The sequence below is a fragment of the Pseudomonas sp. 91RF genome (assembly GCF_003576265.1).
Lineage (GTDB): Bacteria > Pseudomonadota > Gammaproteobacteria > Pseudomonadales > Pseudomonadaceae > Aquipseudomonas > Aquipseudomonas kribbensis.
In genome coordinates this window covers 114,601-169,923 of record NZ_QWFC01000019.1, presented here as the reverse complement: position 1 = coordinate 169,923, position 55,323 = coordinate 114,601, and the positions used below count along the sequence as shown (strand labels likewise).

Genomic DNA, 55,323 nt, shown 5'->3' with positions numbered 1-55,323 from the left:
GAAGAAAAGCGCCGGCGAGCTGTACAAGGCCTCGTCGCCACGGCTCAAGCGCTTCTTCGAAGTCTATGCGCGGGGCGTCAACGCCTACCTGTTCCGCTACGCCGACAAGTTGCCGGGGGATCTGGCCTCCAGCGGCTACAAGCCTGAATACTGGAAACCGGAAGACTCGGCGCTGATTTTCTGCCTGCTGAACTTCAGCCAGTCTGCCAACCTGCCGGAGGAAATCGCTTCGCTGGTGCTGGCGCAGACCGTCACCACCGACAAACTCGCCTGGCTGACGCCGTCCGCCCCCGACGAAAACCTGCCGGTGGCCGAAGCCGACAAGCTGCAAGGCATCAAGCTCAACGGGCGGATTCCGGGCCTGAGCGAGCTGAGCAACGCCAGTGAACAACTGGCAGCGATGAACCTGCTCGGCGCCAGCACTTCGAACAACTGGGCGATTGCCCCGCAACGCAGCCGCAGCGGCAAGAGCCTGCTGGCCAGCGACAGTCATGGCCCGCTGGCCGCGCCGTCGCTGTGGAGTTTCGTGCAGATTCACGCACCGAAATACCAGGCCGCCGGCGTGACCGTGGCCGGTCTGCCGATGGTCCTCGGTGGTTTCAACGGCAAAGTGGCGTGGAGCGCGACCAGCGTCTTCGGCGACAACCAGGACCTGTTCCTGGAAAAAATCCGACGCCAGGGCAGCAGCCTGACCTACGAGGTCAACGGCAAATGGCAGCCACTGGGCGTGCGCAACGAAACCTATTTCGTCAAAGGCCAGCGACCGATTCGTGAAGCGGTGTACGAAACCCGCCATGGCGCGCTGCTCAACAGTGCTCAGGCTGGCGCCCAGAGCGCAGGTTTCGGTCTGGCCTTGCAGACGCCAAGCTTCACCGACGACAAATCCCTCGATGCGTTTTTCGATCTGAGCCGCGCGCAAACCGCTGAACGAGCTTCGGACGCCAGCCGGGAAATCCGTGCCATCGCGCTGAACCTGGTGTTTGCCGACGCCAGCAATATCGGCTGGCAGGTCACCGGGCGTTTCCCGAACCGCCGCGAAGGCGAAGGCCTTCTGCCGTCGCCGGGCTGGGACGGTCGCTACGACTGGGACGGTTACGCCGACCCGATGCTGCACCCCTACGATCAGGATCCGGCGCAGGGCTGGCTCGGCACCGCCAACCAACGCGTCATCCCTCACGGTTACGGCATGCAGTTGTCCAACTCCTGGGCCGCGCCGGAGCGTGGCGAACGCCTCGCGGAACTGGCCGGCAGCGGTAAACAGGATAGCCGCAGCATGATCGCCATGCAGTACGACCAGACCACCACCTTCGCCGCCAAGCTGAAGAAGATGTTCGAAGCCCCGGGCATGGCGCAGCCGCTGAAACAGGCGATCGACGCCCTTTCGGAAGCCGACCGCAGCAAGGCCCGCGAGGCCTACACCCGCTTGATGGCGTTCGACGGCAAGCTCAGCCCGACCTCGGCGGACGCGGCGATCTACGAGCTGTTCCTGCAGGAAAGCATGAAGCAGATCTTCCTCGACGAACTCGGCCCGCAGAACAGCCCGGCGTGGAAAGCGTTTATCGCCAACGGCGACTTGTCCTACTCGGCGCAGGCCGATCATTTGCTGGGCCGTGAAGACAGCCCGTTCTGGGACGACGCCCGCACCCCGCAGAAAGAAGACAAACCCACCATCCTCGCCCGCAGCCTGGCGGCGGCGATCAGCGCCGGCGACAGTCAACTGGGTGGCGACCGCAAAGCCTGGCAGTGGGGCAAACTGCACCGCTACGAATGGAAAAATGCCAACGGCCAGACCGTTCGCGGTCCGATCGCTGCGGGTGGTGACCACACCACTCTTAACACGGCGGCGTTTGCCTGGGGTCAGGATTTCAACACCACCCGGGCGCCGTCAATGCGTTTCATCGTCGACTTCAGCCAGAGCGAACCGCTGATGGGCCAGAACGGCACGGGGCAATCGGGTAACCCGGCCAGCCCGAACTACCTCAACGGCATCGATCCCTGGCTCAAGGGCCAGTACATCGGCTTGCCGATGCAGCCGCAGAACTTTGAGCGGGTGTATGGGAAGACGCGGTTGACGCTGACTCCCGGGAAGTAAACGCGATCCCCGTGTGGGAGCCAGCCGGCTGCCACACGGGTTTTGCAATGACCCGCAAAATCAATCGAACTTCTGACTTCGCGCAAACCTCATAGCTAACAAGTCCCTCCATTCCGGTAACGCCATGGACCTTGTTATCGCCCGCCCCGAAGGCCTGTACTGCCCCGCCGGGGACTTCTACATCGATCCGTGGCGCCCGGTCGAGCGCGCGGTCATCACCCATGCCCACGGCGATCACGCCCGCACCGGCAACGCGCACTATCTGGCGGCCAGCGCCGGCGAAGGGATTCTGCGTGCGCGTCTCGGTCAGGACATCAACCTGCAATCACTTGAGTACGGTCGGCGTCTGACCCACCACGGCGTCACCTTGAGCTTTCACCCCGCCGGACACGTTCTGGGCTCGGCTCAGGTGCGGCTCGAATACGGCGGCGAAGTCTGGGTCGCCTCCGGCGACTACAAGATCGAACCCGACGGCACCTGCGCACCGTTCGAACCGGTGCGCTGCCACACCTTCATCACCGAATCGACCTTCGGCCTGCCGATCTACCGCTGGCAGCCGCAGGCGCAGGTGTTCGGGGAGATCAATCAGTGGTGGCAGGCCAATATCGAGGCCGGCAAAACCAGCGTGCTGTTCTGCTACTCGTTCGGCAAGGCCCAGCGCATCCTCCACGGCATCGACGAAACCCTCGGCCCGATCCTCAGCCACGGCGCGGTGGAACCGCTGAACCGGGTCTACCGCGAGGCCGGGGTGCATCTGCCACCGACGATCTACGCCGGCGACGTGAAGAAAAACGATCCTTTGATGCGTCAGGCGCTGGTCATCGCCCCGCCTTCGGCCGGCGGCAGCAGCTGGATGCGGCGTTTCGGCGATTATAGCGACAGCTTCGCCAGCGGCTGGATGCGGTTGCGTGGCACCCGTCGGCGGCGCGGCGTGGATCGCGGTTTCGTGCTTTCCGATCACGCCGACTGGCCCGGCCTGTTGTGGGCCATCGAACAGACCGGCGCCGAACGGGTGATGGTCACCCACGGCTCGATTGGTGTGCTGGTCCGCCACCTGCGCGAACAAGGCCTCGACGCTCAAGGCTTCAACACCGAATACGGCGATGATGAACAGGACAACCTCGCCGTCGAACCCGTCGTCGCCGAGGTGCAACCATGAAAGACTTCGCCGGGTTGTACGCCGAACTCGACGCCACCACCTCCAGCAACGCGAAACTCGCGGCCATGCAGGCCTACTTCGCCCAGGCGGAACCACAAGACGCCGCGTGGGCGGTGTACTTTCTGTCCGGCGGGCGGCCTCGGCAACTGGTGCCGGTACGGATTCTGCGCGAACTCGCCGTCGAAGTGTCCGGACTCACACCGTGGCTGTTCGAGGAGAGCTATCAAGCGGTCGGTGATCTGGCGGAAACCATTTCGCTGGTATTGCCGGAAAACCCGCACACCTCCGAAGCAGGTCTCGCCGAATGGATCGAGCAGAAACTGTTGCCGTTGCGCGGTGAAACCCCGGAATACCTCGCTCGTCAGTTGCCAGCGCTGTGGGCGCAACTGGACCGGCCGAGCCTGATGCTGTGCATCAAACTGATCACCGGCAGCTTCCGGGTCGGCGTCTCCAAATTGCTGGTGACTCGCGCACTGGCCTCGATGGCCGGGCTGGACAGCAAACGCGTGGCGCAACGGCTGGTGGGTTACACCGACTTGTCCAACCGACCGGACGCCGCCAGTTACCTCAAACTGATCGCCCCCGAGTCCAGCGACGAACACGCCCAGCGTGGTGGTCAGCCGTATCCGTTCTTTCTCGCCCACGGCCTGTCGCAACCGGTCGAGCAGTTCGAAGCCTTGCTCGGCCCGGCCAGCAACTGGCAGGTGGAGTGGAAGTGGGACGGCATTCGCGCCCAAGTGGTCAAGCGTGACGGGCGGTTGTGGATCTGGTCCCGGGGCGAGGAACTGGTGACCGAACGCTTTCCCGAACTCGATTCGCTGGTTGAAGGTTTGCCTGACGGCACGGTGATCGACGGCGAAATCGTGGTCTGGAAAAACACCCGGCCTGACGCCGAAACCTTTGATCCCGATTCGACGGCGCCACCGGCGGTGCAACCTTTCGCCCTGCTCCAGCAACGGATCGGGCGCAAGACCCTGGACAGAAAGATCCTCGAAGACGTGCCGGTGGTGGTCCTCGCCTACGACCTTTTGGAGTGGCAGGGCGAAGACTGGCGCAACCAGCCGCAGATCAAACGGCGCGAACAACTGGAACAAGTCCTCGCCCGCTGCAACAACCCTGTGCTGCTGCCCTCCCCGGTGCTGACCGGCAGCGACTGGTTCGACCTCGCCCGTCAGCGCGAATCCTCCCGGCGACTGGGGGTCGAAGGCATGATGCTCAAGGCCCGCGACGCGATGTACGGCGTCGGCCGCACCAAGGACATGGGGGTCTGGTGGAAATGGAAGGTCGACCCGTTCAGTGTCGACGCCGTGCTGATCTACGCCCAGCGCGGCCATGGCCGGCGCGCCAGCCTCTACAGCGATTACACCTTTGCGGTGTGGGACGGGCCGCCCGGTTCCAGCGCCCGCGCCCTCGTGCCATTCGCCAAGGCCTATTCCGGCCTGACCGACGAGGAAATGCGCGAGGTCGACAGCATCGTGCGCAAGACCACCGTGGAAAAATTCGGCCCGGTCAGCAGCGTGACACCGAGCCTGGTGTTCGAACTGGGTTTCGAAGGCATCGCCCTGTCGCGCCGGCACAAGAGCGGCATCGCCGTGCGCTTCCCGCGCATGCTGCGCTGGCGCCAGGACAAGACCGTGGAAGAAGCCGACAACCTGGCGACCTTGCAGAATCTGCTGGTCTGACTCCTGCCCCGGAAAGGCCCTTCCTGCGCTGAAAGGGTGCATCCGATTTTCCATGCCCGTTTTCGGGCATTCCTCCCGCTGTGCCCTCCCTTCCTGCACCTTTTAAAACACTTGTTCGGGACTCTGGTTCGGAAATTGCTACTTTCTATAAGTCGTAAGCGTTCCAGTAACAATAATTCTGCGCCACAAGCGCTCATATTGGTTCTTAGGGATTGAATAATGAAAAAAGCATTGCTGACCCTTTCTGCACTGGCGTTGTGCATGGCCGCCGGCTCCGCGCTGGCCAAGGAATACAAAGAGCTGCGTTTTGGCGTCGATCCTTCCTACGCACCGTTCGAGTCGAAAGCGGCCGACGGCAGCCTGGTGGGCTTTGACATCGATCTGGGCAACGCGATCTGCGCCGAACTGAAGGTCAAGTGCAAGTGGGTCGAAAGCGACTTCGACGGCATGATTCCGGGCCTCAACGCCAATAAATTCGACGGTGTGATCTCGTCGATGACGGTAACACCGGCCCGTGAAAAGGCCATCGACTTCTCCAGCGAGCTGTTCTCCGGCCCGACGGCCTACGTATTCAAGAAGGGTTCCGGCCTGACCGATGACGTCGCTTCGCTGAAAGGCAAATCCGTCGGTTACGAGCAAGGCACCATCCAGGAAGCCTACGCCAAGGCCGTGCTGGAGAAGGCCGGGGTGAAAATCCAGGCCTACGCCAACCAGGACCAGGTCTACGCCGACCTGAAAAACGGCCGCCTCGACGCCTCGATCCAGGACATGCTGCAAGCCGAACTGGGCTTTTTGAAGTCGCCGGACGGTGCCGCATACGAAGTCAGCAAGCCGGTTGACAGCGAATTGCTGCCGGCCAAAACCGCTGTCGGTATTAAGAAAGGTAACAAAGAGCTGAAGGCGCTTTTAGATAAAGGTATCAAAGCGTTACACGACGACGGCAAATACGCCGAGATTCAAAAGAAACACTTTGGCGATCTGAATCTGTACAGCGGCAAATAATGCACCGGCGCCCATCCTTCGATGGGCGCCTTTTTCATCCGCTCAGGTTGCTGATTTATGTTCGAAAACCTCTTGCAAAATCTGGGGCTCTCCGCCTTCAGCCTCAAGGGCTTCGGTCCGCTGCTGTTGGAAGGCACCTGGATGACCATCAAATTGTCGGCGTTGTCGCTGCTGGTGGCCGTGTTGCTCGGCCTGCTGGGCGCCAGTGCCAAACTGTCCAAATCAAAACTGCTGCGCCTGCCCGCCCAGCTCTACACCACGCTGATTCGCGGGGTGCCGGACCTGGTGCTGATGCTGTTGATCTTCTACAGCCTGCAAACCTGGCTGACCGCGCTGACCGACGTCATGGAGTGGGATTACATTGAAATCGACTCCTTCACCGCCGGCGTGATCACCCTGGGCTTCATTTATGGCGCGTATTTCACCGAAACCTTCCGCGGTGCGATCCTCGCCGTGCCTCGAGGTCAGGTTGAAGCTGCCACGGCCTATGGCCTCAAACGCGGCCAGCGCTTTCGCTTCGTGGTGTTCCCGCAAATGATGCGCTTCGCCCTGCCGGGCATCGGCAACAACTGGATGGTGATGCTCAAGGCCACCGCGCTGGTGTCGATCATCGGCCTGGCGGATCTGGTCAAGGCCGCCCAGGATGCCGGCAAAAGCTCCTATCAACTGTTTTACTTCCTGGTACTCGCCGCCTTGATCTATCTGCTGATCACCAGTGCCTCGAACGTCATCCTGCGCTGGCTCGAACGTCGCTACGCCGCCGGTGCCCGGGAGGCCGTACGATGATCGAACTCCTGCAGGAATACTGGAAACCCTTCCTTTATACCGACGGCAACAACATCACCGGGCTGGCCATGACCCTGTGGTTGCTCAGCGCCTCGATCTTCATCGGTTTCATCGTGTCGATCCCGCTGTCGATTGCCCGGGTTTCCCCGCACTTCTACATTCGCTGGCCGGTGCAGTTCTACACCTACCTGTTCCGGGGCACGCCGCTCTATATCCAGTTGCTGATCTGCTACACCGGGATCTACAGCCTGGCCGCCGTGCGCGCCCAGCCGATGCTCGATGCATTCTTTCGCGATGCGATGAACTGCACGATCCTCGCCTTCGCCCTCAACACCTGCGCCTACACCACGGAGATTTTCGCCGGGGCGATCCGCAGCATGAACCACGGCGAAGTCGAAGCGGCCAAGGCCTACGGCCTGACCGGCTGGAAGCTGTATGCCTACGTGATCATGCCGTCGGCGCTGCGTCGCTCGCTGCCGTATTACAGCAACGAAGTGATCCTGATGCTGCACTCGACCACCGTGGCGTTCACCGCAACGATCCCGGACATCCTGAAAGTCGCACGGGACGCCAACTCGGCGACCTACCTGACCTTCCAGTCGTTCGGCATCGCCGCGCTGATCTACCTGACCATCACCTTTGCGCTGGTCGGCCTGTTCCGTCTTGCCGAACGCCGATGGCTGGCCTTCCTCGGGCCGACTCACTAGGACCTCTCTGCAATGCGCCACCAGATACATGACCTGCTGGCCCCGCTGCCGGGGACCGCACGACAGATCCACAGCTTTCACTTCGGCCCGGAAAAGGCCAAAGGCAAGATCTATATCCAGTCCTCGCTGCATGCCGACGAACTGCCCGGCATGCTGGTGGCCTGGCACCTCAAGCAGCGCCTGGCGGAGCTGGAAGCCGCCGGCCGCCTGATCAGCGAAATCGTGCTGGTGCCGGTGGCCAACCCGGTCGGCCTTGAACAGGTGCTGATGGACGTGCCGCTGGGCCGCTACGAGCTGGAGAGCGGGCAGAATTTCAATCGCTGGTTCGTCGACCTCAGCGAAGAGATCGGCAACGAAATCGAATCGCAACTGTGCGACGACCCGCAGCGCAACCTCGAACTGATCCGCACCAGCCTGCGCAGCGCCCTCGCCCGCCATACCGCCACGACTCAGCTGCAATCCCAGCGCCTGACCCTGCAACGGCTGGCCTGTGACGCGGACATGGTGCTGGACCTGCACTGCGATTTCGAATCCGTGGTTCACCTCTACACCACGCCCGAGGCCTGGCCGCAGGTCGAGCCGCTGGCGCGCTACATCGAATCACAGGCGAGCCTGTTGGCCACCGACTCCGGCGGTCAGTCGTTCGACGAATGCTTCACCCTGTTGTGGTGGCAATTGAAGGAGCGCTTCGGCGAGCACTTCGAGATCCCCCTCGGCAGTTTCTCGGTGACGGTCGAGTTGCGCGGCCAGGGCGATGTCAGCCATCCGGTGGCCAGTCGTGACTGTCAGGCGCTGCTCGATTACCTGACTCACTTCGGTGCCATCGCCGGCGCCTCGAAACCGCTGCCGGAGTTGCCATTCCCGGCCACTCCGCTGGCCGGTGTCGAACCTGTCACCACGCCGGTCGGCGGCCTGCTGGTGTACACCGCCACGCCCGGGCAGCATCTGGAAGCCGGGCAGCAAATCGCCGAAATCATCGACCCGATCAACGATCGGGTCACGCCAGTCCATTGCACCGCTTCCGGTCTGCTCTATGCCCGCTCGCTGCGGCGCATGGCCACGGCCGGCATGGTGATCGCCCACGTCGCGGGCGCCGAAGCCTATCGCAGCGGCTATTTACTTTCGCCTTGAGGATGCCTGTCCCATGTACAAACTGACCGTAGAAGGCCTGCACAAAAGCTATGGCGACCATCAGGTGCTCAAAGGCGTTTCGCTCAAAGCCAAAACCGGTGACGTGATCAGCCTGATCGGCGCCAGCGGCTCGGGCAAAAGCACCTTTTTGCGCTGCATCAACTTCCTCGAACAACCCAACGACGGCGCGATGAGCCTCGACGGCCAGGCGATCCGCATGGTCACCGACCGCCACGGCATGCACGTCGCCGACGCCGAGGAACTGCAACGCCTGCGCACCCGCCTCGCCATGGTGTTCCAGCATTTCAACCTGTGGAGCCACATGACCGTGCTGGAAAACATCACCATGGCCCCGCGCCGGGTGCTGGGTTGCAGCAAGGCCGAGGCCGATGATCGCGCCCGGCGTTATCTGGACAAGGTCGGCCTGCCGGCCCGGGTCGCCGATCAGTACCCGGCGTTTCTTTCCGGCGGCCAGCAACAACGGGTGGCCATCGCCCGGGCCCTGGCCATGGAGCCGGAAGTCATGCTGTTCGACGAACCGACTTCGGCACTCGACCCGGAACTGGTCGGCGAAGTGCTCAAGGTGATTCAGGGCCTGGCCGAAGAAGGCCGGACCATGATCATGGTGACCCATGAAATGAGTTTTGCGCGCAAGGTGTCGAGCCAGGTGCTGTTTCTGCACCAAGGGCTGGTGGAAGAAGAAGGTGCGCCGGAAGACGTGCTGGGCAATCCGAAAAGCGAACGCCTGAAGCAATTCCTCAGCGGCAATCTCAAGTAACGACTTGCGCCAAACCCTGTGGGAGCGAGCCTGCTCGCGAAAGCGGCCTGTCAGTCAACGATGATGTTGAATGTGACGACGCCTTCGCGAGCAAGCTCGCTCCCACAATGGATTTTCATCGTCTACAAAAATCAAACTTGTGCGCCCACCGTGTGGTCACTGGAAGAACATCTACAGAGCGCGCGCAGCCTGCATGGTGAAATCTCTCGACCTCGCAAAAACCTGGTTCAGCGCCCGCGACTGGAAGCCGTTCGCCTTTCAGAAGCAGGTGTGGGCGGCGGTCAAGCGTGGCGAGTCCGGACTGCTGCACGCCAGCACCGGTGCCGGTAAAACCTACGCGGTGTGGTTTGCCGCGCTCGATCGATTTGCCCGCTCCGGACCTGCCGCAGAGACCACCCGCAAACGCCCGCCGCCTGCCGAACCGCTGACCGTCTTGTGGATCACGCCGATGCGGGCGCTGGCCGCCGACACCGCGCGCGCCCTGCAAACGCCGCTGGACGATCTGCACATTCCCTGGAGCGTCTGCCTGCGCACCGGCGACACCGGCAGCAGCGAACGCGCCCGCCAGAATCGGCGCCTGCCGACTACGCTGATCACCACCCCGGAAAGCCTGACCCTGATGCTCGCCCGCGCCGACGCACAAACGGCGCTGTCGACCTTGCGCATGGTCGTGGTCGATGAATGGCACGAACTGCTTGGCAACAAACGCGGCGTACAACTGCAACTGGCCCTCGCCCGCCTGCGGCGCTGGCATCCGGGACTGATCGTCTGGGGTGTTTCTGCGACGCTCGGCAATCAATCCCACGCCGAACAGGTGTTGATCCCACAGGGCGGCGGCGTGAGTGTTCAGGGTCAAAGCGAAAAAACGCTGCGGGTCGATACCCTGCTCCCACCGCAGATCGAGCGTTTTCCCTGGGCCGGGCATATCGGTCTGAAAATGTTGCCGCAGGTGGTCGCCGAACTGGATGTGTGCGCCAGCAGCCTGGTGTTCACCAACACGCGGGCGCAGTCGGAAATCTGGTATCAGGCGTTGCTGGAAGCACGGCCGGACTGGGCCGGTCTGATTGCCTTGCACCACAGTTCGCTGTCCCGCGAGACCCGGGACTGGGTCGAGCAGGCGTTGAAGAATGGTCAACTCAAAGCCGTGGTCTGCACTTCGAGTCTGGATCTGGGGGTGGATTTTCTGCCCGTGGAAAGAGTGCTGCAAATCGGTTCAGCCAAAGGCGTGGCGCGCCTGATGCAACGTGCCGGGCGTTCAGGCCATGCGCCCGGTCGAACGTCGCGGGTCACCCTGGTGCCGACCCACAGTCTGGAACTGATCGAAGCCGCTGCCGCCCGCGATGCCGTGGCGCAACGGCGGATCGAACCGCGACTGTCACCGCACAAACCGCTGGATGTGCTGGTCCAGCATCTGGTCAGCATTGCATTGGGCGGTGGCTTTTTACCCGAGGACTTGTACGAAGAAGTCCGGGGAGCCTGGGCTTATCGCGACCTGACGCTGGCGGAATGGGCCTGGGCGCTGGCGTTCGTACGCCATGGCGGGATGTCACTGACGGCTTACCCGGATTACCGTCGGGTCGAGCCGGATGAGCACGGGATCTGGCGAGTACCCGATGCCCGGTTGGCACGCCGCCACAGGATGAGCATCGGCACCATCGTCAGCGACGCCTCCATCCATTTGAAATTCTGGAGCAAGGGCGGAGGCGGCAAGCAACTGGGCAGCGTCGAGGAAGGCTTTATCGCCCGCCTCAAACCCGGTGACGGCTTCCTGTTCGCCGGACGCTTGCTGGAACTGGTGCGGGTGGAAAACATGACCGCCTACGTCAAACGCAGCACCGCGAAAAAAGCCGCCGTGCCGCGCTGGAATGGCGGGCGCATGCCGCTGTCCAGCGAACTGGCTGAAGCGGTGGTCACACGGTTCAGTGCCGCAGCACACGGCGAGTTTGCCGGCCCGGAAATGCAGGCCTTGCGACCGTTGCTGGAAACGCAGATGCGCTGGTCGGGTTTGCCGACAGTCAGCAATCTGCTTGCCGAAGTACTGAAATCCCGCGAAGGCTGGCACCTTTTCCTTTACCCGTTTGCCGGACGTCAGGTGCATCTGGGGCTGGCCAGTCTGCTGGCATGGCGGGTCAGCCAGCGCCTGCCTGTGACCTTTTCGATTGCGGTCAATGATTACGGACTGGAATTGCTCAGCGCCACGCCCGTTGACTGGTCTGTGCAACTGGATGGCGCTTTGCTCAGTCCCGAGGATTTGTTGAAGGATGTGCTCGCCAGCCTCAACGCGGGCGAACTGGCGCTGCGCAGGTTTCGGGAAATCGCCCGGATCGCGGGCCTGGTGTTCGCCGGTTACCCCGGCGCGCCAAAAAGCACCCGACAGGTGCAGGCCTCCAGCGGACTGTTTTTCGAGGTATTCAAACAATACGACGCCGACAATCTGTTGTTGGCGCAGGCCGGGGAAGAAGTCCTACGGGAAGAACTGGATATTCGTCGACTGGAACAGACCCTGGAGCGAATCAACCGGATGAAACTGGACATGCACCTGATCAAACGTCCTACACCGCTCGGCTTCCCGCTGCTGGTGGAACGCATGCGCGAAAGCATGAGTTCGGAAAAACTCGCCGACCGCATCCGGCGCATGGTCGGCGATCTGGAGAAAACCGCCGACAAGGGTCAATCCTGATGGGCGCGCCCTACCCTGTGCGTCTGGCGGGCGAAGAACTCTGGCTGTTGCCGGAAAAGGCACTGTATTGGCCGGCGCAACAGACGCTGCTGATTGCCGACGTGCATTTCGGCAAGGCTGCCGCCTACCGTCGCCTGGGGCAGCCGGTGCCGCAGGGCACCACGGCGAGCAACATTGCGGTGATCGAACAGTTGCTGGCGAAACTGCCGTGTCGGCAACTGATCTTCCTCGGTGATTTTTTGCACGGGCCCGGCTCCCACGCCACCGGCACCTTGCAGGCATTGGCGCAGTGGCGGGCACGTCATGCCGATCTGCCGATCACGCTGATTCGCGGCAATCACGATAAACGTGCCGGCGATCCGCCGCAGGCGCTGAATATTCGGGTGGTGCCGGAGCCCTTGCTGCTAGGGCCCTTCGCGCTGCAGCATGAACCCGATCCGCACCCTGAACGCCATGTCCTAGCCGGGCACGTGCATCCGGTTTATCGATTGAACGGCAAGGGGCGTCAGCGTCTAAGACTGGCGTGTTTCAGTCTGGGAGAACGCATCAGCCTGCTGCCGGCGTTCGGTGCCTTCACCGGCGGTTATCCGGTGGAGAAGGAAGACAGCTGTCGGATCTTTGTCATTGGCGACAACGAAATATGGCCCGTCGGCTGAGGTCCTGTTCAGGATTCAGTCGACGGGCCATACATTCAATCAAGCGACGGGCGCAGGTGGCGGTTTGTCCGGCAACGTAGGCTCGCCGGGCTCGGTCGGTTCTTCGTTGGGGGTGTCGGGATCAGGCTGGTGAGGAATTCCGCCAGCCAGGGTGACGGGCGGGTGTGCCAACAAGGACCAGGCCAATACGCCAACCTGATTGGGCTCGAGCCTTGCCAGTTCGGCAGTGATTTGCGGATCGATCTTCATGGAGCACTCCTCGGCGAAGGCCCGTCCCGCTGTTCGCGAAACGGGCAGTACACCCCATAGAGTGTCTACCCGCCGAAGAATTCCCGGTAACTGCCGGATGGACGGATCAGGTGCGTGGCAGGGTCACGCCACGCTGGCCCTGGTACTTGCCCGCGCGGTCCTTGTAGGAAACTTCACATTCCTCGTCGGACTCCAGGAACAGCATCTGCGCCACACCTTCGTTGGCGTAGATCTTCGCCGGCAGGTTGGTGGTGTTGGAGAACTCCAGGGTCACCTGGCCTTCCCACTCGGGCTCAAGCGGGGTGACGTTGACGATGATGCCGCAACGGGCGTAGGTGCTTTTGCCCAGGCAGATGGTCAGCACATTGCGTGGAATACGGAAGTATTCAACGGTCGTGGCCAGGGCGAAGGAGTTCGGCGGGATGATGCAGACATCGCTGTGGACATCTACGAAGCTGCCGGCGTCGAAGTTCTTCGGATCGACGATGGCCGAATTGATATTGGTGAACACCTTGAAATGGTTGGTGCAACGCACATCGTAGCCGTAGCTCGACACACCGTAGGAGATCACCCGGCTGTCGTCGCTGCCACGTACCTGGCGCTCGACGAACGGCTCGATCATGCCGTGTTCCTGCGCCATGCGGCGAATCCACTTGTCCGATTTGATGCTCATGGCGGGGTGTCCTGAATAGCGAGGTGGAAAAAATCTGTCCGGCATCTTACCGGGCGCGCCGCCGGGTTCAAAGTCCAGGGTGCAAATCTCGCCGAACATGCAGGAAATACGCGGCTTCGCGACGAACCGTCACACCGCCGATCCTTAAAACAGAGAAACCTTGAGTACAAGCATTGGCACGTTCCGGAAAAACAGTTAAGGTGGCGCCACTGTGTTGCTTGTGTCACTGAGAATCTCTCCACGATATGTTGAATTTCGATCCAACCATCTACAAGAATTTTTCCTGCTCTTTGCACTCAGTCTCGGCCAGGGTTCTTCCTGAGTCGCAGTTATCTTTGTTCAAGGAGTTACACCATGTCTAATCGCCAAACCGGTACCGTTAAGTGGTTCAACGATGAAAAAGGCTTCGGCTTCATCACTCCACAATCCGGTGACGACCTGTTCGTTCACTTCAAAGCTATCCAGTCCGACGGCTTCAAAAGCCTGAAAGAAGGCCAACAGGTTTCTTTCATCGCTACCCGCGGTCAGAAAGGCATGCAAGCTGAAGAAGTACAAGTTATCTAACTTGTAGCTTCCTGGCTAAGAAGCCCCGCCCTTAAAAGCGGGGCTTTTTTGTGCGTGCCAGTTTTGTACAGGCAAAAAAAAACGCAGCCCGACCAAGGCTGCGTTTTTTTGTGTGCGGCGTTACCAGGCCACGCCAAACCCGGCGGTGTAGCGGGTCTTGTTCAGATCCGCGTCCTTGGTGCCACTGATGATGTCACGCTCGGCCTTGAGATTGAGCGAGGCCCAGTCCGTCACCTTGTAGCGCAGGCCCACCTCCGAATCCAGGGCATAGTTGGCGACGTCCGACAGTGGCTTGCCGAGTTCGCCGCTGGTGAAGAACTGCACTTTCTTGCCGATCAGGTAGCGGTTGTAGTCCCACTTCATGGCAACGGAATAAAAATTGTCCGTGCCGCCGTCGCTGTACTCGTAATCGGTGCGGTTGAGCAGCGAGCCGAGGGAGAAGGCGCCAAGCTCGTCATCCCAGAACTGATAGCCCGGACCGGTACCGACCACCCGCTGGCGCGACAGCTCTTCGACGTAATCACGTTTGTAGTTCAACCGCCCCTGCCAGAACCACTTGTCGGTCAGGAAGCGGTCCAGTGCGTATTCGGCGCGCCAGTTGTTGGTGGTCACCACCTCATCCTGGACTTCACGGTTGTACTCGCCCTCTGCGGTATGACGCCAACGGCCATGGCGCGCCGAAGTCTTGAAGCCGATGTCGTAGTCATTGGTGTCTTTTTCGGCACGCTGATAATCCAGGGCCAGATCGACATTGCCCTTCCACACCAGATCCTCGACCACCGGCTTGGGCTTGAGAATCTGCTGGATGCTCGCCAGCTCGACGGTTTTCGGCGCTTCGCCGTTGGCCAGGGTGACCTTGCCATCGTCGGCGGCGTTCAGCGACTTGGCCTTCTCGCCGCTGTAGGCGTCCTGCTTGACCAGCAGTTCCTGATCGCTCTCCAGGGTCTTCACCTGTTTCCAGTCGATGGTGACCGCGCCGGCGTACTGGGTCTGGACCAGCAACTTGCCGCCGTCGAACAGGGTGATTTTGCCGCTCAGCTTGTCTCCGTTCTTCAACCAGACGGTATCGGCAAGCAGGGGCGTGGACGCACTGAAGACAGCAAGGCACAACAGGGTTCTGGACAACATAAGCGAATCGGGAGCTCGGGTTTGCGAAAAAAGGGGCGGCATTATCCGTAGGAATAATCCTCTGACAAGGAGTGACCCGGCTATTTCTGTTGAGTTCATTTCTCAATTGCCCGATCACGGATTACCCTTTAATCCATGAATCGACCCTGTTCAGGAACGGCGCACGTGACAGACCCGATACAAGCCTGCGAAAACGATCCGCAAATCCGACGCACGGCACTCTACTCGACCCTTGCCCAGGTACCTGAGGGCAAGGTGGTCAGCTATGGTCAGTTGGCCGAACTGGCCGGGTTGGGGCGCGCCGCCCGCTGGGTCGGCCGCACCCTGAGCCAGTTGCCGGGCGACACGAAGCTGCCGTGGCACCGCGTACTCGGTGCCGGCGGTCGGATCAGCCTGCCGGCAGGCAGCCCTTCGGGTGATGAGCAGCGGGCACGATTGCGTATGGAGGGCGTTACGATCCTGAACAATCGTGTGGATATTCGGCGCCATGGCTGGCGTCCGGTAGAGCACAGCGGTTAGAGTGCGCGCTTTGTTTTCGCAATCTTGAGGCAGACTTCAGCCCATGCCCCGTAAAACCTGGCGCGCCGCGCTCGCCGCCTATGCCAGTCCTTCGACGCTCGTGCTGTTGTTGCTGGGTTTCGCCGCCGGCCTGCCGTACATGCTGGTGTTCTCGACACTTTCGGTCTGGCTGCGTGAAGCCGGTGTAGCCCGCGAGACGATCGGCTATGCGAGCCTGATCGGTCTGGCCTATGCCTTCAAATGGGTCTGGTCGCCGCTGCTCGATCAATGGCGCCTGCCGTTGCTCGGCAAACTGGGCCGACGCCGTTCGTGGCTGGTGCTTGCGCAGTCGCTGGTAATCCTCGGCCTGATCGGCATGGGCTTCTGCGACCCGCAGAAACACTTGTCCTGGCTGATCGCCATTGCCGTGATCGTCGCCTTCGCTTCCGCCACCCAGGACATCGCCGTCGACGCCTATCGACTGGAAATCGCCGAGGACAACCGACAGGCCGCACTGGCCGCCAGTTACATGTCCGGTTATCGGGTCGCGGCCCTGCTGGCGACCGCAGGCGCACTGTTCTTTGCCGAAGGTTTCGGCTCCACCGGTTTCAATTACCAGCATTCCGCCTGGACCGGCACTTACGCGCTGTTCGGCGCCTTGATGGTGCCTGCCCTGATCACCACCCTGCTGATGCGCGAGCCGCCAGTGCCGCTGCGTACCCAGTTGCAGGCCGGGCGCTACACCTTCATGCATCAGCTGATGTCGGTGTTCGTGCTGATCGTCCTGCTGGTTTCCGTACCGGCCATGTTCACCCAGCTCTACAACACCGATTTCGCCAGCGTGCTGTTCGGCACCATGAGCCCGCTGGACCTGCTGCTGGAAGACCGGGCATTCCTGCGCGCCATTCTCTATACCCTGCTGACCGGCCTGTGCCTGTCGACCATGGGTCGCCGTGGCCTGGCGCCAGTGCTGACGCCGGTCAACGACTTCATCCTGCGCTACCGCTGGCAGGCCCTGCTGCTGCTCGGCCTGATCGCCACCTATCGCATGTCGGACACGGTGATGGGCGTGATGGCCAACGTGTTCTACATCGACCAGGGCTTCACCAAGGACCAGATCGCCAGCGTCAGCAAGATCTTCGGCCTTATCATGACCCTGGTGGGCGCCGGCATGGGCGGCCTGCTGATCGTGCGCTTCGGGATTCTGCCGATCCTGTTCATCGGCGGTGCAGCGTCGGCAGCCACCAACCTGCTGTTCGTGATGCTGGCGGACATGGGCCCGAACCTGCAGATGCTGGTGGTGACCATTTCCCTCGACAACTTCAGCTCGGGCATGGCCACTTCGGCGTTCGTCGCCTATCTGTCGAGCCTGACCAACCTGAAGTTCTCCGCGACCCAGTACGCCCTCCTCAGCTCGATCATGCTGTTGCTGCCACGCCTCATCGGCGGCTACTCCGGGGTCATGGTGGAGAAGTTCGGCTATCACAACTTCTTCATCATCACGGCGGCGCTCGGCGTGCCGACCCTGGTACTGATCGCCCTGCACTGGTTCCAGGAGAGTCGCCGCGAAGGCCCGACACCGACACCGGAACCCGTGTCGACACCCGTCGCCGAAGAGTCGTAAGACATCTCGCACCCGGCGGGAGGGTTTCCGCCGGGCCTGCACTTCTGTACGTCGGCAACTCTCGCCGGTACACTGCTCCGTCATTTCCAGTCATAGCAACCGACAACGGCCAACCATGCGCACCAGTCAATTTTTGCTCGCCACACAGAAAGAAACGCCTTCCGACGCGGTCGTCATCAGCCATCAGCTGATGCTGCGTGCCGGCATGATCCGCAAACTCGCCTCGGGCCTGTATACCTGGCTGCCGATGGGCCTGCGGGTAATGCGCAAGGTGGAAGCCATCGTTCGCGAAGAGATGAACGCCGCCGGCTCTCTGGAAGTGTTGATGCCGAGCACCCAACCGGCCGAGCTGTGGCAGGAATCGGGGCGCTGGGAAGAATACGGCCCTGAGCTGCTGCGCATCAAAGACCGTCACGGTCGCGACTTCTGCGCGGGCCCGACCCACGAAGAAGTGATCACCGATCTGATGCGCAACGAGTTGAGCAGCTACAAGCAGCTGCCCATCAACCTGTACCAGATCCAGACCAAGTTCCGTGACGAAATCCGCCCACGTTTCGGCTTGATGCGCGGCCGTGAATTCATCATGAAGGACGCGTACTCGTTCCACGCCGACCAGGCGTCGCTGCAGGTCACCTATGACCGCATGCACGAGGCGTACTGCAACGTGTTCACCCGTCTGGGCCTGAAATTCCGTCCGGTCGAAGCCGACAACGGTTCCATCGGCGGTGCCGGTTCCCACGAATTCCACGTGCTGGCCGAGTCCGGCGAAGACGATATCGTCTTCAGCAACGGCTCCGACTACGCCGCGAACATCGAGAAAGCCGAAGCCGTACCGCGTGAAACCTCCCGCGCTGCGCCGGCCGAAGAATTGCGCCTGGTCGACACTCCGGACACCAAGACCATCGCGGCCCTGGTGGAAAAATTCGGTCTGCCGATCGAAAAGACCATCAAGACCCTGATCGTGCACGCCGAAGAAGAAGGCAAGCTGATCGCCCTGGTCATCCGTGGCGACCACGAGCTGAACGAAATCAAGGCTGCCAATCAGCCAGGCGTCGCCAGCCCGCTGGTCATGGCGTCCGATGCAGAGCTGCGTGACGCCATCGGCGCCGGCGCCGGTTCCCTCGGCCCGCTGAACCTGCCGCTGCCGATCATCATCGACCGTTCGGTCGAGCTGATGAGCGACTTCGGCATCGGTGCCAACATCGATGACAAGCACTACTTCGGCGTGAACTGGGAGCGTGACCTGCCGGTTCCGACCGTGGCCGACCTGCGCAACGTCGTGGCCGGCGACCCGAGCCCGGACGGCAAGGGCACCCTGGAAATCAAGCGCGGCATCGAAGTCGGACACATCTTCCAGCTGGGCAACAAGTACAGCAAGGCGATGAAGTGCGAAGTGCTGGGCGAGAACGGCAAGCCTGTGACCCTGGAAATGGGTTGCTACGGCATCGGCGTGTCCCGCGTGGTGGCTGCGGCCATCGAGCAGAACAACGACGAGAACGGCATCATCTGGAGCGACGCCCTGGCGCCATTCCAGATCGCCCTGGTACCGCTGCGCTATGAAACCGAGCAGGTGCGCGAAGCCACCGACAAGCTGTACGCGGAACTGACCGCGGCCGGCTTCGAAGTGCTGCTGGACGATCGCGACAAGAAAACCAGCCCGGGCATCAAGTTCGCGGACATGGAGCTGATCGGCATTCCACACCGGATCGTGGTCAGCGACCGCGGCCTCGCCGAAGGCAACCTGGAATACAAGAGCCGTACCGAAGGCCAGGCGCAAGCGCTGCCGGTTGCCGACGTGCTGTCCTTCCTGCAGGCCCGTATCCGCCGCTGAAACCAGATAGAGTCCTCATGTTCAAGCGAAACACCTTAGGCCTCGGTGGTGCCGCCCTGTGCGGCACCCTGCTGGTCAGCGGCTGTGCCAATCACATGTCACAGCGCAGCGAGCACGAAGAGCGGGTCGAGCGAAAGCTGCTCGATCACAGCCTGCAGATCGATGTCGGTGAGCCTAAGGTGCTTGAGCTGCCGCAGCGACGCGTAAAGATCAACGAGCAGAAAACCTTCGAAGTCACTGAATACGAAGTGACCCGTCGTTATGACCGTTACACGCCTTACCAGCCCTGGCGCGAAATCTACGAGATTCCGCTGGGTGCCGTGGCGGTGGTGGCCGGCGTCGGGGCCAACGTGGTCAACGTGTTCGCCTTCGGCACCCTGCCGGACAGCGTGACCAAGGACTGGCTGAGCTACGGATTCGCCGGGCTCAACCCGTTCATGAACGTGCAGTCCCATGGTCGTGCGCAGCAGAACCTGGCCGGTATCGATGAAGTCCAGCGCGACAAGCGCATGGAGTATTCGAGCCTGCCGTGGAGCGAGCGCCCGGTGCAGGTCAAGGCCGGCAAGCAGACCTTCGACATGACCACCGATCGCAACGGCGTGCTGCGCCTGAACCTGCTGGACAGTCCGTTCGCTGAAAACGATCTGAACCATGTCGGCAAACTGCAGATCAGCGTCGAGGACGCCAAGGATGACGTGCATTCCGACTCGTCCCTGACGATCAGCAGTCACCTGCGCGGCAAGCTGCTGGAAGCCCACGGGCTGATTTACGACGATCTGGAAGACGACGAAGTGAGCCAGTGGGTGCACCGGGTCAAACGTCTGTCGGAATTGGGTCTGGAAGAAGAAGCCAGTGAGCTGGAACAGAGCCTGATCGAGCTGACACGCAACGATCCCGAGTTGCAGGCCGAGTTTCTCAAGTCGCTGACCAAGGATGCCGGGCGACTGGTGGCGGACCCGGGTCCGAACTGACATCGCTTATAGAAGAGCCCGAACCTGTTTCGGGCTTTTTTATGTGCGCTACCGCTCGAACAGCTCCATCTGCTCAAAGCCGCCGCGCAAGTCCTCCAGCCGAACCCCCACCCCCAACAGCCGCACCGGTTTGCCACCGCGATTGAACGCCTGCGTCAACATCAATTGATAGCTGCCCAGATCCCGCCCTGCCCCGGCCTGCTCCAGCGTGGTCTGGGTGAAATCATGGAATTTCACTTTGACGAACGGCTTGCCCGGCCGGTAGCTGCTGTCGATCCGCGCCATGCGGGTTTTCAGGGTTTCCAGCAGCTCCGGAAGCTTGTCCAGGCAACTGCGCAGATCCGGCAGGTCGACGTCGTAGGTATTTTCCACACTGATCGATTGACGGCGGCTGTCGTTATGTACCTGCCGTTCATCTATCCCACGGGCCAGGCTCCAGAGTCGCTCGCCAAAACTGCCGAATTCGCGCACCAACGCCAACTTGTCCCACTCGCGCAGTTGCGAGCAGTCGTTGATACCGAGCTTGCCCAGCTTGTCGGCGGTCACTTTGCCGACACCGTGCAGCTTGCTCACCGGCAGACCACTGACAAAGTCTTCGACCTGATCCGGAGTGATGACAAACAAGCCGTTGGGCTTTTTCCAGTCGCTGGCGATCTTGGCCAGAAACTTGTTCGGTGCCACTCCGGCCGAGACCGTGATGTGCAATTGATTGGAGACCCGACGCCGGATGTCCTGGGCGATCCGCGTGGCGCTGCCACCGAAATGCGCACTGTCCGAGACATCGAGGTAGGCCTCGTCCAGCGACAGCGGTTCGATCAGGTCGGTGTAATCGCGAAAGATCGTGTGAATTTCCTTCGATGCGTCGCGGTAGGCGTCCATGCGTGGCTTGACGATGGTCAGGTCCGGGCACAGTTTCAAGGCATGCCCGGAGGACATCGCCGAACGCACACCGTAAGCCCTCGCTTCATAGTTGCAGGTGGCGATCACCCCGCGCCGGTCTGCCGAACCACCCACCGCCAGCGGTTTGCCGGCCAGACGCGGATCGTCACGCATCTCGATGGCGGCGTAGAAACAGTCACAGTCGATGTGGATGATTTTTCGCTGGGTCATGACAGAAAAGGAAACGTGGCAAGCCGGATGGGCAGTATCTCACTGACACCTGTATATAGCACCAGTGGTATGAAGGTTCTTTTCCAGCAGTAGGAAACGTCCGTTGAATTTATTTTCTCAATCGGGAATCGCTGGCCAATAGAGCTGAAACCCGCGCACTGCCTGACCTGCGGCCCCGCCAGCGGCCTTGAAAAATAGCTAACCAATTGAACCAGAACAGATTTTATCCGGATTCAAGGTTGACACCCCGACGATCCTCTGTAGAATGCCGCCACACAGACGCGGGATGGAGCAGTCTGGTAGCTCGTCGGGCTCATAACCCGAAGGTCGTCGGTTCAAATCCGGCTCCCGCAACCAAACATCGAAAAAGGCCAATCGAAAGATTGGCCTTTTTTGTGCGCGTCTGTTTTTCATTGGGCAATCATCCGGGCCAAACAGGAATCCTTTGCAATTCCGAAACTTACCGCCCTCCTGCGACGGATTGACGCGATTTCACGCTTATTTGACCCTTCGCGGGATTAACGGTTGACACCCCGCCGTTCGCCTGTAGAATGCCGCCACACAGACGCGGGATGGAGCAGTCTGGTAGCTCGTCGGGCTCATAACCCGAAGGTCGTCGGTTCAAATCCGGCTCCCGCAACCAAACATCAAAAAAGGCTGCTCGAAAGAGTGGCCTTTTTTGTATCTGTGGAAAAAGTCCTTTCGCAACAATGATCTGTCACTGTGCAGTGAACCGCTCAGGATCTTCAGACCCGCCGAGTTGCGACTATGCTTGAGTCGCAGGCAAGAGGTCTGCAATCCGAGACCTGCCCTCGCCGATACCCGACGAGAGGCGTAGTATTTTGTGATTATTTTTTTCTACAGGGATTGGTAACTTGGCTGGATACCCCCATCCTGTCGCGCACAATCCAAGAGGTGATTGATGCGCGCCAACTCGTCTGATCCACAAGACACCCTCACCGTGAATCCATCGATCAAGCCCGAGCGCATGCGCTTGCTGGATCGAATCAGCAAATACCGGCAACCGATTGGTCTGGCGGTCACTTTACTGTTGTTCGCTATCGCGCTGATTGCCTGTCGCCATCTGCTCAGCGAACTCGACCTCTATGCCTTGCACGACTCGATTCTCGACGTGCCGAAGCCGGCCCTGCTGGGTGCTTTCGGCGCGACCGTCGTCGGCTTCATCATTCTGCTGGGCTATGAATGGTCGGCCAGCCGCTATGCCGGCGTGACCATCCCGCCGCGCACGCTGGCGCTCGGTGGCTTCACGGCATTCGCGATCGGCAACGCCATCGGCCTGTCGATGCTGTCCGGCGGCTCGGTGCGTTACCGTTTATATGCACGGCTTGGTCTGGGTGCTTCGGAAGTCGCGCACATGACCCTGTTCGCCAGCCTGTCGCTGGGTTGCGCCCTGCCCCCGTTGGCGGCACTGGCCACCCTGAGTGACCTGCCGGCCGCTTCCCAGGCACTGGGCCTGTCCGAAGGACTGCTGGCCACGATTGCCTCTGCCGTGCTGTTGCTCGGCGCGATTCTGGCCATGGGCATTTATCGTCGGCGTCTGCCGGAACAGCCTTACCGCGACAATCTGCTGGTCAAGGTCGGCCGCCGCACCCTGCGCCTGCCGGGCCGCCGCCTGACGTTACTGCAACTGGTCATCACCGCCCTCGACGTCGCCGCTGCCGCCACCGTGCTTTACATGCTGCTGCCGGAAGCCCCGCCATTCGGCGCGTTCCTGCTGGTGTACCTGCTGGCCCTGGCGGCCGGCGTGCTCAGCCATGTACCGGGCGGTGTCGGGGTTTTCGAAGCGATTCTGCTGGCGGCCTTCGCCGACAAGCTCGGCGCAGCACCACTGGCCGCCGCCCTGCTGCTCTATCGCATGATCTATGTGGTGCTGCCATTGCTGGTGGCCTGCGTACTACTGCTGATCAACGAAGGTCAGCGGCTGTTCCAGACCCAGACCATGCGCGCCGCTTCCGGTCTGGCCGCACCGATCCTCGCGGTGCTGGTGTTCCTGTCCGGCGTGGTGCTGCTGTTCTCCGGCGCCACCCCTGAAATCGACACGCGCCTGGAACACATCGCCTATCTGATTCCCCATCGTCTGGTCGATGCCTCGCACTTCGGCGCCAGCCTGATCGGCGTGCTGTGCCTGATGCTTGCCCAGGGCCTGCGTCGCCGGCTGTCGGCGGCGTGGATGCTGACCACCATTCTGCTGCTGGTGGGTGCCCTGCTCTCGCTGCTCAAGGGTTTCGACTGGGAAGAAGCCACGCTGATGACCCTCACCGCCGCACTGCTGGGGGTGTTCCGTCGTTCTTTCTATCGCCCGAGCCGTCTGACCGAAGTGCCGTTCTCGCCGCTGTATCTGGTGGCGAGCCTGTGCGTACTCGGCGCCTCGACCTGGCTGTTGCTGTTCGCCTACCAGGACGTGCCGTATAGCCATCAATTGTGGTGGCAGTTCACCCTCGACGCCGATGCCCCGCGCGGTCTGCGCTCGCTGCTCGGTGCTGCGGTGCTGTTGCTGGTGATCGCCCTGACCTGGCTGCTGCGCACCGCCCGCCCGGTGATTCATCTGCCGACCCCGGACGAGCTGGAGCGCGCCTCCAAGGTCCTGATGGCCTCCTCGCAACCGGACGGCGGCCTGGCCCTGACCGGTGACAAGGCGCTGCTGTTTCATCCCAACGACGAAGCCTTCCTGATGTACGCCCGTCGCGGCCGCAGTCTGGTGGCGCTGTACGATCCGATCGGCCCTGGTCAGCAACGGGCGGAAATGATCTGGCAGTTCCGTGACCTGTGTGACATCCACCACGCCCGTCCCGTGTTCTATCAAGTGCGCGCCGAGAACCTGCCGTACTACATGGACATCGGCCTGACCGCGATCAAGCTCGGCGAAGAAGCCCGGGTCGATCTGCATCGCTTTGACCTGGATGCCAAGGGCAAGGAGATGAAGGACCTGCGCTACACCTGGAACCGTGGCACCCGCGACGGTCTGTCGCTGGAGATCTTCGAGCCGGGCCAGGCGCCGATGGATGAGCTCAAGGTGATTTCCGATGCCTGGCTGACCGGCAAGAACGTACGCGAGAAAGGCTTCTCCCTTGGCCGTTTCAGCGACGATTACCTGAAGCATTTCCGCATCGCGGTGATTCGCTTCGAAGGCCGCCCGGTGGCGTTCGCCAACCTGCTCGAGACTTACAGCCATGACCTGGCCAGCCTCGACCTGATGCGCTCGCACCCGGACGCCCCCAAGCTGACCATGGAGTTTTTGATGGTCGGTCTGATTCAACATTATAAGAGTCACGGATACGCGCGTTTCAGCCTGGGCATGGTGCCGCTGTCGGGGTTGCAACCCCGTCGTGGTGCACCGCTGACCCAGCGTCTGGGCTCGATGGTTTTCCGCCGTGGTGAGCAGCTGTACAACTTCCAAGGCTTGCGCCGCTTCAAAGACAAGTTCCAGCCTGACTGGGAACCCCGTTATATGGCAGTGCCCGCCGGACTCGATCCGCTGGTGGCACTGGCCGATACTGCTGCCCTGATCGCGGGCGGCTTGACTGGATTGGTGAAACGCTGATGATTCAACGCTCCCTGAAGTACATCCTGGCCGCACTGATCGTGCTGGCCGTGATTGCCGGCGGCGGTTACTGGTACCTCAAACGCCCGGCACCGGAACCGACCCTCGAACAGCTCACGCCGGCTGACGGCACGGTCATGACCCGGGTCATCCCCGGCACCAAGCCCAAGGCCCAGGTGCTGGTGGCGGTCGAGGACGACAAGAAACTCACCGACAATCAGCTGACCACCCTGAGCCGCAGCGCCTCGGCGCAGATCGTCCAGGTGATTCTGCCCAAGGACTGCCTGCTGCAAAGCCGCGCACTGCAAAGCGGTCTGCGTGAACTGAACGGCCCGGCAACCCTGGTCAGCGGCATCGGCCCTGGTGCGGTGCTGGCCTGGCGCTGGCTGTCGGAACAGAAGGACGACAAGGCCCAGGCCGTGTCCGTCGACCTGGCCCTGGAAAAAGGCGGCTGCACTCACCTGCTGCCAAAATCTGCCGCCCACGGCCACTGGCTGGTGGCCTGGAACGACAACCCGGACGACACCAGCGCCGGTTTCGTACGCGACCAGCCGAACGCCGAAACCAGCATCAGCGACTACGACATCAACCTGCCGCAAGTGCTGAACAACGAACTGCGCAAGATCCTCGTCGGTGGCGACAAAGCTAACGGCGGCCTGCAGATCCCGGTCGTGGAAGTCCCGGCCGGCCAGGCCAAGGACACCGTGACCCTGTTCCTGTCCGGTGATGGTGGCTGGCGAGATCTCGACCGCGACGTGGCCGGTGAAATGGCCAAGATCGGCTACCCGGTCGTCGGCATCGACACCCTGCGCTACTACTGGCAGCACAAGAGCCCGGAACAGAGCGCGCTGGACCTGACCGAACTGATGCAGCACTACCGCCAGAAATGGGGCACCAAACGCTTCATCCTGACCGGTTACTCGTTCGGCGCCGACGTCCTGCCGGCCATCTACAACCGCCTGCCGGAAACCGAGCAGCAGCGCGTCGACGCAATCATCCTGCTGGCCTTCGCCCGCACCGGCAGCTTCGAAATCGAAGTCGAAGGCTGGCTCGGCAACGCCGGCAAAGAAGCCGCCACCGGCCCGGAAATGGCCAAGCTGCCACCGGCCAAGGTCGTGTGCATCTACGGCGAAGAAGAGAAAGATGAAAGCGGCTGCACCGACAAGACAGCGGTGGGCGAAGCGGTGAAGCTTCCTGGCGGCCACCACTTCGACGAGAACTACCCGGCGCTGGCCAAGCGCCTGGTGGATCTGATCGAGAAGCGTCAGAGCAAGGATCAGCCGGCAGAGTGATCTGAGGCGCTCCAATGAAAAGCCCCCGCGACTTTGCAGTTTCGGGGGCTTTTTTCATTCCCGGAGCTCCCACAGAGAACCATACAGAACTCAGCTGACTGTCAGCGCTTCCTGGCCGTACCTCGCCCGCATGTCGTCATGGCTAATCGCTTGAGCCGGGCTGAAATTGATCAATCGTGCCTCGGCTACCTCTTCAACCCGGAGATTCTCGAGTTCATCCAGCCTTTCTTGTTTCAAGCATTTCTTCATGAACACCCTTCTCCAAGAATGCCGCCTTTCACTCGAACTGCCCTCAGTCCTGGGACAAAGGACAGTTGCCAAGCGAAGCTAATTGAAGAATCAACACCTGCTTAGCGCATTGATTCTGTCCGACGCATAGTTTCGCTTACTTCCGGTGGCGCAATATCAGATGACGTCCGAGTACCTTGTAGGCAAACTCCTAATCTCGTGTTTGGGCACTTTGCCGCCCTGTTGCACTGTTTTTTGACGGGATACTCTCCGGAGATCGCTGACCCTTTCAGCGATCGGGTGTGGTAACCCGGATAAACCAGCGCAACAGCGCCCCATTCACAATCACAGGCACTTTCATGCCTGTGATTTCGATTTATGGCAGCTGTGCGTGGGACGCCTCCGGGCGTGCCGGTTTCCTTGGTTCCCGGTTTACCACCCTGCGTACAGCTGCCTCCCTTTCGTGTGGTAACGGAAGTTGCAGCTCCTCGAACCAAGGAGTAACACCATGACCGAAACGAAATCGTCTACACCCACAGACCTTACAACCATCGGCTTCACCTCCTTTCTCTACGGCTCTGGCTCCGATCAAGCGTTTTTCAATGTCCGCTCTGGCGTCCCCATCGTCGAAGCCCTGTCACAGGCTTCAGATCTGTTGTTCCTCGCCAAATCCTTCGCCGAGGATGCCGCCTACGACAAGGAAAACGACCGCCACGCCTGGGCTGCCCATTACCTGACAATCATGGGCAAGGCCTTGATGGATGATGTGACGAAATCCCTGATGCCACGAGTAACGCGGACGAAAACCGAGTCTGAAGCAGAATTGCCAGAAAGCATCTAAAGGCACAGAAACGAAAAAGCCCCCGCCAACCAAAAGGCTGACGGGGGCTTTTCATTCAAGGCAGAACCTACATCTCCACCTGCGTCCCCAATTCAATCACCCGGTTCAGCGGCAGATTGAAGAACCGCAGGTTGCCGTTGGCATTCTTCAACATGAACGCAAACAGCGCTTCACGCCAACGGGCCATGCCTTCGAGTTTCGAGGCGATGACCGTTTCGCGGCTGAGGAAGTAGGTGGTGCGCATCGGGCTGAAGTCGAGGTCATCCAGATGGCACAGTTTCAGCGCCTGCGGCACGTCCGGCTCATCGGTGAAGCCGAAGTGCAGGATCACCCGGAAGAAGCCTTCGCCGTGGGCTTCGACTTCGAAGCGTCGGGATGGAGGAACACGCGGGATGTCCTCGTAGACTACGGTCAGCAGGACAACCTGCTCGTGCAAGACCTGGTTGTGCAGCAGGTTGTGCAACAGCGCATGCGGCACCGCGTCGGAGCGCGCAGTCAGGAACACGGCAGTGCCCTGCACACGATGTGGCGGCTGGACGCGAATGCTGCTGATAAAGATCGGCAGCGGCAGAGCGCCTTCGTCCAGGCGCTCGACCAGCAGTTGCTTGCCGCGCTTCCAGGTGGTCATGAGGATGAACAAGGCGATACCGGCGACCACCGGGAACGCACCGCCCTGGACAATCTTCGGCACGTTGGCGGCGAAGTACAGCCCGTCCACCAGCAGGAAGCCGATCAGCACCGGCACGGCCAGCACCGGAGGCCATTTCCACAGCAGCAGCATGACAGCCGACACCAGAATGGTAGTCATCAGCATGGTCCCGGTCACCGCCACGCCGTAGGCCGAGGCCAGGGCGCCGGAGGACTCGAAGCCCAGCACCAGCAGGACCACACCGACCATCAGCGTCCAGTTCACCGCACCGATGTAGATCTGCCCCTGCTCATCGCTGGAGGTGTGCTGGATGTACATGCGCGGAATGTAGCCGAGCTGGATCGCCTGACGGGTCAGGGAGAACGCACCGGAGATCACTGCTTGCGAGGCGATCACCGTGGCCAGGGTCGACAGACCCACCAGCGGAATCAGCGCCCAGCTCGGCGCCAGCAGATAGAACGGGTTGCGCGCCGCTTCCGGGTTGTCCAGCAGCAAGGCACCCTGACCGAAGTAGTTGAGCACCAGCGCCGGCAGCACCAGCAGGAACCACGCCCTGGCAATCGGCTTGCGACCGAAGTGGCCCATGTCGGCGTACAGCGCTTCGGCACCGGTCAGCGCCAGCACCACGGCGCCGAGAATCGCCACGCCCATGCCGGCGTGCACCATGAAGAAACGCACGGCCCAGATCGGGTTCAGCGCCTTCAGCACTTCCGGGGAATGGCTGATGCCGTACACGCCGAGGGCGCCGAGCACCAGGAACCAGGTGACCATGATCGGCCCGAAGAGAATGCCGATCCGCGCCGTACCGTGACGCTGGATCAGGAACAGGCCCACCAGCACCACCAGCGACAGCGGCACGACCCAGTGGTCGATACCATCGAACGCCAGACCCAGACCTTCAATGGCCGAGAGTACGGAAATCGCCGGCGTGATCATGCTGTCGCCGTAGAACAGCGCCGCACCGATCAGGCCGCAGACCACCAGCAGCGAACGCAACTTCCTGCGCTCCCCTGCCGCCCGCCGCGCCAGCGCGGTCAGTGCCATGATCCCGCCTTCGCCCTGGTTGTCGGCGCGCAGGACGAACATCATGTACTTGATCGAGACGACCCAGATCAGCGACCAGAAGATCAGCGACAGAATGCCCAGCACTCCGTCGTGATTGACCGGTACGCCGTAACCGCCGGAAAATACTTCTTTGAGGGTGTACAACGGGCTCGTGCCGATGTCGCCGTAAACTACCCCGACTGCCGCGACCAGCATGCTCAGCGGTTTTGCAGCCGAATGCTCGGCGCCCGCCGCCTGACTACTTGCCTGACCCATCCAACACTCCTGATTTCCAGACCGGCTTCTTTGAACGAAGCACTATGCTTTTTGATGCAGCATGCGCTGTTTTACCTGTTGTTACAGTCGTTTTGTTGACTGTAAAAAATTGGTAAAGCCCAACGGCGCGAAGCATAGCGCAGCACTCGTCGTATTTCCCTGCATAAAGCTGGTCAAGTGCGCTGCTCGCCGCTAGAATTGCGCACTTTTTGATCAGAGGCGCAGCCTAAGCGCCCGTCCGTCGGCTTCCGCCATCAGGCAAGCGGCGTCACAAAACACCGAGGTTAGACATGTCCACCACTCCTGCGCCGGCCAATCCAAAGGTTGGCTTCGTATCTCTGGGTTGCCCGAAAGCACTGGTCGACTCCGAGCGCATCCTGACCCAGCTGCGCATGGAAGGCTATGACGTGGTGTCCACCTATCAGGACGCCGACGTGGTCGTGGTCAACACCTGCGGCTTCATAGACTCGGCCAAGGCCGAATCCCTGGAAGTCATCGGCGAAGCGATCAAGGAAAACGGCAAGGTCATCGTGACCGGCTGCATGGGCGTCGAAGAAGGCAACATCCGTGACGTGCATCCGAGCGTGCTGGCCGTCACCGGTCCGCAGCAGTACGAGCAAGTGGTCAACGCCGTGCACGAAGTCGTGCCGCCGAAACAGGATCACAACCCGCTGATCGACCTGGTGCCGCCGCAAGGCATCAAGCTGACCCCGCGTCACTACGCGTACCTGAAGATTTCCGAAGGCTGCAACCACAGCTGCAGCTTCTGCATCATCCCGTCGATGCGCGGCAAACTGGTCAGCCGTCCGGTCGGCGACGTGCTCGACGAAGCCCAGCGTCTGGTCAAATCCGGCGTCAAAGAGCTGCTGGTGATTTCCCAGGACACCAGCGCCTACGGCGTTGACGTCAAGTACCGCACCGGTTTCTGGAACGGCGCGCCGGTGAAGACCCGCATGACCGAACTGTGCGAAGCACTGAGCACCCTCGGCGTCTGGGTCCGCCTGCACTACGTTTACCCGTACCCGCACGTCGACGAGCTGATCCCGCTGATGGCCGCCGGCAAGATCCTGCCGTACCTGGACATTCCGTTCCAGCACGCCAGCCCGAAAGTCCTGAAGTCGATGAAACGCCCGGCGTTCGAAGACAAGACCCTGGCGCGGATCAAGAACTGGCGCGAAATCTGCCCGGATCTGATCATCCGTTCGACCTTCATCGTCGGCTTCCCCGGCGAAACCGAAGAAGACTTCCAGTACCTGCTGGACTGGCTGACCGAAGCCCAGCTCGACCGCGTCGGCTGCTTCCAGTACTCGCCGGTCGAAGGCGCGCCGGCCAATGACCTGAACCTCGACATCGTCCCGGACGACGTCAAGCAGGATCGCTGGGAACGCTTCATGGCGCACCAGCAGGAAATCAGCTCGGCGCGCCTGCAAATGCGCATCGGCCGTGAAATCGAAGTGCTGGTGGACGAAGTCGACGAGCAAGGTGCGGTCGGCCGCTGCTTCTTCGATGCCCCGGAAATCGACGGCAACGTGTTCATCGACAACGGCAGCAACCTCAAGCCGGGCGACAAGGTCTGGTGCAAGGTGACCGACGCCGACGAATACGACCTCTGGGCCGAACAGATCTAAACGCGAAAAATACGAAAAGCCCCGCTCTCTTTTACGAGATGCGGGGCTTTTTTACGGCTATCTTTTGTGAGGGGAAGGACTCCCTCATTCATGACAAAGAGGCTATCGGGCATGCGCCACCATTCGGTCATCCACACGCCGAAACTCAGCGATTATCAGGAACTGACCCGGGTCTGGGAGGCCTCGGTTCGTGCCACACATGATTTTCTGCCGGACAGCTATATCGAGCTGCTGCGCAATCTGGTGCTGACCCGCTACCTCGATGCGGTGATGCTGATCTGCACCAGGGACAGCCATCAGCGCATCACCGGGTTTGCCGGCGTGGCGGCGGGCAAGATCGAAATGCTGTTCATCGACCCTGAACATCGTGGCCAGGGCCTGGGCAAGAAGCTGCTGAGATACGCCATGGAGCACCTGAACGCCGATGAACTGGACGTCAACGAGCAGAACCCGCAGGCCCTGGGTTTTTACTTCAAGCAGGGCTTCGAGGTGATCGGCCGCTCGGAAGTCGATGGCATGGGCCAGCCGTATCCGCTGCTGCACATGCGGTTGCGCCAGAACCAGCAACGCTCGCAACACGGCTGACACGACAGAAATCGACTGTGGGAGCGAGCCTGCTCGCGATGGCGGTTTGTCAGTCGACATTGATATCGAGACTAAAGGCCTCATCGCGAGCAGGCTCGCTCCCACAAAAAGCCAAGCGGTAAAAATCGTTCCGGGCTTAACCGGCGCCAGGCAGGTACAATGCCCACCCCTTTTTTGTTACGGCCCTGTCATGACTGACCCGATTCGCCTCTCCAAACGCCTCATCGAACTGGTCGGTTGCTCCCGCCGGGAGGCCGAGCTGTTCATCGAGGGCGGCTGGGTCACCGTGGACGGCGAAGTCATCGACGAGCCGCAGTTCAAGGTCGGCGACCAGAAAGTCGAGCTCGACAAGGACGCCAAGGCCACCGCGCCGGAGCCGGTGACCATTCTGCTCAACGTGCCGGCGGGCATGGATGTCGACACCGCGATGCAGTCGCTGAGCGCCGACACCCTCAGCGAAGAACACCGCTACGGCAAGCGTCCGCTGCGCGGGCACTTCTTGCGCCTGACCGCCAGCGCCGACCTGCAACCCAAGGCCAGCGGCCTGCTGGTGTTCACCCAGGACTGGAAAGTGCTGCGCAAGCTCACCGCCGACGCGGCCAGGATCGAGCAGGAATACGTGGTCGAAGTCGAAGGCGACATGGTCGCCCACGGCCTCAATCGCTTGCAGCACGGCCTCACCCACAAGGGCAAGGAACTGCCGCCGGTCAAGGCCAGCTGGCAGAACGAAAACCGCCTGCGCTTCGCCATGAAGAACCCGCAGCCGGGCATCATCGCTCAATTCTGCGAAGCGGTCGGGCTGAAGGTCGTCGGCATCCGCCGTATCCGCATCGGCGGCGTATCGATCGGCAAGGTGCCGGCCGGCCAATGGCGCTACCTGTCCGGCAAAGAGAAGTTCTAAGGCCTCCGTTGCCGCCACACATTCCGGCATCGCACCTGCGCGGTGCCCACAGCGAACGATCAGGATTGCAAACATGGTTCATAACGACGTACTGCGTAGCGTGCGCTACATGCTCGACATCAGCGACAAGAAAGTCGTCGAAATCATCAAACTCGGTGGCATGGACGTAACGCTTGCCGACGTGGTGACCTGGCTCGACAAGAAAGAAGAAGACGAAGAAGGTTTCGTGCGCTGCCCGGACGAAGTCATCGCGCACTTCCTCGACGGTCTGGTGATCTTCAAGCGCGGCAAGGATGAAAGCCGTCCGCCGCAGCCGATCGAAGTCCCGGTGACCAACAACATCATTCTGAAAAAACTGCGCGTGGCCTTCGAACTGAAAGAAGACGACATGCACGCGATCCTCAAGGCTGCCGATTTCCCGGTGTCCAAGCCTGAGCTGAGCGCGCTGTTCCGCAAGGTCGGCCACACCAACTACCGCCCCTGCGGCGACCAGTTGCTGCGTAACTTCCTCAAGGGCCTCACGCTGCGCATTCGCGGCTGATCCTTGAAAAACGGCGACTTCGGTCGCCGTTTTCATGCATGGCCCTCCATTCCCTCGAAAAATAGTGGCTCCGCTTTTCGCGGCCGGCAACTAGGGTGTACTGAACCCTAGCCCTCAGGATTCGCCATGCACCCGTATTTTTCCCTGCAAGGCCGCACCGCCCTGGTGACCGGCGGCACCCGTGGTATCGGCAAAATGATCGCCAAGGCCTTTGTCGAGGCCGGCGCCCGCGTGTACGTCTGTTCCCGTGACGCTGAAGCCTGTCATCAGACCGCTGAAGAACTCGGTACGTTGGGTATTTGTCATGGTGTGGCGGCGAATCTGGCGACTGAGGACGGCGTAAAGGAACTGGCGGCCCGGTTGGGCGAGCAGATCACTCATCTGGACATTCTGGTGAACAACGCCGGCACCACCTGGGGCGCGCCGCTGGAGAGCTACCCGGTCAAGGGCTGGGAGAAGGTCATGCAGCTCAACGTGACCTCGGTGTTCAGTTGCATCCAGCAATTCCTGCCGCTACTGCGCAAGGCCGGTTCGGCAGCCAATCCGGCGCGGATCATCAACATCGGCTCGGTGGCGGGGATTTCTTCGTTCGGCGAGCAGGCCTACGCCTATGGGCCAAGCAAAGCGGCCCTGCACCAACTGTCGCGGATTCTTGCCCGGGAACTGGTGGGCCAGCACATCAACGTCAACGTCATCGCACCGGGCCGTTTCCCGAGCAAGATGACCCAGCACATCGGCAACGACCAGCAGGCGCTGGCCGAAGACACTGCGTTGATCCCGATGAAACGCTGGGGCCGCGAGGAAGAGATGGCGGCGCTGGCGATCAGCCTGGCGAGTACCGCCGGGGCCTACATGACCGGGAATGTGATTCCGCTGGATGGCGGGTTTAGCCTGTAGATCCGCGGCGCGGCCTTCGCGAGCAGGCTCGCTCCCACATTGGGAATGCGTTCCCCTGTGGGAGCGAGCCTGCTCGCGAAGAGGCCAGATCTGTCAGCACCAGACTTGAAGCCTGCCGGGTTATCATGCCCGCCCTGCTCCGTTTCGAATGCAAATCATGACTTACAGCGTCTCCCCCATCGGCTTCGTCCGCTCCTGCTTCAAGGAGAAGTTCGCCATCCCGCGCCAGCCGCAACTGGCCCCCGCCGCCCGTGGTGTGCTGGAACTGGTGGCACCGTTCGATCAGGGCGATGCGGTGCAGGGACTGGAGCAGGTCAGTCATGTCTGGCTGCTGTTCCTGTTCCATCAGGCGCTGGAAGACAAGCCGCGACTGAAAGTCCGCCCTCCGCGCCTGGGCGGCAACAAGTCCATGGGGGTATTTGCCACCCGCGCCACTCACCGGCCAAACGGCATCGGTCAGTCGGTGGTGAAACTGGACAAGGTCGAGGCCAATCGCCTGTTCATCTCCGGCATCGACCTGCTGGACGGCACACCGATACTCGATATCAAACCCTACGTGCCCTATGCCGACATCATCCCTGAGGCCTCCAACAGCATCGCCAGTGCCGCGCCGCAACTGATCGACGTGCAGTGGACGGACGCGGCGCTGCAACAGGCCCACACCCACGCTCGGCGCCTGGCCGAGCCGCTGGTCGAGCTGATCGAGCAGTGCCTGGCCCAGGATCCGCGTCCGGCCTACCAGACGCCCGCACCGGAGCGCGAATACGGCGCGCAGTTCTGGGATCTGGACGTGCGCTGGCATTACCCGACACCGGAGCAGATCCGCGTCCTGGAAGTCATCCCCGCCGAAGCGTAATCCCCGTAAACGAAAAAGCCCGCGTTGCCTTCTCAGGCAACGCGGGCTCTTACTGTCACATCACAAAACCAAATGTGGGAGCGAGCCTGCTCGCGAAAGCGATCTGTCATCAACATCGCTGTTGGATGACACGACGCCTTCGCGAGCAGGCTCGCTCCCACAGGGTCTGGTGCTTACTTCTCGACGAACGCACGCTCGATCAAGTAGTCACCCGGCTCGCGCATACGGGCCGAGATTTTCAGGCCGAAGCTGTCGAGCACTTCGCTGGTCTCGTCGAGCATGCTCGGGCTGCCGCAGATCATCGCGCGGTCATCCTGCGGGTTGATCGGTGGCAGGCCAATGTCGCTGAACAGCTTGCCGCTGCGCATCAGGTCGGTCAGACGACCCTGATTCTCGAACGGTTCGCGGGTCACGGTCGGGTAGTAGATCAGCTTGTCACGCAGCGCCTCGCCGAAGAACTCGTTCTGCGGCAGGTGCTCGGTGATGAACTCGCGGTAGGCGACTTCGTTGACGTAACGAACGCCGTGAACCAGGATCACTTTCTCGAAGCGCTCGTAGGTTTCAGGGTCCTGAATTACGCTCATGAACGGCGCCAGACCGGTGCCGGTGCTCAGCAGGTACAGGTGCTTGCCCGGGTTCAGGTCGTCCAGGACGAGGGTGCCGGTAGGCTTCTTCGAGATGATGATCTCGTCGCCTTCCTTCAGGTGTTGCAGCTGGGAGGTCAGCGGGCCATCAGGCACCTTGATGCTGAAGAACTCGAGATGCTCTTCCCAGTTCGGGCTGGCGATAGAGTAAGCGCGCATAAGCGGGCGGCCATTTGGCTGTTGCAGGCCGATCATCACGAACTGACCGTTCTCGAAGCGCAGGCCCGGATCGCGGGTGCACTTGAAGCTGAACAGAGTGTCGTTCCAGTGATGAACACTGAGGACACGCTCGTGGTTCATGTTGCTCATGTACGTGGGACTCCTGGAGATTGATCTGCGCTTGCCCGGCTCGCGTTGAAGGATGCCGACGGTGCGCAATTGCATCGCATTCTAATAGCGCCGACAATATCTGTTAACTGGATTATTAAGATAAGGGTTATCGGTTATATCGATATGCGATTTACTCTTCGTCAACTGCAAGTCTTCGTCGCTGTCGCCCAGCAGGAGAGCGTGTCCCGTGCTGCGGGTCTGCTCAACCTGTCGCAATCGGCCGCCAGCACTTCCATCACCGAACTGGAGCGTCAATCCAGCTGCCAGTTGTTCGACCGCGCCGGCAAACGCCTGAGCCTCAACGCCCTCGGCAAACAATTGTTGCCGCAAGCGGTGGCCATGCTCGATCAGGCCAAGGAAATCGAAGACCTGCTCAACGGCAAATCCGGTTTCGGCTCGCTGTCGGTGGGCGCGACCCTGACCATCGGCAATTACCTGGCCACCCTGTTGATCGGCGGCTTCATGCAGCGTCATCCGGAAAGCCAGGTAAAGCTGCACGTGCAGAACACTGCCAATATCGTGCAACAAGTGGCGCATTACGAAATTGACCTGGGTCTAATCGAAGGCGATTGCAGCCACCCGGACATCGAAGTGCAGAGCTGGGTCGAGGATGAACTGGTGGTGTTCTGCGCCCCGCAGCATCCGTTGGCCAAACGCGGCAGCGCGACCATGGAGGAACTGACCCATGAAGCGTGGATTTTACGGGAACAGGGTTCGGGTACCCGCCTGACCTTCGATCAGGCCATGCGTCACCATCGCAGTGCGCTGAATATTCGTCTGGAGCTGGAACACACGGAAGCGATCAAGCGCGCCGTGGAATCGGGTCTGGGGATTGGCTGCATCTCGCGTCTGGCGCTGCGTGATGCGTTCCGGCGCGGCAGTCTGGTACCGGTGGAGACGCCGGATCTGGATCTGGCGCGGCAGTTCTATTTCATCTGGCACAAACAGAAGTATCAGACTTCCGCCATGCGTGAGTTTCTCGACCTGTGCCGCGCCTTCACCGCCGGGGTCCAGCGCAGCGACGAGATCGTCCTGCCGACAATCGCTTAAAGCAGAATCACCGCCCACACCAGGGCAATCATGCTCAGTGCCACGAATTGCGCGGCGCTGCCCATGTCCTTGGCGTTCTTGGACAGCGGGTGCAGTTCCAGGGAAATGCGGTCGATGGCCGCCTCCACCGCAGAGTTCAGCAGCTCGACGATCAGCGCCAGCAGGCACACGGCAATCAGCAACGCCTGCTCGACACGGCTGACATTCAGGAAGAACGTCAGTGGAATCAGCACCACGTTAAGCAGCACCAGCTGACGGAATGCCGCTTCGCCGGTGAAGGCTGCGCGCAGGCCGTCCAGCGAGTAACCGGAAGCGTTGAGGATGCGTTTCAGGCCCGTCTGGCCCTTGAAAGGTGACATAAAGTAAACAACCGACCAAAAAGAAGTGGGGAAGCTAGTTCAACGAAAGTCAAAAAAGCGTGAAGACGCCAGCCTTTACTGGCTCGGAATTGACTCAAGTTGTTGCAAGAGTAAAGCCGCCTGGGTGCGAGTCCGCACGTTCAGTTTGCGAAAGATCGCCGTGACGTGGGCCTTGATGGTCGCTTCCGACACACTCAACTCATAGGCAATCTGCTTGTTGAGCAGGCCTTCACAGACCATGGTCAACACCCGAAACTGCTGAGGCGTAAGGCTCGCAAGTCCATCGCTGGCTGCTTTGGCCTCGTCGGAGACGCTGACGGCTTCGAACGCCTGTGGCGGCCAGAACACGTCGCCGTCCAGTACTTTGCGCACCGCTTCCTGAATCACGCTCAAGTCGCTCGACTTGGGAATGAAACCGCTGGCACCGAACTCCCGCGACTTGACCATCACCGAAGCTTCTTCCTGCGCCGAAACCATCACCACCGGAATCTGCGGGTACTGCCCGCGCAACATCACCAGCCCGGAAAACCCGAAAGCGCCCGGCATGTTCAGGTCCAGCAGCACCAGATCCCAGTCGGCCTTCTCGGTCAGGCGCGCCTCCAGCTCGGCGATGCTCGCCACCTCCACCATTCGTACATCCGGACCAAGGCCCATCGTCACCGCTTGATGCAGTGCACTACGAAAAAGAGGGTGATCATCGGCAATCAGGATGTCGTATGTGGCCATTTTTCAAATGATCCTGTTTTTGATGGCAGCCCCGATGCATTCGGGGCTCACCAAGGCAAATCAAGATGCCGGCGCTTGTGCAGCGGCATCCACAGGGGCACGTTCAACGCCAATCACGGACAAAAACGGCGTTTCAAACCTTGGCCGCACCCCAATCGGCGCCAAGCATGCCCAGCGAAGCCGGGGTGGTCAAGCAACACGGCCACTGCTTTAGCAGTATGGGCCAGGATCAGGCCGGCGCCGGCTGCGGGTTGGCTATAAAAGGCAGCAACTCGGCATGGGCCGGTGTCGACACATTCACCTCAAGCTGCTGCTTGGCGCCCAGGTAATGCTGGCTGAACACATCGAAATAGGCGTCCAGCGCCGAGGCGGCATCCGTGTCGCCCGCCAGTTCCAGGCACAGCGCCGCCACTTCGGCAGTACACAGGTGCTCGCTGCGGGTCGAACGGCGCAGGCGATAGCGCGACAATTTGTCGGGCAACAGACTGAGGATCGGCAGGCGATCGAAATACGGACTCTTGCGGAAGATCTTGCGCGCCTCGGTCCAGGTTGCGTCCAGCAGAATGAACAGTGGACGCTTGCTGCTATCGAGATCCACGATGTTGGTGACCCGCGAAGGCTCGACGTACTCGCCGGGAAACACCAGATAAGGCTGCCATTGCGGGTCGTTCAGCAGCGCCAGCAATTGTTCGTCCGGCTCAGTCCGCGACCAGATGAAGGCGTGATTGTCCCGCACGATGTCGGCGATCAGCCAACCGGTGTTGCTCGGCTTGAACACTTCCTTGCCGGTCATGATCAGGCAGACACCGGAGCGGGTTTCAACGGTCGGGCGCCAGGCGCACAGGCAATGACTGATGATGACCCGGCAGTCACGGCAACGCTCGGAGCGGAAACCACGGGCCTGAATCGGCTTGATGCCCTCGTCCTCGCGCTGATCGCGCAGGCGGGCCACGGCGTTGGGGGCATGGTTCATTGCGGGCGACGCCGACTGACAGGAAAACTCGACACGAACAACTCTCGGCAAGGCAATAAAGGCCGGCAGTTTATCAGAGCGACGGGCACAAGCCTGTACCCTCCCGACCGGCTCCCCTATAATTCGCCGCCACTGAACGCACAGCCCCGGGGCTGGTCGAACCACCAGTCACTGAATCAGGAGAGTTTCATGCTGCGCCTTATCGTTCCTACCGCGGCCATTGCGCTGGCGTTGTCCTTCAGCGCACAGGCTGCGTCCCTGAAAGAGCAGAACCTGAACAAAGAGCTGCAAAACGTCGCCGCACAAAGCAGTGTCGGTACACCACGGGCGATCAACGAAGACATCCTCGATCAGGGTTACACCGTCGAAGGCACCACGCTGATCAACCACCTGAGCGTCCAGGCAAGCCATGCCGACAAGATGCGCGCCGATCCCAAAGCCGTGTATTTCCAGCTGGGGGCTTCGGTCTGCAACAACCCGTCGTACCGCAAGCTGATGGCCAAGGGTGCCGTGATGCGTTATGACTTCAGCGAAGTGAAGACCAACCGGGCGATCGGCTCGGCCAGCTATCAGGAATCGGACTGCCCTAAAGCAGGCCCGGCGAAGAAGAAGTAATCAACGAGAATTGGCGCGCCGCTGTTCATCCTCGGCGCGCAGTTCGGCCAGCAAGGCCTGCAGATAGCGCGAGCGGCGCTCCCCTCCCGAAAGACGTCGGCAGCACTCCTCTTCGAGACTGACATGATTGGTCTCGGCCGATGCCTTCAACATTCGATACAGCTGCGTATCGATCTCCAGAATGACTCTGGTCATGTGTCCCGCCTCCTTGCCACCCGCAAATCCTTGAATCGCATGCATCTTGCGTACGCTCGCTGACGCAAAGTTGTCGTACGGCGCCTTTAACTTAGTAAATCAGAGCATTTTGCCCTCGGTGCACCATCGGACGAGCGGTGAAAGCACTTCGCAAATCGACAATAAGCAGTTGCCAGGCAAGACTTTGTGGCGCAATGCTCAATGAGCGAGAAATGCTTTGAGGGTCTAGATTCAAAGTATTCCCGATCATTTTATCAACGGCAGGAAAGGAGCTGCCGGACGTTTGTTTTTCTTGCAGCGCGGCACTGACGCCGCACGTCAGGGCCGAAGGCTCTGTGCAGAAGGAGAAGTTGCATGCCTTACCAACCGAATGACCTGCTCAGCCGTCATTTTCAGGAAAGCGGCCACGACCTCACCGGCAAGGTCGAAGAACAACTCAACCTGGTTTCCCCCAACAGCCCGAACATTCCCATCTACCGCGACATGATCCTGACCGTGCTGCGCATGGCCCAGGAAGATCACAACCGCTGGAATGCCAAGATCACCTTGCAGGCCCTGCGTGAACTGGAGCAGGCGTTTCGCACGCTCGAACAGTTCAAGGGCCGGCGCAAGGTCACGGTGTTCGGCTCGGCGCGCACGCCCGTAGAGCATCCGCTGTACGCCATGGCCCGTGAACTGGGCGCAGCCCTGGCCCGCTCAGACATGATGGTCATCACTGGTGCCGGTGGTGGAATCATGGCCGCCGCCCATGAAGGCGCCGGCCGCGAAAACAGCCTGGGGTTCAACATCACCCTGCCCTTCGAACAGCACGCCAACCCTACTGTGGACGGGACCGGGAATCTGCTGCCGTTCCACTTTTTCTTTACCCGCAAACTGTTCTTCGTCAAAGAGGCCGACGCACTGGTGCTGTGCCCCGGCGGTTTCGGCACGCTGGACGAAGCGCTGGAAGTGCTGACCCTGATCCAGACCGGCAAAAGCCCGCTGGTGCCGGTGGTGCTGCTGGACACGCCGGGCGGCACGTTCTGGCAAGGGGCGCTGGATTTCATTCGCCAGCAACTGGAGGACAACCGTTACATCCTGCCAACTGACCTGAAGTTGATGCGCCTGGTGTACAGCGTTGAGGAGGCGGTGGAACAGATCAATCAGTTCTACGGCAACTTCCACTCCAGCCGCTGGCTCAAACGGCAGTTCGTGATTCGCATGAACCACAGGCTCAGCGACCGGGCACTGGACCACATGCAGGAAGTCTTCGCCGATCTGTGCCTGAGCGACCGGTTCCATCAACACGCCTATAGCGCTGAGGAGCACGACGAGGCGCAATTCAGCCATCTGGCGCGACTGTCCTTCGCCTTCAACGCCCGTGACCATGGGCGCCTGCGGGAACTGGTGGACTTCATCAACTTGCCGGAGAACTGGGCACAGTCCAGACCACAAACGGCGCAATCCTCCCGCGAACCGTCGAAGGTAATCTGAAGGCAAAAAAAAGCGGCCCGCTATCGAAATAGCGGGCCGCTTTTTTATTTTTTGATTGAAGCTGGAACCGATTTAATCGTCCATCCCTCTGCCGCTGAACAAGCGGTTGATCATCTCCATCGAGAACCCCCGATACGCCAGAAACCGGCCTTGTCTGGCTCGTTCCTTGGCGTCGGCGGGAAGCTGTCCGGAGAACTTCCGTTGCCAGGTCTCTGTTAGCTGCACCTGCCAGTTGATACCGCTCTCACGCAAGGCAAGTTCGATATCGGCACGCTGCAAGCCGCGCTGGCTCAGTTCCTCACGAATCCGTAACGGGCCATAACCTGAACGGGCGCGGTAAGAAACAAAGCTTTCCAGATAACGCGCTTCGGAAAGCAGCCCTTCTTCCGTCAATCGGTCGAGGGCTGTTTCGATCATTTCGGGTGGAGCGCCGCGCTGACGCAGTTTACGCGTCAGCTCGACTCGACCGTGCTCGCGGCGTGCGAGCAGGTCCATTGCGGTTCGCCGCACCGCGACGAGGGTATCGAGTACGGCGGTTGTCATCGTTGCAATCAGATATCAGCGTCAGCCAGGTCGTCTTCGGTCTCTATGACCGCAGAAGCCTTGGAGTCAGCGATCACGGCTGGCGACAGCAGCTTGTCACGCAGTTGCTTCTCGAGCTTCGCCGCGACTTCCGGGTTGTCTGCCAGGAACTTGGCCGAGTTGGCCTTGCCCTGACCGATCTTGGTGCCTTCGTAGGCATACCAGGCGCCGGACTTCTCGACGAAACCGTGCAGCACGCCCAGGTCGATCATCTCGCCGTTCAGGTAGATACCCTTGCCGTAGAGAATCTGGAACTCGGCCTGACGGAACGGCGAAGCCACCTTGTTCTTCACGACCTTGACGCGGGTCTCGCTGCCGACCACTTCGTCGCCTTCCTTCACCGCGCCGGTACGGCGGATGTCGAGACGGACCGAAGCGTAGAACTTCAGCGCGTTACCACCGGTGGTGGTTTCCGGGCTGCCGAACATCACGCCGATCTTCATGCGGATCTGGTTGATGAAGATCACCAGGCAGTTGGCGTTCTTGATGTTACCGGTGATCTTACGCAGCGCCTGGGACATCAGACGGGCTTGCAGGCCCACGTGCATGTCACCCATTTCGCCTTCGATTTCAGCCTTCGGTACCAGTGCCGCCACGGAGTCGACGATGATCACGTCAACGGCGTTGGAGCGCACCAGCATGTCGGTGATTTCCAGGGCCTGTTCGCCGGTGTCCGGCTGGGAAACCAGCAGGTCGTCGACATTGACGCCCAGCTTGCCGGCGTACTCAGGGTCGAGGGCGTGTTCGGCGTCGACGAATGCGCAGGTCGCGCCGGCCTTCTGGGCCTGGGCGATCACGGACAGCGTCAGTGTGGTTTTACCGGAAGATTCAGGACCGTAGATTTCAACAATACGACCTTTTGGCAGGCCGCCGATGCCGAGCGCGATGTCCAGACCCAGAGAGCCGGTGGAAATGGCCGGGATCGCCTGACGGTCCTGATCGCCCATACGCATTACGGCACCCTTGCCGAATTGACGTTCGATCTGACCCAGGGCCGCAGCCAAGGCTTTCTTCTTGTTGTCGTCCATTAAAGTCCTCACGTAATCAATAAGGCCTGACGGCCAACACCTGTATAAGTAGCCAGTATTATTCCACAGCGTTCGCGGATCGCCTACCCCTGATTTTCGATTTCTCGTGCCGCCAGTCGCAGCAGCCCCTCTAGCGCGGCCTTCACCGTTTGTCGGCGGACCTCGTCGCGGTTGCCGGGGAAGTGCTGCACCTCGCTGGAAACCGCGTCGCCCACACCCCATGCCAGCCACACCGTGCCCACCGGCTTGTTCGGCGAGCCGCCGTCCGGCCCGGCGATACCGCTGACTGCCACGGCAAACCGGGCACGGCTGTGTTTCTGCGCACCGCGCACCATCGCCTCGACCACCTCGCGACTGACCGCGCCCACGGTGTCGAACAGTTCGGCGGGCACGTTCAGTTGCTGGGTTTTCTGTCGGTTGGAGTAGGTCACATAACCGGCCTCGAACCAGGCGGAGCTCCCCGGGATCCGGGTAATCGCTTCAGCGATGCCGCCGCCGGTGCAGGACTCGGCCGTGGTGACGTGGGCATTGAGCAACTGCAGGCGTCGGCCAAGTTCGGCCGCCAGTTGGGTGAGGTCTTTCACGGCACTCTCCGGATCGGGTGGAATGCCTACCACCGTACACGAGCCGGTTGCGCTTTCAATACACAGACTCATTCAAAATGTGCAGGCGCCAGCGCTCTGATATAGGCCTGACAGGCCTGCAGGGCAATCAGTCCGCGATCGCCTTCACCGGTGATGGCGACAATTCGTTGAGCATGCGCCGGGTCAAGTCGGGCGCGTACGGTTGCATGATCCACGCCGCCGGTGCCGGAGGCGGCTGGCACACCGCAGCCTTGGGCAGCGTCGCCTGCGTCGATGAGGACTGACAGGCGCAGATCAGCAGTGGCAAGGCGATCGCGCAGGCGATCCTGGTCACGTTGGGCATCGCTGAGTGCTCGATAGTGGGTTTGTTCACTGGCCGCGAGCCGCTGCTCCAGGGCCAGGCGCTTGTCCTGTTCGGCCTGCTGCGCCGAGGCAGCAGCCTGAGTCAGTTGGTTGAGGGTTTCGGCATGCTGTCGCGCCTGCTCGGCCAGTTGGCGGCCATAACGCCAGTCCTGGAATTGCCATGCCAGTGCAGCAGCCCCCAGAACCAGCAATACAACACCGGTTACGCGCCAGGAGATGGACATAACACCGCCCTCGCCCGCGCCCAGATGTCCAGACGATCCTGCAAGCCGTTCAACCCGCCGTTGATTCGACGGGTGATGGTATTGAACTGATCGCGGTCCGCCAGTTCGTTCAAACCGTTCTGCTCCCAGAACCACGCAGCGGACTCCGCCGCCCATTGCGGTTGCTCAAGCAATTCGGGCAACGACAACAGACGCTCATCGCCGAACAACCCGAGACTGCACTGGCGATAGTTGGTGCGGCCGGTGATCTGGATCAGCCCGCGACCGCGATACTTCTGTCCGTCACCATCGGCTTCCGGCGTGTTGCCCAGGCGCAGCGCCAGCGTGCCGGTGTCGTATTTGCTCAGATACTGGTTGTCGCCCAGTTCGCGCACGTAGCGCAGTTGCCCGGACTCATGGCCGACCTGAGCGAGAAACGCAGCGACGCGCTTGGGCGTATCGATGCGATGACGCGCCATGGCGTCGTTGAGCGGTGAAACAAAAACGCCCGCTTGGGAGCGGGCGTTGGGCATGATTTTGCTGAGGTTGTTTTCAGTGATTTGCATAATGCTTGATCCTCCCTGGATGTGCTGCGATTGAATCATGACTGGTGACCAGGGCCTGCCAGCCATTTCTTTCCGGAGTTTTCCGCGCCAGGATCCTTGTGAAATACAGAGGACTCAAAGTGCCGTTGCCAACCAGCGCGGCGCCACCGGACGATGCTCGCTGAACGGGAAAAACGAAGCCTGTGGCCAGTCCCGCAGCGCGCGCCGAAACGCTTGCAGCTCGGCATATTGCTCGGTGGTCAGCGTGGTGCCCCCGCCGTCCTCCAGCTCATCGCGGTCGCGGGCCACCAGGCCATCGGTGGCTGCCAGTTGTGCGGTTCGCCAATTGCGTTCGGTTTCGCCCGCCTGTTCTGCCGAAAGAGGCGGCGGATCGACCAGTATCGGATAACCGGTTTGCGCATCCACACCGATGACTTTCGCAGTGACCGCCAGTTGCTGGAGCAATGAAATCCAGTAGGCCTTGGGAATTTCGATGACGTCGTCCGGAATGTCCGACGAATTGATTCCCGGCACATAAACCCCTCGGGTACGTGCACTGAATAAAACGTTGAAGTCGTTCATTTAATAGCCCTTGGCAAAATAAAATACGGTCCAGCCAGCCGCGACCTGGTTGAGCGCGTTGCGTACTTTCAAGCGAACGCCTTGTTTGGTGGCCGAGCCGCCGATAACAATGACCATGGCGCCATCACCGCCAACATGAGTGGCGACACACGAGAAAAACGCATTCGGGAAGGAAATCGGGAAACTGACCCACATTTCACCATTGGCATCTGTAGTACCGAATCCCCATTGATCGATGTTTCCACTGGCGTGTTTCTGGTATCCAGGGTTACCAGACCAGCCGGAAAACAACGCGGCATATTTCAGACTGGCCGTGCCGTAAACCGTCCAGATACCGTTCTCTTTGACAACGTTGGCACTCTCGCCGCTGTTCATCACAATCGAGCTCAGATAGGCGCCTTGCGGACTTATTTGCGTATTGCCCATGCAGGCAATGGTGATCGCTGCGTTGCTGCGACAGTGAAAGCCGATCGTCGCGCCGTTGGGCAAGTTGAGGATGTCCGGCAAGGTCACGGTGTATGCCGAGTTGCCGCCCAGGCCGATTGAACATCCGACATCCGCGGCCGTCAGTTGTGTGGCCGCAGACACACCGCGCGCGCCGGCATAGTTGCCAAGTGCGCGCTGGACAAACTCGGACGTCGCCGCAGAACGACTGACATCGAATGGCGCAGCCGTCTGGAACAGTTGAGAGCTGCGAAGTGCCCCCAGCAATTGCGTATTTGACGCCTCGCTCGGCGTCAGACCGCCGGCACGCACAACACCCAGAATTTCCTGTGTAACACCGTTGCCCCAACTGGCTGGAATCAACGATCCCGGTTTACCTGTGATCAGGTCTTCATCAACAAACCGGCCATTGACCAGGCCGGCGCTCGGGACGCTGTTTGGATAGTCCATTGCACTTCTCCCTGTGTGGAAATCAGATGTTCACCGTTGTGCCGGGCACAACGGGCCAGGTGATTTCCTCGGGGAAACCAGTCTGTTTTTCGATACGGTTCAGTTCCACGCTGTAGAGCTTCCATTCGAGCAACTGCAGTTGCTCTTCGTGGCTGGCATCGCCGATGTCTTCGGCGTATTGCAGGGGCGCAATGCGCAGGACGGCGTCACGCAACAGCGCGTCACGCGTCTCCCTGGCCTGTTGGCTGATACTGGCCAGACGGACTTGCGCATCCAGTTGCCAGGCGTTGTCGCGCCACACATGGAACTCTCCGGGCCAGGGTTGCGCCGTCAGGGTGTCGGGCAGCTCGCCCAACTCATTCCAGATCTGTTGCGCGCCGCCGTCCTTGCGATAGACCAGACCACGTCGGTCAATCACCTCTCGCGGTACTCCATTGATCAGCGCCCAGGCGTGACCGCTTTCCAGTTCAGGCAATTCGAACGACAACTGGACTGCGTTACTGGGCAGTTGAATACCGATACCTGGCGTCACGAAAAACTCGACAGGCCCGGACAAGGCGCCCGAGCCATCAAACAGATAATTGAACATAGGTACCTCAGATGAGTTTGATACGGCCGGGATAGGCGATGTTGCGCGGGCGGGACTTGAAGGCCAGCAGCAGGGTATTGGCAGCATCACGCTGGTAAGTCGTATTGGCAGGGAAAATGGGGCCGCCATTGAGTAGCCCGGATACGTATTGCGGCTCTTCACGGGTTTCGGCACCGAAGCCGGTCAGACTGTCCGACCAATACGCTCCGACCGCACCGCTGCCATTTGCGCCTTGGGCGTAGGAGTGAATCGAACCGCCCTGAAAGGAACCCATGGCCCGTGCCGCGTCCACGCCCCGGCCCTCATCCAGCACTCGCAGAAACTCGCCTCGCCCTTCCGGGCCGCGGAAGGTCGCCGCGCCGTCGCCCGAAGTCCATTTACCTTCGTTGCCTGCACGCGCCGCTTCAGTGCCCAGCATTCCGGAGAGCTGGGCGTGATCCCACAGCCACGGCCACTCGACACGCTTCATGACGGTGCCGTTGAGCGCTCCGTAACCACCAGGGCTGAGCAAAGTGGTCGTCTCGAAAAACGGCCGTCCCAGTGGTGTGTTGTCAAAGCGACCGACGGGCCACCAACTGCCGGCCCCGTCGCTGCGCAAATGCCACCAGTCACCGCCGCCCATCAGCACCAGAAACGGGTAACCGCTCGCAGACAAATGCGTATGAAAACGGATCCGGTCGGTTCCGGATGCCTGCACCACCATTCGATTGCCGCTGTTGTCGACACGACGAACAATCACGTCGCGCACACCCAGTCCGACAGTGGCGCCGGGCAAGGTGATCGTCGTGGCACCGGGGCTGCCATCGATCAGTACCAGACCGAGTTCCTGATCAATCAGTGCCTTCGAAGCGGCAAGCCGTGTCACCACCGAACGCATTGGGCTGGCGGCACCGATGATCGATTGAATGGCTTTGAACAGCTGGCCGGTATCGACCTCGTTGGCCGTCATTCCGGCACCGCCGATCACGTTGAGAATTTCTTGTGTAACGCTGTTGCCCCACACCGCCGGAATCAAAGAACCCGGCGTGCCTGCCACCGGGTTTTCATCGACGAAGCGGCCGTCGACCAGGCCGACGCTGGGGACGCTTTTTGGATAATCCATGGGATGTTCGTTCCTCTGTCATGACAAATGAAACGTGGCGGCGCGAAGGCTTTCGCAACGGCGCAAACGCTTCTGTTCCTGAAAATAAAAAAGCCCACGGCGACGTGGGCTTGGGTGAGGCTGGACGCGACTACGGGTTGGTGTTGTCCGCCAGTCCACGAATGGCCAGCAGCACTTCGTCCGTGGCGGCACGCGCCTGTTCCAGCTGATTTTTGCTGGCGTACTCACGGATCCGGGTCTTGGCCTTCAGGCGCAAGGTGCGCAGGGTCAGCAGGCTGTCACTGACCTGAGCAGCCTTGTCGAGGATCTGCTCGGCCGCCTGTTTCGCAGACCTGCCTTTGGCGACCCACGCGGCCACGGACAGCGGCACTTCCTTCTTCGGATAACCGGCGTCCTGAAAGGCCTGAGCGTCAAGGACTGCCTGGGCATACTCCAACGCCTTGAGCGGGTCACCGGCCAACACGCTGCGTGCACTGTCGGCGGCAGCATCGACCCGGGCACAGAGGCGTGCGGTTTCCTGTTGTTCCAGCAGCGCGACTTTCTCAGGGTTGACGACCCATTGTTCACCGTCCCAGTCATGGGTCGCGGACGGCTGCGCAGGACGCAACTCTCCATCGATCTGATGCAGTTCCTGAATGACGATCATCGAATGAGCTCCCACGACAGCTGCACGTTCACAGCATCAGAAAAGTTGATCGGAATACCGACGCTGTAGTCGGTTTGCGGATGGTTTTTGATGCCCATGCTTAACAACAACTCATCGCTGTCGGCTATGGTTTGCCCCAGCGTGTGTTCCGCCTGGAAGCTCTGCCAGAGCGAGCGCAGTTGCATATGGTCGAAACTGGCGGCCAGCGTCGACACCGTGACGTCATTGAGAACGTTGTTGGTAAACAGCACGCACGGGTACAACGTCGCCGGATTCCAGCCGGCGGCGTTGTTGGCACTGGTCGTCGCAGTAGGTGACAGAAAGCAGTAGTTGCCACCGGACCATCCGGTGCCAGGAAAAGCCATAGAGGTGACAGCGGTCGAGGAAGGCGTCGGGTTACCCACGATCAACCGTGCAGCACGGGCATGAGGGTCGAGCGGCAAAAAAACCGCGCCGGTGCCGTTGACGGTCTGCGTCCAGGACAAGCGAGCACGGTTGTAGATTGCGCGTACTGTCGGCACAGAACCCGGTGCACCCGTAACCACCCAGGCCAGGCACATGTCCAGCACCGAACTCTGGAAACCACCGCCTGCAGCACCATTGACCGTGCCCTTCAGAGTGTCGGGCGTCACGTCGTAAATCGTCCCGCGCTGCATGTAGAACGTCAGTGCACCACTCACCACCTGCGCCCGCAGAAAGTAACCCGAACTCGGCAACAGATCGGCGCTGCTCCAGGCCTGAGTGGTGAACGTCCGCGAACGTCCCAACTGCCCCGCCACCACTTCCTGACCGATACTGACGTAAACACCCGCCGGCACCGACACCCGACCGCCACTGGTCGAGGCGGCAGCCGGTGTGATCGACATTCGCGCATCCGGTGTAGCGACGGTTGGAAGCGGCAACGCCGCCAGCGGCAATGCCAGATCCTGATTCCAGCCCTTGGCCGAAACACTCTGGATCGCCTGCAACAGCTGGTCGTATTTCTTCTCGTCCGGGTTCAGATCCCCGGCCTTGATCACGTTGAGAATTTCCAGCGTGACACCGTTGCCCCAGTCTGCCGGAATCAACGATCCCGGCGTCCCGGTCATCGGGTTTTCATCCACAAACTTCCCATTCACCAGACCGGCGCTGGGCACACTCTTCGGATAATCCATTGCGTTATTCCCTAGTCATAGTTGATGTGCACCTTGGTATGTGCCGGCGCCGCTCTATGGATCAGGCATTCCAGCGCCGAGCCCGGATTGACGCCGAAGCGCTCGCCCCAGTAACTCGCGCCAAAGCGCCGGCCGAGCAACAGCCGGCCACCGGTGTTCAGCGTCCACATGAACTGCGCTTCCCAGGTGCCCCAGTGCGCCGCGCCGAAGCGCGAGCGGCCCATGCGCGGGGCTTCGAGTTCGGTGATGGTGGCGTTGGGGTAACCCTGGCTTTTAGCGATCTCCAGGTAATAGCCGACGGCCTGGCTGCCGACCGCGAGCAAGCGGCGGCGCACGGCGAGGCGACGGTCGTCGAACAGCGGTGTGGCGCCGAGGCACGGATCGGGCAGGTTCATCACCTGTTCCCAGTCCGGCACCAGTTCGCTGACGCCGGCCGGGTCCATCTCGTTGAGCAGGTCGGCGGCGCGGGCATCGAGACGCGCCAGTTCGACGGCAACGCCTTGCAGCACTTCATCGAGTTCCGGCACCCGCTCCGGGTCCCATGCCGGGCCGCTGGGCAGCAGGGCGCGAAGCTGCGCCTGATATTGCGCGGCGGTTCTTATGCCCCCCATACGCAACCTCCGAAGGTGAGCAGTTCGCTTTGACCGGCAGGCACGTCAGCGGCCGGCTCGGTCAAGGTGTGATCGTACTCACCGCCGGCGCTGCTGATGGCTTCGCGAATATGGCTGATCAGCAACGGCACGCCGAGATCGGCTTCACGGTTGTGCAGGTCGCGCAGCTGCGCTTCGACGGCGGCGCGCACGGCGGTGGTGTCCGGGTTGACGCTCTTGAAGCGGTACACCACCGGCACTTGAATCGGTCGCTGCACATGCACTTCCGCCGTCACCGGTCGCAGCGGCTCGATGTAGTCCTGGACTTCCGCCAGTTGCTCGTCGTTGGGCACCGGTTGCGGATCTTCATCACGCATGATGAACACCGTCACCGTACCCGGGCCGAGCAGGCCGCCCCGGCACCAGGCACGAGTTACGCCCGGCACTTCCAGCGCCCAGGTTTCGTAGTCGCTGGCCGAACCGCCGTGAGGGATAACGCGATAGGAGCGAATCACCCGCGAACGTAGCGACTCCAGACTCTCCCGCGCTACGCCGCCGCTAAGGCCTGGCGCCAGCACGACAAAACTGTTGCCGACCACGCCGGTAATCGGCTGCACCGGAGTCAGCGCCAGTCCGGCATCGGTATTGCCGAGGCTGCCGGCATCCAGCGCCGCGATGGTGGTGGTGTTGCTGCCATTGACGGTGGTGCGCGCGGTGGTGACTTTGTAGGTACGGCCATCGCTCGATTGCAGCAGCGTATCAACGTCCAGCACCGCGCCCGCGGTCGCGGTAAAACTGACGCTGCCGGTGGCGACTTGCGCCGGTTTGCGCGGCTGGTTCAAGCGCAGTGCAGCGATACGTTCCAGAGTCGATTCGTCGGCGGTGTCGGGCAGGATCTGCTCGGCAATCCAGTCAAGGTAGCCGTACAGACCGTAAGCGGCACCGCCGACGGTGCGGGCCAGGACTTGCGCATCGGACTGGCGCAGCGAATCGCCGGCCAGGTCGCTTTGGGTGCGCTTGATCAGCACCGGCAGCGAAGGGGTTTCAAACGGCATAGATCACCTGCCAACTGTTATCGGGGTTGATGTCCAGGCGTTCGCCGTCGGCCAGGGTCAGGACCGTGCGCAGGTTCAGGCGCTGGGCGTCGAGGCGTTCGCTGATGATGTCGATGGCGCTGCAGTGGCCGTCATCGATCAGCCATTGCAGGGCTTCGCGGGCATAGAACTCGGCGTCCATCTGGGTCTGCCGGGTCAGCTTGACCCGCCGTAGCAGCCACAGCCGCGAGCCGATGCGATCGTCGGCCACGGTGGGAAAGGTGTCGCCCCACCAGCCGTAACGCTCCTCGTCGTCGAGGGCATCGTCATCGGCCGCACGGCGCCAGGTGAACAGGCTGATCAACACCGAGCGGGTCAGCGCGGCGTGGAGGTTTTGACTGAAAAGCATCACTGACCTCCCGCCGGCACGCCGGTCTGGCCGCTGCCGCCCTGCACGCCGCCATGCACGTGCTTGATCTGGCTGATGCCGCCGGCCAGCTGATCACCTTTGGAAACGATCTTGCCGGTCTGGTTGATCACCGGTGTGTCGAAGTTCACGGCGGTGCTGGCGCGGATGTTGAGCGTGGCGGTTTCGATGTCGATGATCCGCCCGCGCCTGAAGTGGATCTTGTCGCCTTCGTCGGTGTAGATCGCCACTTCGCCGGCCGCCAGCGATTGCAGGCGATAACGGCGGTCGGCAACCACCAGCGCGATGGCGTGGGAACGGTCGCCGCCGAGAAAGGTGACGACGCCTTCGGCACCGGCCAGCGGGTGGCTAGTGAAGCCGTAGGGTTCGAAGTGCTCCATGTCGTCGTTCACTTCACCGGCGGTGAGGCGCATTTGCAGCGATTGCAGCTTGGAGGCCGAACTGGCGAGCACGACAGTGCCGCGCGCCAGCAGGCGTGTCAGTAGGCTCATAGGGTTTTCCTTGGAATGTCAGCCCGCCGCCCACCTGTGGGAGCGAGCCTGCTCGCGATGGCGATCTGGCAGACACTTCTGCACTGACAGGTCTACCGCTATCGCGAGCAGGCTCGCTCCCACAGAGGCGATGTCAGGCTGGTGGCTTTTTCGGTGGGGTCGGGTTCGCGTCGAAGGTATGCGGCGGCGCCACTTGCAGGGTGGTCACCGAACCTTGCGCCGACAGCGAGTACGTCACCTTGGAAATCAGCATGTCTTCATCGAACCCGAGCACCGGATCCTTGACCCGCACCAGGGTGTTGTGACGCCACAGGTCACCGTTGGACTGACGCCAGCCCTGTACCTGATAAGTCGTGGTCAGAGCCCGGCCCATACGCGTCGCGCTCTCCCATTGGGCCCGTTGCTGGGCCAGTTCGAACGTCAGTTGCGAGCCTTCGTTGATGATCGTGGTGCGCCGACGCTTGAAGCTCAGGTCGGTCGCCGTCGATTCAACTTCGCTGACCGCCGCCCCGCTCTTCTTGTCGTTGCCCTTCTGCTGACCGATCACCCGGTACTCGGAAAACACCTGGCTGAAATCCATCGGCGCATTGGCCGAAAGAATGTTCTTGCCAAGTTCCAGCGCGTCACTGGCGCGACCGGCGCTGCCGGGTTTGGCGAGCACCAGCCGGCCTTCGGCGTCATCGGTGGAAAACACCCGGTACAGCGAGAGCAGACGATCGATCGACTGAAACACCGTTTCACCCGGCACGATCGTGTGTTTGCTCAGACGTGCAGTCTCGGGAATCTCGTTGACCACAAACTGCGAGTATTCCCCGGCCAGGGCCTGGACGATGTTCAACAGCGATTGATCCTGCCATTGGCCAGGGATGTTTCGCGCCGCACAATCCACCAGATCCTGGGTCTTGGAACTGCCTTCGATACTCAGGCTGATCTGCCGCCCGTCATAACTGATCGGGGCCTTGAACACATAGCCGGTGAGCACCAGATCCTGGCCGATCCGCACTTCGCACGGGTCACCGGCCTTGATCCGCTGATCCACGGTCTGCCCCGGCCATTGCCAGGTGATGTCGAGTTTGAAGGTGCGGAACTGGCGCTCCAGGTCCGCGGTGATCTCCACGCTTTTCCAGCCGCCGTATTCCATGTCGCCGACAGTCAGCGTGACGCGGTTGTCAGTCTCGTTCATGACTCACTCCCTGGAAACCTTGACTTCGTTGGGTGAGAAGCTCGGATGAGACAGACCATTGCGCTGAATGACCTCGGTCACCCGAGTGGCATCGCCAAACTGCTTGTAGGCCACGACCAGCGCCGGAAAGGTTTCCTGGAAGGTTTTGCTGACCAGTCGCACACCGGACGAAGCCACGGCCTTGAGGTGCGCGATCAGCGCTTCCTTTACATCGGCGATGGCCTGATAGTGCGCGGGATCGGCCTTGTCCTGGGCCTTTTGCAGCGCTTCGATCAGCTCTTTTTGCAGCGCTTGCAGATCGTCGGTGACCGGCACTTCCTGACGGCTGACCGGCTGTTTCGACTGTTGCTCCAGCGAAGGCGTCGACGACAGTTTCACCGGCGTCGACGCCACCGGCATCGAGGCTACCCATTGCGCCGCTTTGACGATCAGGGTGTCCTGCACCAGATTGGCCAGGGCCTGCGCCGCAGCCGTGGTGTCCTTGCCGGTGGTGATCTTCGGTGCGTCGGCCTTGCGGATGGCTTCGATCTGTTGGGACACGTCGGCAATCACGCCACGGTAGCCCTCCTTCGCGAATGCCTTCAGCTCTTTGATATCGCCGAGCAAGCCCTTGAACTCCGCCGCCACCTCCTTGGGCAGTTCCTTGACGGCCCTGACCAGTTCGGTGATCTGCTTGTATTGCGCGATCAGCGGCTTGAGCTGCTCCTTGATCACGTCGTACACACCGGTGAGGCTGTTGCGCAGATTGGCGATGCCGATCCGCGCCGCCTTGATCAGGGTCATCGCCTGTTCGAAGCGCGCCACCGCCGACCCGAGCAAACCGTCAGCCTTGATCAGCAGGACTTTTTGCGTGCTGACCGTCGCCGTCGGAAACGGCAGCGGCCGGTCCGGGTAGAACTTCAGAGTGAAGGTCACCATCCCGCCGTCCTGGCGGGTGTGGGTCATGTCGCACTCGCCGACCTTGACCTGCAGGCGTCCCAGCCACGGATGCACCAGCTCGCCGCTGCCCTGCTCCAGGGCCTGGAGCAGCTTGTCGCGCTGCTCCAGGCAATCGGCACCGATGACGAACGCCGTCAGGTCGTGGGTCTTGGCCTGCTGGCCGAGATCCTCGAAAAACGGCAGGTCGCGTTGCGGGTACTCGTGCAACTGCCCCTTGCGGCCGACCGGGGTTTTCGCCTGGTCGATCCAGAAGCCGACACCACGAAAGGATGCCGGCAACAAACGGTCACGCCAGTTCATTGGAACCTCCTGCCGATAGCGAGCGATAGCCGATGCGCGAACTGAGCGCCAGCCCCGGTTGATTGGTTTGCGGTTGATCGGTGCGCAGCCCCGCCGGCGCGTTTTCGAAGCGCACCGTCAGGCCGCCTTCGAGTTGTGTGCGGTTGTTGGCGGCGCTTTGCTGGATCAGTGCGCCAGAGGATTGCGGCAAAGAACCGCCCTGCAGCGCGCTGCCACCCTCGGGTTTCGGGCTGGCACCAAAGAAGGCCGGCGCCAGTTCACCCTTGCCTTCGGCATTGGTCTGACGTTGCGCCTGGGTCAAGGTTTCGACCTTGCCGGTGACCCTGGCGATCAGCCCGGCGAAGCCGCCGTCGAACAGCTCCTTGATCGGTGCGATGACGGTTTGCAGCTTTTGCCACAGCTCGCCGAACCACTCGGTGATCGGTCCCCAGTTCTTGATGATCTGCCCCAACGGTGTCCATTCGAACATGTTGTGCAGGAACTCCAGCACCGGCGCGGCCAATGCCTGCACCACGCCCCACAGCGCCGAAAACACTTCGCTGATCGGCTGCCAGTACTGCGCGATCTGCTCCAGCGGCGACCATTCGAACAGGCTCTGGAAGAAGCTTTTGATCGTTTGTGCCGACGTTTGCAGCGCGGCCCAGACCGGTTCGAAAAAGGTCACGACGCTGCCCCAGTTGTTGACGAGCATCCCCAATGGGGAATAGTCGAACAGGGTGCCGAAGAAGTCCTTGATGGCTTGCGCCGCCGGTTGCAGCGCCGCCCAGATCGAAGCGAAGAAGCCGGTGATCGCACTCCAGTTGTTGATGATCATGCCCAGCGGGGAATAATCGAAAAGGCTGCCGAAGAAGTCCTTGATGGCTTGCGCCGCCGGTTGCAGCGCGACCCAGATCGAGGCGAAGAAACCGGTGATTGCGCCCCAGTTGTTGATGATCATGCCCAGCGGCGTCCAGTCGAACAGCCCCTTGAGGAACGACATCACCGGCACACTCAAGGCCTTGAGCAATTCCCAGATCGCCGAAAACAGACCGGTCAACGGCCCCCAGTTTTCCAGGATCAGGCCCGCGGGCGACCACGAGAAAACCGACTTGAAGAAGTCGA

Annotated in this window: 56 protein-coding genes, 2 tRNA genes and 1 pseudogene (2 of these 59 cut by a window edge); 29 read left to right on the top strand and 30 right to left on the bottom strand. The window is 61.2% G+C overall.

Annotated features, from left to right (window positions below):
- From DXT77_RS07860 to DXT77_RS07825, 8 genes are all read left to right on the top strand, one after another.
- Window positions 1–2,092, top strand: partial view of a penicillin acylase family protein gene (locus tag DXT77_RS07860; protein ID WP_119427227.1) — the 3' portion only. The gene continues 359 nt to the left of window position 1, outside the view; only the last 2,092 of its 2,451 coding nucleotides appear in the window; its start codon lies beyond the left edge, outside the window; it ends in the stop codon at window positions 2,090–2,092.
- 124 nt (window positions 2,093–2,216) lie between these two features.
- Window positions 2,217–3,251: a ligase-associated DNA damage response exonuclease gene (locus DXT77_RS07855; protein ID WP_119427226.1), complete on the top strand. Its 1,035-nt coding sequence runs from the start codon at window positions 2,217–2,219 to the stop codon at window positions 3,249–3,251.
- Window positions 3,248–4,933, top strand: a complete 1,686-nt coding sequence (locus tag DXT77_RS07850) for an ATP-dependent DNA ligase (RefSeq protein WP_119427225.1) — start codon at window positions 3,248–3,250, stop codon at window positions 4,931–4,933. The genes DXT77_RS07855 and DXT77_RS07850 overlap by 4 nt, the downstream gene beginning before the upstream one ends.
- Before the next feature lie 219 nt (window positions 4,934–5,152).
- Entirely contained in the window at window positions 5,153–5,935 is a 783-nt protein-coding gene (locus DXT77_RS07845; RefSeq protein ID WP_065259277.1) for a transporter substrate-binding domain-containing protein, read from the top strand.
- 57 nt (window positions 5,936–5,992) lie between these two features.
- A complete protein-coding gene (locus DXT77_RS07840) occupies window positions 5,993–6,721 on the top strand; it encodes an ABC transporter permease (protein ID WP_065259276.1) in 729 nt (242 codons plus the stop codon).
- Entirely contained in the window at window positions 6,718–7,428 is a 711-nt protein-coding gene (locus DXT77_RS07835) for an ABC transporter permease (protein WP_085712925.1), read from the top strand. Before DXT77_RS07840 ends, DXT77_RS07835 begins: the two co-directional genes overlap by 4 nt.
- A gap of 12 nt (window positions 7,429–7,440) precedes the next feature.
- Complete coding sequence (locus DXT77_RS07830) at window positions 7,441–8,559, top strand: succinylglutamate desuccinylase/aspartoacylase family protein (RefSeq protein WP_119427224.1); 1,119 nt, start codon at window positions 7,441–7,443, stop codon at window positions 8,557–8,559.
- Window positions 8,560–8,572: 13 nt separating this feature from the next.
- On the top strand, window positions 8,573–9,337 hold the full coding sequence (locus DXT77_RS07825; RefSeq protein ID WP_085712923.1) for an ABC transporter ATP-binding protein: 765 nt from the start codon (window positions 8,573–8,575) through the stop codon (window positions 9,335–9,337).
- A gap of 16 nt (window positions 9,338–9,353) precedes the next feature.
- Here DXT77_RS07825 and DXT77_RS30355 read toward each other — a convergent pair.
- Window positions 9,354–9,446, bottom strand: a pseudogene (locus tag DXT77_RS30355) (metal ABC transporter ATP-binding protein); the annotation flags it as partial.
- 84 nt (window positions 9,447–9,530) lie between these two features.
- Here DXT77_RS30355 and DXT77_RS07820 point away from each other — a divergent pair.
- Both DXT77_RS07820 and pdeM read left to right on the top strand, forming a co-directional pair.
- Complete coding sequence (locus DXT77_RS07820) at window positions 9,531–12,017, top strand: ligase-associated DNA damage response DEXH box helicase (RefSeq protein WP_119427223.1); 2,487 nt, start codon at window positions 9,531–9,533, stop codon at window positions 12,015–12,017.
- Entirely contained in the window at window positions 12,017–12,673 is a 657-nt protein-coding gene (gene pdeM, locus DXT77_RS07815; protein WP_119427222.1) for a ligase-associated DNA damage response endonuclease PdeM, read from the top strand. Before DXT77_RS07820 ends, pdeM begins: the two co-directional genes overlap by 1 nt.
- 39 nt (window positions 12,674–12,712) lie before the next feature.
- Here pdeM and DXT77_RS07810 read toward each other — a convergent pair whose 3' ends face one another.
- Together DXT77_RS07810 and dcd are read right to left on the bottom strand one after the other, a co-directional pair.
- A complete protein-coding gene (locus tag DXT77_RS07810) occupies window positions 12,713–12,922 on the bottom strand; it encodes a hypothetical protein (RefSeq protein ID WP_065259270.1) in 210 nt (69 codons plus the stop codon).
- Between the two features lie 106 nt (window positions 12,923–13,028).
- Window positions 13,029–13,595: a dCTP deaminase gene (dcd, locus tag DXT77_RS07805; protein WP_007954988.1), complete on the bottom strand. Its 567-nt coding sequence runs from the start codon at window positions 13,593–13,595 to the stop codon at window positions 13,029–13,031.
- Between the two features lie 354 nt (window positions 13,596–13,949).
- Between dcd and DXT77_RS07800 the strand changes: the two genes are divergently transcribed.
- Window positions 13,950–14,159: a cold-shock protein gene (locus tag DXT77_RS07800; RefSeq protein WP_002554837.1), complete on the top strand. Its 210-nt coding sequence runs from the start codon at window positions 13,950–13,952 to the stop codon at window positions 14,157–14,159.
- Between the two features lie 120 nt (window positions 14,160–14,279).
- On the opposite strand, the gene DXT77_RS07795 is transcribed toward DXT77_RS07800, so the two are convergent.
- Window positions 14,280–15,287, bottom strand: coding sequence for a DUF481 domain-containing protein (locus DXT77_RS07795; protein WP_119427221.1), 1,008 nt, complete (start codon window positions 15,285–15,287; stop codon window positions 14,280–14,282).
- A gap of 135 nt (window positions 15,288–15,422) precedes the next feature.
- Between DXT77_RS07795 and DXT77_RS07790 the strand changes: the two genes are divergently transcribed.
- The 4 genes from DXT77_RS07790 to DXT77_RS07775 all read left to right on the top strand — a co-directional run bounded on the left by DXT77_RS07790 (window position 15,423) and on the right by DXT77_RS07775 (window position 20,211).
- Window positions 15,423–15,806: an MGMT family protein gene (locus DXT77_RS07790; protein WP_162803463.1), complete on the top strand. Its 384-nt coding sequence runs from the start codon at window positions 15,423–15,425 to the stop codon at window positions 15,804–15,806.
- A gap of 43 nt (window positions 15,807–15,849) precedes the next feature.
- Window positions 15,850–17,409, top strand: a complete 1,560-nt coding sequence (locus DXT77_RS07785) for an AmpG family muropeptide MFS transporter (protein ID WP_114881691.1) — start codon at window positions 15,850–15,852, stop codon at window positions 17,407–17,409.
- A 115-nt stretch (window positions 17,410–17,524) separates the two neighbouring features.
- Window positions 17,525–19,240: a proline--tRNA ligase gene (locus DXT77_RS07780; protein ID WP_119427220.1), complete on the top strand. Its 1,716-nt coding sequence runs from the start codon at window positions 17,525–17,527 to the stop codon at window positions 19,238–19,240.
- Window positions 19,241–19,257: 17 nt separating this feature from the next.
- Window positions 19,258–20,211, top strand: a complete 954-nt coding sequence (locus tag DXT77_RS07775; RefSeq protein WP_085712916.1) for a hypothetical protein — start codon at window positions 19,258–19,260, stop codon at window positions 20,209–20,211.
- 48 nt (window positions 20,212–20,259) lie between these two features.
- On the opposite strand, the gene dinB is transcribed toward DXT77_RS07775, so the two are convergent.
- Window positions 20,260–21,321 (bottom strand): DNA polymerase IV, encoded by a 1,062-nt coding sequence (gene dinB / locus DXT77_RS07770; protein ID WP_119427219.1) that lies wholly within the window; start codon window positions 21,319–21,321, stop codon window positions 20,260–20,262.
- A gap of 280 nt (window positions 21,322–21,601) precedes the next feature.
- Here dinB and DXT77_RS07765 point away from each other — a divergent pair.
- The 4 genes from DXT77_RS07765 (at window position 21,602) to DXT77_RS07750 (ending at window position 26,175) form a co-directional block, all read left to right on the top strand.
- Window positions 21,602–21,678 (top strand) — tRNA-Met (locus DXT77_RS07765).
- A 209-nt stretch (window positions 21,679–21,887) separates the two neighbouring features.
- A tRNA-Met gene (locus DXT77_RS07760) sits at window positions 21,888–21,964 on the top strand.
- A gap of 279 nt (window positions 21,965–22,243) precedes the next feature.
- Window positions 22,244–24,883 carry a bifunctional lysylphosphatidylglycerol flippase/synthetase MprF gene (gene mprF / locus DXT77_RS07755; RefSeq protein WP_119427218.1) on the top strand — a complete coding sequence of 880 codons (2,640 nt, stop codon included), beginning with the start codon at window positions 22,244–22,246 and terminating at the stop codon, window positions 24,881–24,883.
- A complete protein-coding gene (locus DXT77_RS07750; protein ID WP_114881688.1) occupies window positions 24,883–26,175 on the top strand; it encodes a virulence factor family protein in 1,293 nt (430 codons plus the stop codon). The genes mprF and DXT77_RS07750 overlap by 1 nt, the downstream gene beginning before the upstream one ends.
- Before the next feature lie 90 nt (window positions 26,176–26,265).
- Here the strand turns inward: DXT77_RS07750 and DXT77_RS29890 are convergent, their stop codons facing one another.
- Complete coding sequence (locus tag DXT77_RS29890) at window positions 26,266–26,424, bottom strand: hypothetical protein (RefSeq protein WP_178083450.1); 159 nt, start codon at window positions 26,422–26,424, stop codon at window positions 26,266–26,268.
- 487 nt (window positions 26,425–26,911) lie between these two features.
- Between DXT77_RS29890 and DXT77_RS07745 the strand changes: the two genes are divergently transcribed.
- Complete coding sequence (locus DXT77_RS07745) at window positions 26,912–27,244, top strand: DUF3077 domain-containing protein (protein ID WP_119427217.1); 333 nt, start codon at window positions 26,912–26,914, stop codon at window positions 27,242–27,244.
- A gap of 67 nt (window positions 27,245–27,311) precedes the next feature.
- Here the strand turns inward: DXT77_RS07745 and DXT77_RS07740 are convergent, their stop codons facing one another.
- A complete protein-coding gene (locus DXT77_RS07740) occupies window positions 27,312–29,153 on the bottom strand; it encodes a potassium transporter Kup (RefSeq protein ID WP_371321039.1) in 1,842 nt (613 codons plus the stop codon).
- A gap of 350 nt (window positions 29,154–29,503) precedes the next feature.
- Between DXT77_RS07740 and rimO the strand changes: the two genes are divergently transcribed.
- The 6 genes from rimO to tsaA all read left to right on the top strand — a co-directional run bounded on the left by rimO (window position 29,504) and on the right by tsaA (window position 34,621).
- On the top strand, window positions 29,504–30,841 hold the full coding sequence (gene rimO, locus DXT77_RS07730) for a 30S ribosomal protein S12 methylthiotransferase RimO (RefSeq protein WP_085712910.1): 1,338 nt from the start codon (window positions 29,504–29,506) through the stop codon (window positions 30,839–30,841).
- 111 nt (window positions 30,842–30,952) lie between these two features.
- Window positions 30,953–31,426, top strand: a complete 474-nt coding sequence (locus DXT77_RS07725; RefSeq protein WP_119427216.1) for a GNAT family N-acetyltransferase — start codon at window positions 30,953–30,955, stop codon at window positions 31,424–31,426.
- Window positions 31,427–31,616: 190 nt separating this feature from the next.
- Window positions 31,617–32,327, top strand: a complete 711-nt coding sequence (locus tag DXT77_RS07715) for an rRNA pseudouridine synthase (RefSeq protein ID WP_119427215.1) — start codon at window positions 31,617–31,619, stop codon at window positions 32,325–32,327.
- A gap of 73 nt (window positions 32,328–32,400) precedes the next feature.
- Entirely contained in the window at window positions 32,401–32,868 is a 468-nt protein-coding gene (locus DXT77_RS07710; RefSeq protein ID WP_114881683.1) for a DUF1456 family protein, read from the top strand.
- A gap of 126 nt (window positions 32,869–32,994) precedes the next feature.
- Window positions 32,995–33,765, top strand: a complete 771-nt coding sequence (locus DXT77_RS07705; RefSeq protein ID WP_119427214.1) for an SDR family oxidoreductase — start codon at window positions 32,995–32,997, stop codon at window positions 33,763–33,765.
- A gap of 157 nt (window positions 33,766–33,922) precedes the next feature.
- Window positions 33,923–34,621: a tRNA (N6-threonylcarbamoyladenosine(37)-N6)-methyltransferase TrmO gene (gene tsaA, locus DXT77_RS07700; RefSeq protein ID WP_178083449.1), complete on the top strand. Its 699-nt coding sequence runs from the start codon at window positions 33,923–33,925 to the stop codon at window positions 34,619–34,621.
- Window positions 34,622–34,794: 173 nt separating this feature from the next.
- Here tsaA and fpr read toward each other — a convergent pair whose 3' ends face one another.
- Complete coding sequence (gene fpr, locus DXT77_RS07695; RefSeq protein ID WP_003222277.1) at window positions 34,795–35,574, bottom strand: ferredoxin-NADP reductase; 780 nt, start codon at window positions 35,572–35,574, stop codon at window positions 34,795–34,797.
- Between the two features lie 144 nt (window positions 35,575–35,718).
- Between fpr and DXT77_RS07690 the strand changes: the two genes are divergently transcribed.
- Window positions 35,719–36,645, top strand: coding sequence for a LysR family transcriptional regulator (locus DXT77_RS07690; RefSeq protein WP_085712905.1), 927 nt, complete (start codon window positions 35,719–35,721; stop codon window positions 36,643–36,645).
- Here DXT77_RS07690 and DXT77_RS07685 read toward each other — a convergent pair.
- From DXT77_RS07685 to DXT77_RS07675, 3 genes are all read right to left on the bottom strand, one after another.
- The gene (locus DXT77_RS07685) at window positions 36,642–37,004 is read right to left on the bottom strand and encodes a diacylglycerol kinase (RefSeq protein ID WP_003222276.1); all 363 of its coding nucleotides are present in this window, start codon (window positions 37,002–37,004) and stop codon (window positions 36,642–36,644) included. The genes DXT77_RS07690 and DXT77_RS07685 overlap by 4 nt on opposite strands.
- A gap of 75 nt (window positions 37,005–37,079) precedes the next feature.
- Window positions 37,080–37,730, bottom strand: coding sequence for a response regulator transcription factor ErdR (erdR, locus tag DXT77_RS07680; protein WP_085647827.1), 651 nt, complete (start codon window positions 37,728–37,730; stop codon window positions 37,080–37,082).
- Between the two features lie 229 nt (window positions 37,731–37,959).
- Window positions 37,960–38,703 carry a tRNA-uridine aminocarboxypropyltransferase gene (locus DXT77_RS07675; RefSeq protein WP_119427212.1) on the bottom strand — a complete coding sequence of 248 codons (744 nt, stop codon included), beginning with the start codon at window positions 38,701–38,703 and terminating at the stop codon, window positions 37,960–37,962.
- Window positions 38,704–38,892: 189 nt separating this feature from the next.
- Here DXT77_RS07675 and DXT77_RS07670 point away from each other — a divergent pair, with 189 nt between their 5' ends.
- Window positions 38,893–39,318 carry a PA3611 family quorum-sensing-regulated virulence factor gene (locus DXT77_RS07670; protein ID WP_119427211.1) on the top strand — a complete coding sequence of 142 codons (426 nt, stop codon included), beginning with the start codon at window positions 38,893–38,895 and terminating at the stop codon, window positions 39,316–39,318.
- Here DXT77_RS07670 and DXT77_RS07665 read toward each other — a convergent pair whose 3' ends face one another.
- On the bottom strand, window positions 39,319–39,513 hold the full coding sequence (locus DXT77_RS07665; RefSeq protein WP_085712901.1) for a hypothetical protein: 195 nt from the start codon (window positions 39,511–39,513) through the stop codon (window positions 39,319–39,321). It abuts the gene before it with no gap.
- A 354-nt stretch (window positions 39,514–39,867) separates the two neighbouring features.
- Between DXT77_RS07665 and DXT77_RS07660 the strand changes: the two genes are divergently transcribed.
- Window positions 39,868–40,986, top strand: coding sequence for a TIGR00730 family Rossman fold protein (locus DXT77_RS07660; protein ID WP_119427210.1), 1,119 nt, complete (start codon window positions 39,868–39,870; stop codon window positions 40,984–40,986).
- 72 nt (window positions 40,987–41,058) lie between these two features.
- On the opposite strand, the gene recX is transcribed toward DXT77_RS07660, so the two are convergent.
- The 18 genes from recX to DXT77_RS07570 all read right to left on the bottom strand — a co-directional run.
- Complete coding sequence (recX, locus tag DXT77_RS07655) at window positions 41,059–41,529, bottom strand: recombination regulator RecX (protein ID WP_119427209.1); 471 nt, start codon at window positions 41,527–41,529, stop codon at window positions 41,059–41,061.
- Window positions 41,530–41,537: 8 nt separating this feature from the next.
- Entirely contained in the window at window positions 41,538–42,596 is a 1,059-nt protein-coding gene (gene recA, locus DXT77_RS07650; protein WP_119427208.1) for a recombinase RecA, read from the bottom strand.
- An 83-nt stretch (window positions 42,597–42,679) separates the two neighbouring features.
- Window positions 42,680–43,180: a CinA family protein gene (locus tag DXT77_RS07645; protein WP_119427207.1), complete on the bottom strand. Its 501-nt coding sequence runs from the start codon at window positions 43,178–43,180 to the stop codon at window positions 42,680–42,682.
- Window positions 43,181–43,248: 68 nt separating this feature from the next.
- Entirely contained in the window at window positions 43,249–43,767 is a 519-nt protein-coding gene (locus DXT77_RS07640; protein ID WP_119427206.1) for a lysis system i-spanin subunit Rz, read from the bottom strand.
- A complete protein-coding gene (locus DXT77_RS07635; protein ID WP_119427205.1) occupies window positions 43,746–44,312 on the bottom strand; it encodes a glycoside hydrolase family 19 protein in 567 nt (188 codons plus the stop codon). Before DXT77_RS07635 ends, DXT77_RS07640 begins: the two co-directional genes overlap by 22 nt.
- 114 nt (window positions 44,313–44,426) lie before the next feature.
- Complete coding sequence (locus DXT77_RS07630) at window positions 44,427–44,873, bottom strand: phage tail assembly chaperone (RefSeq protein ID WP_119427204.1); 447 nt, start codon at window positions 44,871–44,873, stop codon at window positions 44,427–44,429.
- The gene (locus DXT77_RS07625) at window positions 44,874–45,767 is read right to left on the bottom strand and encodes a phage tail protein (RefSeq protein ID WP_119427203.1); all 894 of its coding nucleotides are present in this window, start codon (window positions 45,765–45,767) and stop codon (window positions 44,874–44,876) included.
- A gap of 22 nt (window positions 45,768–45,789) precedes the next feature.
- A complete protein-coding gene (locus DXT77_RS07620) occupies window positions 45,790–46,356 on the bottom strand; it encodes a tail fiber assembly protein (RefSeq protein ID WP_119427202.1) in 567 nt (188 codons plus the stop codon).
- Window positions 46,357–46,363: 7 nt separating this feature from the next.
- Window positions 46,364–47,458, bottom strand: coding sequence for a phage tail protein (locus DXT77_RS07615; RefSeq protein ID WP_119427201.1), 1,095 nt, complete (start codon window positions 47,456–47,458; stop codon window positions 46,364–46,366).
- A gap of 130 nt (window positions 47,459–47,588) precedes the next feature.
- Window positions 47,589–48,104, bottom strand: coding sequence for a phage tail protein (locus tag DXT77_RS07610; protein ID WP_119427200.1), 516 nt, complete (start codon window positions 48,102–48,104; stop codon window positions 47,589–47,591).
- On the bottom strand, window positions 48,101–49,258 hold the full coding sequence (locus DXT77_RS07605) for a phage tail protein (RefSeq protein ID WP_119427199.1): 1,158 nt from the start codon (window positions 49,256–49,258) through the stop codon (window positions 48,101–48,103). The genes DXT77_RS07610 and DXT77_RS07605 overlap by 4 nt, the downstream gene beginning before the upstream one ends.
- 11 nt (window positions 49,259–49,269) lie before the next feature.
- Window positions 49,270–49,869 (bottom strand): YmfQ family protein, encoded by a 600-nt coding sequence (locus tag DXT77_RS07600; RefSeq protein ID WP_085712884.1) that lies wholly within the window; start codon window positions 49,867–49,869, stop codon window positions 49,270–49,272.
- Entirely contained in the window at window positions 49,857–50,903 is a 1,047-nt protein-coding gene (locus tag DXT77_RS07595) for a baseplate J/gp47 family protein (RefSeq protein WP_119427198.1), read from the bottom strand. The genes DXT77_RS07600 and DXT77_RS07595 overlap by 13 nt, the downstream gene beginning before the upstream one ends.
- The gene (locus DXT77_RS07590; RefSeq protein ID WP_085712882.1) at window positions 50,893–51,291 is read right to left on the bottom strand and encodes a phage GP46 family protein; all 399 of its coding nucleotides are present in this window, start codon (window positions 51,289–51,291) and stop codon (window positions 50,893–50,895) included. Before DXT77_RS07590 ends, DXT77_RS07595 begins: the two co-directional genes overlap by 11 nt.
- The gene (locus DXT77_RS07585; RefSeq protein WP_119427197.1) at window positions 51,291–51,800 is read right to left on the bottom strand and encodes a phage baseplate assembly protein V; all 510 of its coding nucleotides are present in this window, start codon (window positions 51,798–51,800) and stop codon (window positions 51,291–51,293) included. Before DXT77_RS07585 ends, DXT77_RS07590 begins: the two co-directional genes overlap by 1 nt.
- A 133-nt stretch (window positions 51,801–51,933) precedes the next feature.
- Entirely contained in the window at window positions 51,934–52,983 is a 1,050-nt protein-coding gene (locus tag DXT77_RS07580; protein WP_119427196.1) for a phage baseplate assembly protein, read from the bottom strand.
- A gap of 3 nt (window positions 52,984–52,986) precedes the next feature.
- Window positions 52,987–54,222 (bottom strand): DNA circularization protein, encoded by a 1,236-nt coding sequence (locus DXT77_RS07575; protein ID WP_119427195.1) that lies wholly within the window; start codon window positions 54,220–54,222, stop codon window positions 52,987–52,989.
- Window positions 54,209–55,323, bottom strand: the 3' portion of a protein-coding gene (locus DXT77_RS07570; protein WP_119427194.1) for a phage tail protein. Its footprint extends 784 nt past the window's final position; only the last 1,115 of its 1,899 coding nucleotides appear in the window; the start codon falls outside the window, past its right edge; its stop codon occupies window positions 54,209–54,211. The genes DXT77_RS07575 and DXT77_RS07570 overlap by 14 nt, the downstream gene beginning before the upstream one ends.

Coding starts and splice junctions, on each gene's coding strand:
- DXT77_RS07855 (WP_119427226.1), top strand. CDS start 2,217: ATGGACCTTGTTATCGCCCGCCCCGAAGGCCTGTACTGCCCCGCCGGG.
- DXT77_RS07850 (WP_119427225.1), top strand. CDS start 3,248: ATGAAAGACTTCGCCGGGTTGTACGCCGAACTCGACGCCACCACCTCC.
- DXT77_RS07845 (WP_065259277.1), top strand. CDS start 5,153: ATGAAAAAAGCATTGCTGACCCTTTCTGCACTGGCGTTGTGCATGGCC.
- DXT77_RS07840 (WP_065259276.1), top strand. CDS start 5,993: ATGTTCGAAAACCTCTTGCAAAATCTGGGGCTCTCCGCCTTCAGCCTC.
- DXT77_RS07835 (WP_085712925.1), top strand. CDS start 6,718: ATGATCGAACTCCTGCAGGAATACTGGAAACCCTTCCTTTATACCGAC.
- DXT77_RS07830 (WP_119427224.1), top strand. CDS start 7,441: ATGCGCCACCAGATACATGACCTGCTGGCCCCGCTGCCGGGGACCGCA.
- DXT77_RS07825 (WP_085712923.1), top strand. CDS start 8,573: ATGTACAAACTGACCGTAGAAGGCCTGCACAAAAGCTATGGCGACCAT.
- DXT77_RS07820 (WP_119427223.1), top strand. CDS start 9,531: ATGGTGAAATCTCTCGACCTCGCAAAAACCTGGTTCAGCGCCCGCGAC.
- pdeM (WP_119427222.1), top strand. CDS start 12,017: ATGGGCGCGCCCTACCCTGTGCGTCTGGCGGGCGAAGAACTCTGGCTG.
- DXT77_RS07810 (WP_065259270.1), bottom strand. CDS start 12,922: ATGAAGATCGATCCGCAAATCACTGCCGAACTGGCAAGGCTCGAGCCC.
- dcd (WP_007954988.1), bottom strand. CDS start 13,595: ATGAGCATCAAATCGGACAAGTGGATTCGCCGCATGGCGCAGGAACAC.
- DXT77_RS07800 (WP_002554837.1), top strand. CDS start 13,950: ATGTCTAATCGCCAAACCGGTACCGTTAAGTGGTTCAACGATGAAAAA.
- DXT77_RS07795 (WP_119427221.1), bottom strand. CDS start 15,287: ATGTTGTCCAGAACCCTGTTGTGCCTTGCTGTCTTCAGTGCGTCCACG.
- DXT77_RS07790 (WP_162803463.1), top strand. CDS start 15,423: ATGAATCGACCCTGTTCAGGAACGGCGCACGTGACAGACCCGATACAA.
- DXT77_RS07785 (WP_114881691.1), top strand. CDS start 15,850: ATGCCCCGTAAAACCTGGCGCGCCGCGCTCGCCGCCTATGCCAGTCCT.
- DXT77_RS07780 (WP_119427220.1), top strand. CDS start 17,525: ATGCGCACCAGTCAATTTTTGCTCGCCACACAGAAAGAAACGCCTTCC.
- DXT77_RS07775 (WP_085712916.1), top strand. CDS start 19,258: ATGTTCAAGCGAAACACCTTAGGCCTCGGTGGTGCCGCCCTGTGCGGC.
- dinB (WP_119427219.1), bottom strand. CDS start 21,321: ATGACCCAGCGAAAAATCATCCACATCGACTGTGACTGTTTCTACGCC.
- mprF (WP_119427218.1), top strand. CDS start 22,244: ATGCGCGCCAACTCGTCTGATCCACAAGACACCCTCACCGTGAATCCA.
- DXT77_RS07750 (WP_114881688.1), top strand. CDS start 24,883: ATGATTCAACGCTCCCTGAAGTACATCCTGGCCGCACTGATCGTGCTG.
- DXT77_RS29890 (WP_178083450.1), bottom strand. CDS start 26,424: ATGAAGAAATGCTTGAAACAAGAAAGGCTGGATGAACTCGAGAATCTC.
- DXT77_RS07745 (WP_119427217.1), top strand. CDS start 26,912: ATGACCGAAACGAAATCGTCTACACCCACAGACCTTACAACCATCGGC.
- DXT77_RS07740 (WP_371321039.1), bottom strand. CDS start 29,153: ATGCTGGTCGCGGCAGTCGGGGTAGTTTACGGCGACATCGGCACGAGC.
- rimO (WP_085712910.1), top strand. CDS start 29,504: ATGTCCACCACTCCTGCGCCGGCCAATCCAAAGGTTGGCTTCGTATCT.
- DXT77_RS07725 (WP_119427216.1), top strand. CDS start 30,953: ATGCGCCACCATTCGGTCATCCACACGCCGAAACTCAGCGATTATCAG.
- DXT77_RS07715 (WP_119427215.1), top strand. CDS start 31,617: ATGACTGACCCGATTCGCCTCTCCAAACGCCTCATCGAACTGGTCGGT.
- DXT77_RS07710 (WP_114881683.1), top strand. CDS start 32,401: ATGGTTCATAACGACGTACTGCGTAGCGTGCGCTACATGCTCGACATC.
- DXT77_RS07705 (WP_119427214.1), top strand. CDS start 32,995: ATGCACCCGTATTTTTCCCTGCAAGGCCGCACCGCCCTGGTGACCGGC.
- tsaA (WP_178083449.1), top strand. CDS start 33,923: ATGACTTACAGCGTCTCCCCCATCGGCTTCGTCCGCTCCTGCTTCAAG.
- fpr (WP_003222277.1), bottom strand. CDS start 35,574: ATGAGCAACATGAACCACGAGCGTGTCCTCAGTGTTCATCACTGGAAC.
- DXT77_RS07690 (WP_085712905.1), top strand. CDS start 35,719: ATGCGATTTACTCTTCGTCAACTGCAAGTCTTCGTCGCTGTCGCCCAG.
- DXT77_RS07685 (WP_003222276.1), bottom strand. CDS start 37,004: ATGTCACCTTTCAAGGGCCAGACGGGCCTGAAACGCATCCTCAACGCT.
- erdR (WP_085647827.1), bottom strand. CDS start 37,730: ATGGCCACATACGACATCCTGATTGCCGATGATCACCCTCTTTTTCGT.
- DXT77_RS07675 (WP_119427212.1), bottom strand. CDS start 38,703: ATGAACCATGCCCCCAACGCCGTGGCCCGCCTGCGCGATCAGCGCGAG.
- DXT77_RS07670 (WP_119427211.1), top strand. CDS start 38,893: ATGCTGCGCCTTATCGTTCCTACCGCGGCCATTGCGCTGGCGTTGTCC.
- DXT77_RS07665 (WP_085712901.1), bottom strand. CDS start 39,513: ATGACCAGAGTCATTCTGGAGATCGATACGCAGCTGTATCGAATGTTG.
- DXT77_RS07660 (WP_119427210.1), top strand. CDS start 39,868: ATGCCTTACCAACCGAATGACCTGCTCAGCCGTCATTTTCAGGAAAGC.
- recX (WP_119427209.1), bottom strand. CDS start 41,529: ATGACAACCGCCGTACTCGATACCCTCGTCGCGGTGCGGCGAACCGCA.
- recA (WP_119427208.1), bottom strand. CDS start 42,596: ATGGACGACAACAAGAAGAAAGCCTTGGCTGCGGCCCTGGGTCAGATC.
- DXT77_RS07640 (WP_119427206.1), bottom strand. CDS start 43,767: ATGTCCATCTCCTGGCGCGTAACCGGTGTTGTATTGCTGGTTCTGGGG.
- DXT77_RS07635 (WP_119427205.1), bottom strand. CDS start 44,312: ATGCAAATCACTGAAAACAACCTCAGCAAAATCATGCCCAACGCCCGC.
- DXT77_RS07630 (WP_119427204.1), bottom strand. CDS start 44,873: ATGAACGACTTCAACGTTTTATTCAGTGCACGTACCCGAGGGGTTTAT.
- DXT77_RS07625 (WP_119427203.1), bottom strand. CDS start 45,767: ATGGACTATCCAAACAGCGTCCCGAGCGCCGGCCTGGTCAATGGCCGG.
- DXT77_RS07620 (WP_119427202.1), bottom strand. CDS start 46,356: ATGTTCAATTATCTGTTTGATGGCTCGGGCGCCTTGTCCGGGCCTGTC.
- DXT77_RS07615 (WP_119427201.1), bottom strand. CDS start 47,458: ATGGATTATCCAAAAAGCGTCCCCAGCGTCGGCCTGGTCGACGGCCGC.
- DXT77_RS07610 (WP_119427200.1), bottom strand. CDS start 48,104: ATGATCGTCATTCAGGAACTGCATCAGATCGATGGAGAGTTGCGTCCT.
- DXT77_RS07605 (WP_119427199.1), bottom strand. CDS start 49,258: ATGGATTATCCGAAGAGTGTGCCCAGCGCCGGTCTGGTGAATGGGAAG.
- DXT77_RS07600 (WP_085712884.1), bottom strand. CDS start 49,869: ATGGGGGGCATAAGAACCGCCGCGCAATATCAGGCGCAGCTTCGCGCC.
- DXT77_RS07595 (WP_119427198.1), bottom strand. CDS start 50,903: ATGCCGTTTGAAACCCCTTCGCTGCCGGTGCTGATCAAGCGCACCCAA.
- DXT77_RS07590 (WP_085712882.1), bottom strand. CDS start 51,291: ATGCTTTTCAGTCAAAACCTCCACGCCGCGCTGACCCGCTCGGTGTTG.
- DXT77_RS07585 (WP_119427197.1), bottom strand. CDS start 51,800: ATGAGCCTACTGACACGCCTGCTGGCGCGCGGCACTGTCGTGCTCGCC.
- DXT77_RS07580 (WP_119427196.1), bottom strand. CDS start 52,983: ATGAACGAGACTGACAACCGCGTCACGCTGACTGTCGGCGACATGGAA.
- DXT77_RS07575 (WP_119427195.1), bottom strand. CDS start 54,222: ATGAACTGGCGTGACCGTTTGTTGCCGGCATCCTTTCGTGGTGTCGGC.